Source organism: Parachlamydia acanthamoebae, assembly GCF_000875975.1.
Taxonomy (GTDB): domain Bacteria; phylum Chlamydiota; class Chlamydiia; order Chlamydiales; family Parachlamydiaceae; genus Parachlamydia; species Parachlamydia acanthamoebae.
This window is the reverse complement of sequence record NZ_BAWW01000005.1, coordinates 115,164-172,834: the sequence shown is the minus strand read 5'-3', so window position 1 is coordinate 172,834 and position 57,671 is coordinate 115,164. Positions and strand designations below refer to the sequence as shown.

Here is a 57,671-nt window from a genome sequence, read left to right as displayed (position 1 = left end):
ACCTACTGCTCCCAAAGCAGCCGCGCTAGCCAAACTGCGCTATACTCCGTAGCAATAAAATGTAACTATAGCAAAGAGTCATTTTTTCCCAAAGCAGAAAATTCATACAAAATGAAAAAAAATAAAAAGTTGACGTTTAGCTTTTTAAGAAAAAGTTTTTTTCTCTCTCAAGAATAGGTATAAAAGTGATTATTTCTATAATGAAAATTTCTGCTTATGCGCCAAAACATGCGAAATGGCTGAGTTTTTTTGCTTGATTTCCACGATGTTCTTAGCAAAAATAAAACAAATAATTTTATTGGTTTATCAGTAGCGATAGAGCTCAGGCTTGAATGGTCCTTTAAGATTGATTCCGAGATAGTTAGCCTGCTGAGGAGTGAGATTTGTGAGATGGACTCCGAGTTGATCGAGGTGCAATCGGGCAACTTTTTCATCTAAAATTTTTGGGAGGCAGTAAATACCGATTGGATAGCCTGAATTCCATAACTCAATTTGCGCAAGTACTTGATTTGAAAAGGAGTTAGACATCACAAAAGAGGGATGGCCTGTTGCACATCCTAGGTTAACGAGCCTGCCTTCTGCGAGTAAAATCAAGCTTTTTCCTGTGGAGTCCCATGTGTAACGGGAAACTTGCGGTTTAATTTCATCTTTTCGAATGTTTGGATTGTTTTCTAGCCAGGCGACGTCAATTTCAATATCAAAATGTCCAATGTTACAGATGATGGCTTGATGCTTCATCTGCTCCATGTGTTGTCCTGTGATGACATTGCAACAGCCTGTGGCTGTGATAAAGATGTCTCCAGTGGGAGCTACTTCTTCCATCGTAAGGACCCGAAAGCCTTCCATTGCAGCTTGATAGGCACAGATGGGATCAACTTCACAAATCACAACGCGGGCACCAAAGGCTGCCATGGATTTTGCACATCCTTTTCCAACATCTCCGTAGCCTGCAATGACCACCATTTTTCCGGCAATCATTACATCGGTTGCGCGTTTGATGCCATCAATTAAGGATTCTCTGCATCCATATAAATTATCAAACTTAGATTTAGTGACTGAATCATTCACATTGATGGCAGGCATACCCAATGTTTTATCTAAAAGACGTTTTTGCAGTTTACGCACGCCGGTCGTTGTTTCTTCCGAGAGTCCTTTAATGGAGGGGAGCAATTCAGGTGTTCTATCGTGGACATAATCGGTTAAGTCGCCTCCATCATCAATGATCATATTGAGAGGTTTATCGCCAAAAAAAAGCGTTTTAGAGATACACCAAAGATATTCTTCTTCTGTCATTCCTTTCCAGGCAAAAACAGGCACTCCAGCTTGGGCAACGGCTGCTGCGGCATGATCTTCTGTAGAAAAAATATTGCATGAAGACCATCTAACCTGTGCACCAAGTGTGCGGAGCGTTTTAATTAAAACAGCGGTTTCAATGGTCATGTGGAGGCAACCGGCTATGCGAGCTCCTTCAAGAGGTTGTGAAGAGGTGTATTCTTTGCGTAAAGCCATTAAGCCCGGCATTTCTCGTTCAGCCAGTTCGATTTCTTTATTTCCCCATTCTGCGAGCTTTTGTGCTCGCTTGCTTTCAATATTAAGCCCTCCCACAATCCTGTAATCAGTCGTTTGGGAAGTCATAGGGGTCCTTAAACTTTAAGTTTTTTGAGAATCGCGGAAACCGATCCAGACAAATCTGGTTTGTCTTGTTCGATTCCTTTATGAATCAGTTTGACGCTAGACATAACCGTGGAGTGATCGCGAGTGAAAAGGTCTCCAATTTTCATATAGGGGATTTTGAGTTGATTACGGCATAAGTACATGGCGATTTGGCGTGGAAGAGCACAATCGCGACTTTGTGCTTTGCCCAAAATATCTTCAGTGCGGATGCCATAAAATTCAGCGACAGCTTGCACAATCTTATGAGGTGTAAGAGCGGTTTGTTCTTCTTCTTTTATTAAATCAGCCAAATACTGTTTGACTTGCATAATTGAGGGATTAGGATTTGTTGTGATGCTGGTTCCTTTTAAATTGAGATGGGAACGTAGAATCAATGCTTCTAAAGCTTTGACTAGTGCTTTAGTGCTACTTGTAAATGTTTCAAGTAGGTATTGGGAAACTTTAGGATTGAGTAGATAGTTAAATGCGCGTGCTTTGCGTGAAAGCATTTCCTGCTTTTCCTGGATGTTTAGGGATTCAAGAGGGAGGACAATTCCCCATTCAAAGCGACTGACAAGGCGTGGCTCTATGAGTTGTAAGTCTCCCGGCAAGCAATGTGAACTAAGCACAATTTGTTTTCCAGAAAGGTGAAGGGTATTAAAAGTATGGAATAACTCTTCTTGAGTGGCTCCTTTTCGAGAGAAAACATGGACGTCATCGATCAAGAGAACATCTATATTTCGATAGGCTTGTCGGAAAGTACTCATTTCGCCTGCGCGAATAGCGCCAACGACGTGTTCTGTAAATGTTTCAGCGCGTGTATAGATCGCGGATAATCCTTGCTTTCTTAAGGCATCAGCAGTTGCCATTAATAAATGTGTTTTACCTGTCCCTTCTTTTCCATAGAGATAGATTGGATTAAAAGCTGCTAAATCAGAAGTGGGAGGAATGAACGTTTTAGAAACAGAATCAAAGCCTGTGATTTTGCAAAGCAGTTTATGAGCTAGAAGGTTACTTTCTGAAATGACAAATTGATCAAATGTACAGTAAGGATCGACCTGGTCAAAACTGAGGTGAAATTTTGGTGGCGCCGTTTCGGCTTGACCCTCTCGTTCTTTTTCTTTCTTTCCTTTTGAAGCTTTCGGTCGCTCAGAAGCCGCAGCAATGTGAATCTTGATGCGTTTATTGTTGTTATTAAACAGGCGTGAGCTTGCTTTTTGACGCATATGCTCTTCAAACCAAATAACTTGAAAATAATCTTTGGCTTGCAGGTAGAGGTTACAAGCGTCGTAACGGACAATTTTGAGTGAGCGCAGCCATTTATGGACTGTTTCGACCCCTATTTCAGCTTCTTGAAGTGTTAGAAATTCATCCCACGCACGCATGTCAAACAAACTATGAAAATTTTCAAAAATATTATCGTCACTACTAATCTAAAACTAGTGCAATGGTATAATAAGAGGCAAGAATAAAGTTTTTTTTTATTTCTCCAGGGTGAATTTTGGGCCCTAGCTTGAAAATTTTAACTTGTCATTTTTGTCCGCTGTGTCCATCCAAAACCGTAAAATCTGGTCTGGGCTTTGGGGTTATTTTCCCCAAAACCCAGCCACAAGATTATTTTTTGGTTTCTTTTCCCTTTGCCGGAGCGGCTAAAATTTTGGCCGTCTCTTTTTTCATTTTTTTACCCATCCACCATTGTTGGAGCATTCCCAGTAACATGGAAGATAACCAATAAATATTTAGTCCGGAAGGAAATTGATAGAACATCACCGTAAAGACGACTGCCATCATATTTCCCATCACTCTTTGTTGTCTTTCTTGCTCAGTCATCTGATTTGCATCTTTTGGAGCTGCAGACATGAATCTTTGCTGCAACCACATGACCACTCCGAGAAGAATAGGGAGCAAATGGAATTGATTTCCAATAAAGGGAAGGGGCGTTTGCCAGCTAAAGAGAACGTCCGGTGCTGTCAAGTTGTCAATCCATCCAGGAATAAAAGAGGCGCCTCTCAATTCAAAGGTAGACTTGAGCAAATCGAACATCCCAATCAAAAAGGGCATTTGAATCAAGAGGGGAAGGCATCCTGACACAGGATTCACTCCACGCTCTTTATAAAGATTCATGATCTCAAGTTGCGCTTTTTTAGGATCTTTTTTGTGACGTTCCTGAATCGCCTTCACTTCTGGGGCAATCTGCTGCATCCGTAGCATAGACTTCGTTGACCACGCATTTAATGGATAAAGCATGACACGTAAAGCAACCGTGAGCAAGATGATAGAAAAGGCCCATGAACCAGTGGCAGAATGGAAAAATTGCATCAAGATAAATAAAAACTTGGCAAAAGGTTCTGAAATAAAGGAAAACCATCCATGGAAGCTTTGACAAGCGATATAGTCAGGATTATAGCCTGTCTCAGGATTAGAAAAAGTGGCATCGACAGTTTTCAAGACATTGCTTGCAAAAGGACCTGCAAACATACGGAAAGTGGCTGTTCCGCCGCTACTTTTTAGAGGGAGCAAGGTCACATATCCAGGAAGGTCCTGTGCTTTAAATCGATCTGTTTTCTGTCCAAGAATGGTTAAACGAGAAGGAACTTCAACTCCTGAAACATGATCGACACGCAAGCCCGGATCAATTTCGGTTAGAGGATCCAAAATGGTTCCCAAAAATCCATTTGAATTACAAATCCAGTCTGGAAAGATGGAGGTCACCGTGATTGCATCACTCGGAGGCGAAATAGAAACAACTTCAGATTTGCCTTTTCGTGTAATACGGTATTTTAAAGCCGGCGCTGGCGATCCTGAGATAATCTCAACTTCAGGGACTCCAGAGCCCACCCATAATCCGCGGCTATCGCCCTCAATTTTGATGGTTGCGTTGAACACATAAGGGGCATTTTTTTCATTTTCCTCAAGTGTATAAGTTTTTGTTATACGGCGGAAATTTTGATTTGCCTCGAATACAATGCTTTTGCTGTCAAAATGCTTAACGGTATAGACCAAATTTGAGATTTCTGGATATTCGGAAATCAGGTTAAAAGCGTAGTAGACAGGGGCTACGCGGGTGGCCTTTTGGTTTTCGGAAGGAAGTACATCTCTTCTTAGTAATGGATAAAATCCACCCAATTGACCTTGTGTATGGTATTGGAAATTTTGCGGATCTTTTCCTTCAGCAGGTGTAAAATAAGGGTGTGCCGGGAAATGTGCATTGTTCGGATGATGGGCGACCATCTCGCGATCAAATTCGATTTCTTTGACAACGCTTTGAGGGTTTTGTTTACTTTGCAGGGGTAGGTTAATCTCGGCTAGGGCACCACCATAATTGGAGAAAACTAATTGCTGGTAGGGTGTTTCTAAGACATAGAATAATTCTTCTTGAGTTGTCTGTTGCTGCGATTGTTGCTGTGGGGAAACGATTTGTGTAGGCAAACCAGAAACATCACTTAGATAAATGAGTCCCGGAATATTTTTACGATAGAGTGCGATTGGATAGGTTTTGTCGTCTTTCTTAAATAAGACGATTGCTGTGCTCATCGGTGATGGTGTTGACTGGTAATGTGCATCTAGCTGCTGCTTGAGCTTTGTTAGCTCTTCACGTGGCAATGAAAAATGCCCATCTGTGTAATTGCCTAATTGCACTAGATAAGGAGGTGTGCTCTGTGTCGCTAGTGGTGAGACGAGTTGCAAATCATAGGTTCCAAATTCAGGCAAACGAGGAATGGCTAAAGGATGTTCATTCGTTTCTTGATAAACAAGCAAGCCTTCTTCGCCATCTTGTCTAAATGTCAGATGAAACTTTTTAGGGATTTCAGATGTGGTTGAATTTGCATAAATTTCAGCAGGAGCGGAATCTGCATTCCAAGCTAGAGCTAAAATCGATTGATCATAGAGCAAACCATGGCTCAAAAATTCTTTTTGATTTGCGTCATGAAAGAACGAAACAACAGGCAATTCGGCCGTTGAATTTTGATGTTTTTGAAGCAAGGCTTCTAAATTAGCCACTTTTTCTTGTTTTTTTGCTGTTTGTTGTTGATGCCAGATTCGAACAGATTCATCATTTTGCTGCTGAAAATACTGGTTTACAAACAAAAGAATAAGTGTAAATGAAAAAACTAAAAGGAGTGTGCGTTTATCCATGTTGTCCTAAGCTGCGCAGATCAAAGAGGTAACAGCAGTATCTTAGCTGTTGCAAGCAACTTTTGATCTCATACACTGTTAATAAAGTTTGAAAAAGACTTGAGTTTATCATAAGCTTCCGAAACCGGTAAAGAAAAAACTCGGAGATTAGCCAAATGGTAGTTAAAAATCTTTTTAGTTTAATTCATTTATAATGAACATTCTAGGGTCAAATTATGCATCGTTTTCGTTTACCTGTAGTTTTATGTGCATTTTCTTGTACGTGCTTTTTTGAAAAAGGTTTTAGTCAAAGTGACATAGAATCAGCAATTTGTGAAAAAAATTATAAAAAAGCCATTTTGCTATATCAAGATCTTCTTGAAAAAAGTTCTTCAGAAAAAAGACTCGATATTTTAAGAGATTTGGCGATTGCTTATTGGAAGGATCAAGAAGCAGAGAAAGCTTTTAAAGTATTTCTTGACGGAGTTGAGTTGAGACCTGTCCAGGCAATGTTGACAGAAATGCATGTAGATGAAAAGGTCGTTTATGAACAGGCTCTATCTGATTACCTCAATTTGCAAGAAACTCCCCAAAAAATTGCAGTTAAAATTTTGGAAAAATATGAGCCCATTTTAACGCAACATCCTGACTACCACCATCTGGGTTATTTAGTTGCGGCAGCTTATGCCAATCAAGGAAATTTCGAACGTTTTTTTTGTGTTTTCTTGAGTTCTTATTGTGCTGATCCTTCCCATTTCATGGCTTATAAAACCAAAGCTTTGCTGCACATTAAGCTTTTTGAACGCGCGAGAACGACAGAAGAGCATGAGATTCAGCGTAAACAAATTTTAGAACAATTGCGATTAGCCACAGAGGCTTATCCCCAAGATCATACCATTTACAAAATGCTTTTGCTTTTCACTCCAGAAAGTGAACTTCCGCAAATGCTAGACAGGTACTTGAATAAAATAATCGATATAAATATGATCATCCCCCGAATGGATATTGCCTTTTACATGCAGCACATTTTAGCAACGGGACAAGTCGAACTCGGAAACAGATTTCTAGATAAAGCGAGTGAGTGGTATACGCAAAGCAAGGTAATTGATGAATTTCGAAAACGGCTCAAAAGTTGGAATCATAATGACTGATACAAAAATCCTCGGGGACTATAAAATTATTAAAAGCATTGGACAAGGTGCCTTAGGCTTTGTCTATCTTGCTGAGCATCGCTTTATGAAACGGCAGTTCGCTTTAAAAGTATTGCCTGAGGAGTTGTCTCAAGAACGTTCATTTGTGCAGCGCTTCGAAGAAGAAGTCGGGCTTCTAGCTACTCTAGAACACGAAAATATTGTTAAAGTACACAATATTTCTTTTGCCCAAGGGCATCATTTTCTTGTTACAGATTGCGTTGTAGATGAGCATGGGGAAACGACCAATCTTGCCCAATATATTCGGGCTCGCAATAAACAAATTAAAGAAGAAGAAATTTATCATATTTTAAGTCAAATTGCAGATGCGCTCGATTATGCACACAGCCGCAAAGGGGTCAGTGCCTGCATGGTGCACCGTGGATTGAAATTGAATAATATCTTGATCAGCAAAGGAAAAGCTGGGGTCAATATCCACTTATCTGATTTTGGCTTGTCAAAAATTATTGGTTCAGGCGCCATTTTAGCGCGTAGCTATAAAGTATTGGCTGAAGCATTAGGGATTGCATCTATTGGAGGTATAGCACAAGAAGGCTATCCTGTTCCTCCTCTTGATATTAAAAAACTCACCCCTTTGCATGCCTCCTTTTTGCAGAATTATTCCTTTTTAGCTCCTGAACAAAAACAATTAGACGAATGCAAAATCGGCGATGCAAAAGCGGATGTATATGCATTTGGTGTTATGTCCTACTTTTTAATCTGTGGTTGCTACCCGGAGGGCTTTTTTGAAATGCCGTCAACTTTGCAGCCCGGTTATCAGTACGATTGGGATACTCTTGTTAGTGAATGTCTGCAAGTCAATCCGGAGAAACGCCCATCAAGCTTGCTGAATTTACTTGAAAGTTGCAAGAGCGGCCGAAAGCAGCAGAAAAAAGTCGAATTTGATCCTTCTATTGGGCTTGTAGAGCCTGTAGAGCCTCTAACGACAGAAAAAGAAGAGCTGCATTTGCCAAAATCGCAAGAATGTGTGGAAATAGAAGAAGTCGTTGAACAACAAGTTGTAGAAGAGCTTCGAGAAGAAGTTTTACCCAAAACCTTACGTCCTATTCTTAATGTGACTCAACTTGAGCGTCCTGAAACGGATTTGGATCCAGGGATTATTTTTCAGCTTGACACAACAGTTAAGCAGTATTTGCCTGAGAAAAAAGAGGTTAAAAATGTTCAACCCTTACTAACAGATATGGTGGGTATTCCAGGTGGTGTATTTGCGCGTGGAAGTGCTAGTGGAAATCGAGATGAGATGCCGCGTCACCAAGTCACGGTTGACAGTTTTGCTATTGATATCCATCCTGTCACAAATGAGCAGTTTACGCGCTTTTTGGAGGCAATGGGAGGCGAAAAAGATAATAATCATCATGATATCATCCGTTTACGTGATTCCCGCATTAAGCGGAGTGGTGGAAAAGTTCATATTGAATTTGGCTACAACAAACATCCTGTCGTGGGAGTAACTTGGTATGGGGCCCTAGCTTACGCAAAATGGGTCGGAAAGAGACTTCCGACAGAGGCTGAGTGGGAAGTTGCTGCATATGGTGGAGTAGACAATTATTTATTTCCTACTGGAGATGATATTGAGAAAACGCAGGCCAATTTTTTTAGCGCAGATACAACGGGTGTAATGAGCTATGCTCCCAATGGTTATGGGCTTTATGACATGGCTGGAAATGTTTATGAGTGGTGTCATGATTGGTATGGCTACAACTATTATGAAATTTCGGTTCAAGAGCCAGAGAATCCAAAAGGTCCCTTACAAGGTGTTTACCGTGTTTTAAGGGGAGGATGCTGGAAAAGTTTAAAAGAAGATCTGAGATGTTCACGTCGTCATCGTAATAATCCAGGCACTGTAAATGGAACGTATGGTTTTCGTTGCGCAGCTGATGCTCAATAATCGAAGGATTCTTCACTTATGATTTCAGTGCTCTATGTCTGTTTAGGAAATATTTGTCGCTCGCCCGCGGCTGAGGGGATTCTGCGTCATCTTGTGAAAAAGCAAGGAAAAGAGGAGCAGTTTCATATCGAAAGTTGTGGTGTGGGGGATTGGCACATTGGGCGTTTACCGGATGACAGAATGCGTGATTCTGCAAAAAATCGAGGGGTTGTGCTCTCCACTCGCGCTCAACTATTCAAGCGTGAATTTTTTGATCAATTCGATTACATTTTTGTTGCAGATCAGGAAATTTTGCATGTACTCTATCAACATGCTAAATCACCTGAACACAAAGCAAAAATTCATCTCATGACTGTTTATAGTAAATGCTATCCAAATGAAGAAGTGCCAGATCCCTATTATCGGGGAGGTGGAGATTTTGAAACAGTCTTGGATATTTTAGAAGACTCTTGCGAAGGGTTTTTAGATTATTTAAACAAACATCACAAAGCTTAAGAATATGATTTGCCGAACAAAACCTCAAGCAGAAAGACCTGCTTCTCAATTAACATATAGTCATTTATGTTCCGTTATTCCTGCGGGGGTCAATTCTCCAATCCGAGCCTGTAAAGGGCTGGATCATCTGCCGTTAGTCGTTGAAAGTGCGGAAAAAGATCTCATTCAAGATGTAGATGGAAACAAATTCATTGATTATTGTGGTTCTTGGGGAGCTCTTATTCATGGCCACGCACATCCGAAGATCCTTGCTGCAGTGCAGAAAAGACTGGAAAAAGGAACGACTTTTGGTGTCACGAGTGCTATAGAGGGGCAGTTAGCTTCAAAAGTGGTGCAATGGATCGATTCTGTAGAGAAAATTCGCTTTGTTTCATCAGGAACAGAAGCGACGATGAGTGCTGTTCGCTTAGCTCGAGGCTATACGGGGCGTAATTATATCATTAAATTCAATGGAAATTATCATGGTCATGCTGATTTCTTTCTCGTTAAAGCTGGGTCGTGTGTTGCTGAATTATCTGCCTCTTCATCAGCTGGTATTCCTGCCGAAGTTGTGAAACACGTGATCTCTTTGCCTTTTAATGATGGAGAAGCTGTAAAAAAAGTTTTCGCGGAGTTAGGAGATCAAATCGCCGCTGTGATTTTAGAACCTGTTGCTGGCAATATAGGGGTCGTTCCGGCTCAGCCTGAATTTATGGAGCTTCTGCGTCAGGAGACATTAGAAGCTGGAGCTCTCTTAATATTTGATGAGGTGATCACGGGGTTTCGCCTAGGATTGCGTGGGGCGCAAGGGATGTATTCTATTAAGCCCGATTTGACTTGTTTTGGAAAAATCATTGGAGGGGGATTCCCTGCTGCCGCTTTTGGTGGCAGAAAAGAAATTATGGATTTCTTAGCTCCTCTCGGACCTGTTTTCCAAGCGGGAACACTTTCAGGTAACCCCATCGCGATGGAGGCAGGACTGCAAACGCTCGTCTTGGCTGAACAACCCGGTTTTTATGAAAAGCTGGAAGCCAAAACACAGGTGATTGTGCAACCGGTTCAAGAATTTATCCTTCAAAATGAGCTGCCAGCTTGCATTCAGCAGGTGGGATCAATGTTTACGCTCTTTTTCGGTCGGCGTAGAGTGATGAATCAAGAAGAGGCTCAGCAGCTAGATCTTCCCCGTTTTGCGCGATTTTTCCGTTTTATGTTTGCTCAGGGGATTTATGTTCCTCCCTCGCAGCATGAGGCGTGGTTTGTGTCGAATGCACATGAGCAGGAGCATCTTGAAACAACACGTGATGCGATCCTGGCTTTTCTAAATACAGAGTTCAATTCTTTATAGTTATTTTCTGTAGGAGTCGCATAGGGCTTTGGTTTTGTGAGGGTCCTATGCAAAAGAAAAAAATGTGAGCGACAATTGGTTTTGCCTTTTTAAGGGCTTAAATAAATTTTTGTTGTTCACTTTCCTTATGAAAATAAACCTATCAAGTTTGTTCACCTTGCTACTAATTAAATAGTACATCTAATTTTATGATACTTGTCTTTTATGGGAAATTTTATTAAAATTAGTTCATTTTCTGACAACTAATTTATAGAAGGTATAAGAAATGAGTGTTAATTTCTTTGATAGTATTTATTATCCACGTCATCGAAATTTAACATGGTCAGAATTTTTTTTAGAGAAAGCAGATAGTTATTTTGCCTTGCCTTGGACAAGAAAAATGTGCGTCCTTCCCTCTTGTACTCAAGGAGGGGCCCAAGGTGTGATGTTAAAAGGCTATCCCACTTCTAAGATAAAAACCATTCTAAAAGTTGCCTCGTTATTTACTATCATTGTTCCTCTCGTAATGCTTCCCATTAAGCTGGCAACTCGCCATACTCATCGCTTTTACTTGATTGATTCAGATGTTGCTGCGACTCAGATCCAGAAGAATATTCGTGGATGGATAGCGAAAAAGTCTTTCGACCGCAAGAGGAAGGCTGCCATTTGTATTCAAAAGATCTATCGAGGGCATAGAGAGAAACAAATTTTTCAAAAGAAAAAAGAAGCGGCTGTTGTAATCCAAAAAAACTGTCGCAGATATTTAGCAAAACAGGTTTTCGAAAAACAAAAAAAAGCTGCGAATATTATTCAGAGAAATTATCGCAGGCATAGGGCCCAACTTGTATTTCAACATCTTCGGCAAGAAAGAGACTATGAAAAGCTGTGTTCAGTGGTTTTTTCTTCAGGTCGTTGTGGTTCTAAACACGATAATCTTTTGCGGATCAGAAGCTCCTTATCAAGTGAAATAGCTTTAGTTCCTGCTTTCTTTGGATTTACGGATGAACAAATTAAGTCGTATTTTAGTCCAGAAACTTATCGGTTATGGGATCAGACAAAATCCGAAACAAATGAAAGCCGGCAGGGAGAATTGCTTCGATCAGTAGAGAAAAATGTGAAAGAAGATATCTTATCCGTGGATTTTTTGAAGCTTACGCCGGAACAAAAAACAGCTCTCAATGGACTCAAGGGAAAAACTCTTATTGTACGTAGCTCCTCGAATGAAGATGGTCGTATTGTGAATGCGGGAGGAAATAAAACGGTGGGGGGAATCCTAAACACAGAGAGATTGTTGAAACAAGCATTGGCTGAGGTGGTTGCTTCTTATTTTGGATATCGCTCTTTCAAAAACCGATCCCCTTTTGAGAATCCATTTGCCCACATGCCTCTTTGTAGCGTGCTGGTCATGGAACAAGTGACAGAAGATGATCATCCCTTAGTGAGCGGAGTTATGATGACGCATAAGCCGAACTGGAGTTCTGATCAAGAGGGAAGGATTGCGCAGATAAGTGCTTCTTGGGGTTTTGGAGAAGGGGTTGTTTCTACACAAAAAGGAATTGCGGCGGATGAGTGGATTATTACTGAGATGGGGATTTATGAAACAATTCGGAGAAAAACGCACAGATTGGTGGTTTTACCCGGTGGTTCAACCAAAGAAGTGGTGAATGACTCATCTCTTCAAGAAAAGAGAGTTTTAGAAGAAAGGCACTTAGAGAAACTTCAAATTGTAGCCAACCGTTTAGAGGAAACCTTTGGTTGTCATCTGGACATTGAATTTGTGATTCGAGAGGATGTGATTTACATTGTTCAAGCAAGGCCTATTCAAGTCCCTGAGATGAAGGATCCTACATTCTTGGATCCAGAAACCATCCCACAAAACGGAATAAAATTTTATGGTAAAGCCGTGGTTTCTGGAGAAAACCGGCTCATGTCTGTCTCTGGTAAAAGTCTACTCTTCGCTTCAAATTTAGATGAAGCAGATGAGAAGTTTAGCTCAAAGCATCAAGCTGTGATTATTTATGAAACCCCAAAGGTCAGTAATTCACATGCCGCAGTCAATTTTTCCAGCGCTCGCACTCCCATCCCTTGTATGGTTCTTTCTTATGAAGACTGGAAGAATTGTCGTAGTTTATGGAAGGATTTAGGGTGTTATAATCTGTGTCCACAGACAGGAGTTATTGTCTTTGCAGAGAGCGATATTCCTCCTAGAAGTGGGCTTATTATCCATTCTGCTTCTAATCCGATCAGTGTAGATCTTCAAAGCATGAGCATACAGGCTACTGTTCCAAATGAAAGTATTCAAGAGATCACACGGCTTCTGATCACAACTCCTGAAAGGCTAGCTGTAAATTTAGATGAGATTGATGAGAAAATAGCGCGCATTTTTGCCCACATATTGCATAGCAAAGTGCAAACAAGCGCAGTAAGAAAGGTTGCCATTTCTCTTCATGGCTCAGTAACAAGTACTCTGAACATCATGCACAAGTGTCGAGAGTCAAAGGCACCTTCTCATCTTTCTTTGCATGCGGGGATGCTCAAGCAAATGCTTGAACAAACTGCTAAAGGAATCGTAGGAGCCCATAGCCTAGCGGGAATCCAGGCCGCTACTTATCTTCCTCTCTTTATCAAAGTATTCATGGAGTCTCATGTGGAGAGTGAGATAATTTGCGATCTTGCAGCCTGTGGTCGAAATGCTTTTGATGAAAACCTTCAACGTAAATGGATTATCTTTTTACAAGATAACCTTCAGGCGCCTCCAGAAAAGCTAGAGAGATTACTACATATCGTTCAAGAATTAGATGCTATTCATATGGACACTTTGTGGTTTGCTGTTTATTTTTCAGGTGAAACACCTTCTATTGATACTTTAATACAAGAGAGCAAAACGCGTGAATTTTTACTCTCTGTTTTGGAATTTGATGTTCGAGTTCAAAATTTAACTGATCAGTCCGAAAAAATCGGATCCAAAGAGAATCTTTATGATTCATGGACAGCATTACAAGCATTCAGTCAAGATTTTTTAAAATTTGTTTCAAAACATCACCAGCGAAGTTTTTTTCATAATCTCTATCTCTCAAAGATATTTGTCGATGTGATTCAGCTATGGGATTTAAATATTAAGATAGTCAGAAGTTTCCGCCTTCTTTCTGAAGAGGAAACAGACTCTTTATTTAAAGATCGCATTACTCAATTTGCTCTCTTTGGATTAGAGTGTCGAAAAAGTAGGTTGATTAATCAGAATTATGAAGAGGTGATGTTCGATATGGTAAGACCTATATCCAGAGCCTCTTCTTCTAAAAAAACTTTTTCGTTGGAGCATTGGCTTGTTCCTCTCAGTCCTGTTTATAGAGCGATTGAAAATGAGGATCAAAGGTTGACTGTGATTCATCAAAATTTATTACAGGCTGCTCAACCTGCCTTCTCTTCCACTCTCGCCACCTTATTACCTAGAACACTTAGGAGGGCATTACAACTTTTTGAGAAATATAATAAACCAGATCTTGTAAAGCGTTTTGCAGAAAACATAGGAACGTTTGTCGCTTTTTCTTCCGAAAAGGCATCTGTGCGTATTAATGTCCCCTTAAACTATCACAGTTTTGTGGCTACCATTTCCCAAAACAGAGGAAGCGACAGTTTGGAGGTGATTGCTTACTGGAGAGGATCAGATAATTGGCAAGGATCGCACAAAGATTTTTTACATCTCCTCTGTACCTTGACGGGGATTGGTTTTGAAGGTCACACAATTAAGGGTTCTGACCTCAAAGTGGTGTTTTCCGTTCACAATGAGGATCACATGAGGGTATTGTGCAAAGCAATTTTATCAGTCAATTGGATGTCATTGCACATCAAAAGTTATTTTCGCACATTGGTTCAGCTTATTTGTCCTAAAAAACTTAGTAACGAACCAAAGGAAATTCGCGATCAAATTAATCAAGAAACCGAGTATAAGATATTTGATGCAGTGTGGAGTGAGTTTTTAGTCACAAATGAGATGTCGTCTGTTATAAGAGAGAGGTTTCAAAATCCCTCCCCATCTGTCCGACAATATTTTACAGAAAGAGGGTTGCTTCCACAAATTCAGGCACAGGTTGTTGCTGAATTAAAAGCAGATAAGTCAGGAGTATTTGTTAAAAATTTTTTACGTTTTATGAAGAAAATAGCACCTCAAGAAATAAAAGAAGCAATTTGGTATAATTTAACCCATAGTCAAACCATTTGGCCATTTGAGATTCATAAGTCTTATCGAAAGGCATTTTTAATGCGCTTATTTACAGAATTTCCTTCTGAAGCTCTTGCTTACTGTAAGAAACATAAGTATTTTGTCGAGTATTTTGAGCCTGTTATTGAAGAAATGGTTTCTACAGGTTCTCCTAAATCGGCATATGAAGCAGAGTTAATTGCTTTGATTGCTAAAAAAATGCGCAACGCTCCGGATGCATGGAGAGAGGCCTTGCAGTGTTGGGAATTGGCGCAAGTATGATCTGAATTAAGACCTGGATATATCAGGATTAGGGAATGCCAAATTTTTTATTATTGTGCATACCAAAAAGTTTGGATCGGTGTTGCTATCAAGAGAGTGGATAGCTTAAGGTTTGAGTCCAGGTTCTCTCCATATTCTAAGATCTGATCAACAATCGTCGGCTAAATTTCGTTGGTTCAACATTTTATTGCTTTTTAGCTTATTCTCAGGAATTTCGTTTGCCCTTACTTCGATCCAGCTTGTAATTTGACCGGCCCATCTTTAGAAGCCCTCTTATATCTCGTGGATGAACTGAAGGAATAGTCGCAATCGCGTCAGCAAAATCTTCTTTCCTCCCTCAATTATAATAAATGGCATGCAGGTATGCATTATTTTCTGGTAGCATGACCCCAATGCCATTTGCACAAGAAACCTCAAGGGGGGAGGCTTGCACGAGTTGGTTCAGAGAGCGTGTGTGTGTATTCCTTCTCAAAATAAAGGGCCTTCAATTGTTTTAGCTTACGCCATTCACAGATAGCTTGAGTAATGGTGAGGATATGTCATTGATTAGAAAAAGCCTTGGTCGAAGTATTCAAGACAACACGTTTATAGTGAGTTTAACGACATTGACGCGAATTGAACAGAGCGTAGCCTTTCCTGCAAGGTTCTTATTTTCATCTGTTTACTTTTAGATCGGACAGTTTGACGTATGTTGATTCATAATCGGTATGAAGGATACTTTGAATCCCTAGTCCTTGAGCGACTTCGACAAACATAGGTGTATTTTCAATATAGACGACTCGTTCAGCAGGAACTTGTGCGATCTCCAAAGCGAGGCGAAAAATATCTTCGTCTGGTTTGCGCAAATGCACGATGCTGGAAGAAATAAAAAAATCTACGAATTCGCCTAACTTAAATTTTTTTATTCTGTATTCATTTAACTCTTTACTTTCATTACTAACAACGGCGATTTTAAGGCTATGCAGGATCTTAAGTTTAAGAACCAAGTTAATCATTTGTGGAAAAGGCTTTGATTGATCAAACATGAATTTTTGAAAATCTTCTCGTGTAAACATTCGCTTTCGATAGAATACAACTCTATTTAAATAGTTCTCAAGGGTAAGCTTTCCTATTTCGAATGTGTCAGAGGTTAGGTGATGGCGACTCTCCATGTCTTCAAAATCAAGGTTAAATTTTTGTGATGCCAGCATGCGGGACTGTCTATCCCATCCATTAGTTAAAAGAACACCGCCAATATCTATAAATAATGTAGTTATCGATGCGGACTTTTTCATCTGATTCCCTTTATTTTTGTCTAAAAAAAGAGGTGCTAATCGATCTTTAATGGAGACAATCGATGCATATCACAAGATGCGATATCTGTTAAGTATGGAATTTAATTTTAAATCATAAGGAATCAGGGTTTCTTTTTACTCATCTATTTTTTGAACAAGTGAAATAGCCACCCTAAGCGGGTAATTTATTATGGGCTGATCATAGTATAGGGGTACGATCGAAAGAGAAGCAAAGAGGGGTGTTACTGTCAGAATATCATGGTGGAATTAAATACTTTATTTATGCTTACAATTATCAATGAACAATTTATTTTTAGGTCTATTTCGATGTTATATCTTAAACCAAGCAGACGATTACCTTTCGCTTTAATTCTTTTTTTTGTCTGTTTTTTGAGTGTTGCATCGATTGATGGTTTGGAATGCAATGCGAAGAGGTTATTAGAAGCGCGAATGATCTCTGATGATTGTTTATTAGAATTGATGAGTGGGGATTATGAAGATGGAAAGATTTTTGATGTTCAAAAATACATGTGCGAACGAGCCAGTGATGAGGATTTATTAGGCTATTCCCCAAAAGGTGCTTTGTGGGAGTGGGAATATCTAGGTTCTATCGGACAGTATCACGCCATCCGAAGTGTCATCCAGGGTGATACATGGCATCAACATAACGTCACAGTTCTAAAATTTGTTGAGCATGGAATAACGATTGTTTCAAGAATTCTTGGATTAAAACATCATGAAATTCTTTCAGCTGAAGTAAAAGGGGATTATATCTTATATACTCAAATGACAACAGGTTACGATCTTTTTCAGGCGATGACTAAAAAATACCCTGAGCTAAAGATGCAAATTCCTTTAATACGTGAATTAAAGGAAATGGAAAACCTACCGATTGGATGCATTGTATATGAGGTGAAATTAGAAAACCAAGGCAAGCTATCTTCTGAACAAATGGTGTCGTTCAGCACCAGCGAAGGATGGAGACCTTGGAAAGGACACAATCTAGAAGAGTTAAAAGAACGCATTTTGGGATTGAGCAAAACTGACAAATCTGAGTAGTGATAGAATCTGCTTCCAAGTGGTATCTCTGATGAAAAGCAAAAATCTTCAAGGACACGCTTCTTTTGCTTGAATAAATTTAGCACGATCGGCTATTGTTCTTGTTCAGTGATCAAAACTCATACATGAATTTAGATGGGGTATTAGCTCAGTTGGTTAGAGCGCCACGTTGACATCGTGGAGGTCAGCTGTTCAAGTCAGCTATATCCCATTCCCCTCTCAAATACCCCATGAATTTTATACCGATATCTCTTCGAACCCTTTTATCCAAGTTGCTGGGTTGCGTGCTACGCGATCTGTTTCCTAACGTTCAGCTTGTTCAAAGTGGGATTAATCAGGTGGGGTTTTACTATGATTGTCTTTTCCCACAGCCTGTGACAGAAACTTTATTACCTCTCATAGAAGAGCGTCTTTGGCAATTATGCAAAAATCCTCCCGCAATTCAAGAAATGCATATGATGCGCGAAAATGCAGTGCATTTTTTTCAACATCACGGTCAGTCTTTTCATGCGCAGCTCGCCGAAAATGCAGAGGAAAATATTGTTGAATTAATCAGGATGGCGGATTTTTATGATCTTTATGCCGAAACTGAAATTCCTGATCCAACGGTTATTAGAGCTGTAAAAATTCTCTCTTTTTCTGAAAAAGAAATTTACAATGCAAGCTTTGGTAAATTACGTGTGATTCGCCTTTTTGGGGCCGCTTTTTTGCAGCGCGATGAGATGAAAGTTTTTCTAAAAAAGTGGACGCGTCATAAAAAAAATCAGCATGTGCATCTTGGGCAAGAAATGGAATTGTTTCTTCCTGCAGGGATATCTTCCTGGGTTTGGCTTCCGCGCGGCGAATCTTTGCGCGCTGCTGTTTTGAAATGGTGTGAAAATGGCTATGCTGCAAATGGTTATCAAAAAATTGGAATGACTGGCTTGCTGCCTCTAGAGCATTTTTCGTTTAAGCCTTCTGTCGAAAAAAAAATACGGGAACAGTCTTGGATCGTTGAAAAAGAAGAAGAAGAGTATGTTCTCCCTTCTACGCAGCTTTCCTCTGCTTTTTTTGCTGCATCCGCTTTGTGCTCTTTTCCCCTTCGATTTTTTGAATCTGAAAAGCGATTTTCTCCTGCGGCAAGTGATCAATTAGATGGATTGCTTAAATCCCAAACTTGTGAAATGAGCAATGCTTATCTGTTTTGCTTAACAGAGCAAGTTTTGCATGAATTGATTTCTTCCTTGCAATTCATTGAGGAAACAGTTAAAGTATTTGGTTTTGAGGCCCAGTGGTATTTGTACCCAAAGGCTGAAAAAAATGCTGCTGCAAAGAAGCAATGGCCACAAGCAATTGCGTTTTTGCATGAAGCATTAAAGTTCTGTCACTTAAATTATCAGGTTGAAGAAGCTTTTTCTTCTTGGCGAGGTCCTAGAATTGAAGTTAAACTATTCGATTCACTCAATAGGCAATGGAAAGGACCTCAATTAGAGTTTGATCTTTTTAGTGCAGAATCATTCGCATTAGCTAGTCAAGCAAAAGGCCTTCAAAGCACCCCGTGGGTGATTCGTTGGACTGCACTTGGCTCGACCGAACGATGGATAGCTCTTTTAATAGAGCAAAACGAGGGGCGCTTGCCATTTTGGTTAGCACCTGAGCAAGTGCGAATCTTCCCAATAGGGGAGAAAGTAATAGAGTATGCGAAGAAAATACAGGTCTTGATGTTAAATCAAAACCTAAGAGTTGCGATTGATAAACGACAGCATCCGCTGGCAGAAAAAATCTATGATGCAACTCGACAGCGAGTTCCCTATTTAGTGATCGTTGGGGACAAAGAAGAACGAGAAAATCGATTGACTGTTCGCTCTTTTGACGACAAAACTGCAAAAACTGATGTTGAGATTAAAGACTTTCTTGCCCTTTTGAGTAAAGAAAATCTGTTTGACCAGCAAAATGCAGATGATAAAGAGCACTAATAAGGAGTTTAAGAGTCGGATTGAAAGCGAATCGAGAGATACGTGCTCCAAAGGTGCGCGTAATAAGTCAAACAGGCGAGCAAATTGGAATTATCTCCATACAAGAAGCTTTAGCACGAGCTGAAGAAGCGGGGCTAGACCTTGTTGAAATCGTTCCTGGTTCATCTCCTCCTGTTTGTAAGATTATGAATTACGGGAAATTCCGTTACGATCAAACGAAACGTGAGAAAGAAAATAAAAAGGCGCAACATCAAATTAGGGTTAAAGAAATTAAAATTAAGCCTAATATTGATGAAAACGACTTAAACACGAAACTTCGGCATGCTCGGGACTTTATCCAAAAAGGAAATAAAGTCAAGATTACTTGTACATTTCGTGGTAGGGAAATGATGCACCCTGAAATAGGGGAAAAGCTCGTTCAGAAGCTATGCGATGAACTTGATGAAATTGCCATTCCTGAAGCTCCGATGAAGATGTTTGGACGGATTTTGAATGTAGTTCTTGCACCTGGATCAAAGAAGAAAAAAGAAACTCCTAAGCGTTCATCTTCTCCGGAAGATGCCGATTCGACTGAACAACAGCCGAATTAGAACGAATAAGAGTATTTATTTTAGGAGAATTACAGTGCCCAAAATGAAAACAAAAAAAGCCGTGGCTGCCAGATTTAAATTGACTGGTACTGGGAAGCTTAAAAGAGGCCATCCTGGAAAACGGCATATTTTGACTAAAAAATCACCCAAACGGAAACGTCAGTTGTCAAAGCCAGCCCTAGTGGATGAGGGACAACTCAAGACTTACAAACGTTTGATGTGCGTATAAATGCATCTGCCAGAGTGCCGATGCGATAATAAACGTGTCTAGGCTGAAAGCTTAGATGTAAAATAGTGGAGATTAGCATGGTTAGAGCAACCAACGCTGTCGCTTCACGTCGTCGCAAAAAAAGACTGCGTAAACTATCGAAAGGATTTGTTGGAGATCGTAAAAACCATTTACGTCTAACAACCGAAGCTGTTATGCGTGCTATGGCGTACAACTATCGCCATCGCAAACTGAAAAAACGAGATTTTCGTAGTTTATGGATTATGCGTATCAGTGCTGCAGCAAAAATTCATGGGATGTCATACAGTAAGTTGATCCATGGATTAAAAGAAGCACGATGTGAACTTGATAGAAAAATGTTAGCCGATATCGCAGTACGCGACCCTAATAGCTTTGAAGCTGTAGTGGTTTGTGCAAAGGCATCCCTCGCTTAGAGGTTTTGATATCGACTGGTTTTAAGCAGAGCCCTAAGCGGCTCTGCTTTTTTTTTGGAACGAGATTGATTATTTCGTTTTCCTACTTCTTATCGACCATCAATGAAGACCTGTCAAAGTGAGTAAAAAATAATGGACATAACAATAGAGTCATTACGGAACGAATTTAACCATGAATTAAATACAGCTCATTCTTCCGCTGATTTGGAACAGATCAAAGTTAAATACTTAGGAAAAAAAGGACCTCTGCAAAATTTGATGAAATCCCTGCGAGATGTTTCCCCTGAAGAACGCCCAGAGGTTGGAAAGCAAATTAACTTACTCAAAGAAGAGATGGAAGGCGCGCTAGAGGCCAGCCAAACTCGATTTCTTTCAACCGAAGAAAATGCCCAATTAGAAAGAGAAGTGATTGATGTGACACTTCCTGGACGCAGACGTTTTGCTGGGCGTAAACATATCATCACACAAGTTCTCGACGAAATGATCGATATCCTTATTGAAATGGGCTTTTCAGTTCAATATGGGCCTGATATTGATTCTGACTATTACAATTTTGAAGCACTAAATTTTGCGCCTGATCATCCAGCACGCGATATGCAGGATACTTTCTACCTTTCCACCGATATGCTTTTAAGGACACACACCAGTAATATTCAAGCGCGCATCATGGAAGCTAATCGTCCGCCGATTCGTATCATTGCTCCTGGAAAAGTTTATCGTAATGAAACCATTACAGCACGTTCACACGTTTTCTTTCACCAGGTTGAAGCATTATATGTGGACGTCAATGTGACATTTGCCGATCTTTTAGCTACTATGGACCAGTTTGTAGCAAAATTTTTTGGACGTGAAATTGAAACACGTTATCGCCCTAGTTATTTCCCCTTCGTTGAGCCTGGCATGGAAGTTGATATTTCGTGTCTTAACTGCCATAAAAGCGGCTGCTATCTTTGTAAGCACACAGGCTGGCTAGAGATTGCAGGGGCTGGAATGGTTCATCCTGAAGTGCTTAAATATGGGAATATTGATCCCGAAGTTTATACAGGTTTTGCTTGGGGAATGGGCGTTGAGCGTTTAATTTTATTGAAACACGGGGTGAGTGATATCCGTCTTTTCACAGAAAATGATATGCGCTTCTTGACCCAATTTCCAGAAGTTTAAAATATGCACATCTGGAAAGTGGCTTCGGCAGAATCAGGCATGACCCTAAATGCATTTCTCAAACTCAAATTGGGGGATGCCTATTCCGCTAAACAATTAAAGCATGCTATTGAGCGTAATCTTTGTCGCATCAATCAACGAGTGGAACGCTTCGCCTCTACACGTGTTGCAAATGGCGATCAAATTGAATGGGACAACGACAAGCTTCAATTTCTTTTTGCTTCTTCCCAGTTAAAATTTGAAGCTAAGCGGATCATCTATGAAGATGCTGATCTCTTGGTTTATGATAAGCCAGCCGGAATTAATTGCGATACGAGTGGTATTGTTCGACTCATCCATCAGAAGGATCCCTCACTTAAGCTTGTTCACCGCCTTGACCGCGACACGACCGGTATCCTTTTGTTTGCCAAGACAGACGCAGTTTTGCACAAAATGATTCATTTGTTTAAAACATTTAAAGTGAAAAAGACTTATTATGTCATTGTGGACGGTGCTATTAGCAAAGAGAAAGGCGTCATCGACAACAACCTTGCTCCTTTGCATAAATACCAAGGACAAACAGTTTGGGGACAGGCCACAGGATCTAAAGGTGTACATGCCCGTACTGGTTGGAGAAAAGAAAAGAAAGGTCAGGATTGTACTTTAATCCAATGCTATCCAGTTACAGGGATCACACATCAAATTCGGGTACATATGAGTGAAATGGGGCATCCTATTTTAGGCGATTACCAATATGGTCGACGTTTTATCTGTTCTTATCAACCCTCACGTTACTTGCTGCATGCTTATGAAATCACTTTCCCACATCCGAGCTCAGAAAAAGAGATCAGGTTAAAGGCCCCGCTGCCTTCCGATTTTAAACAAGCCCTTGATCATTTGAGGCTGATATGAAAATTCTTATCGTGAAGACTTCATCTTTAGGCGATATCATCCAAACATTTCCAGTCCTTGACTATTTAAGAAGTCGCTTTCCGCATGCCCAGATTGATTGGGTGGTAGAGAAACCATTTTCTGAACTTGTTCAAGGGCATCCAGCGGTCTCAAATGTACTGTACGTCCACACCAAAAAATGGAGAAAATTTTTTCCTCTAAGAGAAAATTGGTGGGATATTTGTGAAACATTTTCGAGTTTGCGTAAAGTCACCTATGATGTGATCTTTGATTTACAGGGAAACAGCAAATCAGGGCTTATTGTGGGAATGGCTAAAGGCATAAAAAAAGTAGGATTTGGATGGAATTCTGTGCCCGAATGGCCAAATTTGCTTGTCTCAAACGTGAAGTTCGATCCTCCTGTGGGCTATAATATCCGAGAGGATTATCTTGCCATCCCACAGCAATTTTTCAATGATTTCACTTACGTTCCTCAAAAGATCTTATTGAATATTTCTGAAGAAAACCAAGCTTGTGTGAAATCTCTATTAACTTCCGGAAAAACTGTCTTGGTTTGTCCAGGGACAATTTGGCGCAACAAGCAGCTTCCCGAAAAGACGTTGATCGAACTGCTGCGCATGATCCAAGAAAGATTTGCCTGCCGTTATTTGTTTATTTGGGGGTCTTCTGACGAAAAAGAGATGGTTCAAAGACTCCATACACAATTGATTCAAAATAGCCAAATCGTCGATAAACTTCCTTTGCCTCTCTTACAAAATCTGATGAGTCAAGTTGACCTTGTGTTGGCCATGGATTCTCTTCCTTTGCATTTGGCTGGCACGACTGGTACACCCACATTTAGCATTTTTGGGGCTTCATTAGCCTTGAAATACCAGCCGTTAGGGACACAAAGCCACGCTTTGCAAGGAAGCTGCCCCTACGGTCAAACTTTTACCAAGCGCTGTCCAAAACTACGCAAGTGCTCATCTGGGGCCTGTATTCAAGAACTTTCTGCAATAGACATTTTTCAGTCTTTTCAGGCACAATGCTCTCGCTATTTGGGCTAACGTCACTATTTTACACGTTTGAACGCAGGTTTCTTATGACAATTAAATTCGATTTTTCGGATGGTAATTTTCAATCCAATTTAGTTAAAGCAGCTAAAGATCCTAAATTTGTCATGACAACAAAATTCGGGGTGCGGAAAAAAGATGGGAGATTAAAAGGATGTATCATATATGTCCTTAATCTTGTTCTCAAACCTTTTAGAAGAAGTATTGCTTCAACAAATGCCGAAAAATCTTTAGCGACTGCCCAAAAAACGATTGAATCTGCTCGCGAGATATTTTCCGATCTGCAAAATTTCAGAAATATGCATAAAATTTTGGAACGCACCATTTTTCTCGCCAGAATCGATCAGGCAGAGAAAGAAAAAATGATGGCAATTTTGAACTCTAAAATTTTCCCTTCAGAAGCATTCCTAGAAGATGCACAAGAAAATTTAAAAAATCTAGAAACTATCAATTCTATTCAGCCTGCAAGTGAATTAGAAAAAAATGAAATCAAAGGCAAAGTAGCCAATATATTTCGATTTTTGGATTCCATTGATTCAGATATCATTCATTCACATCTCAATGAATTAGCCGAAGCCGTTGGAAAATATGGTTCTATTTCTATGGTGAATGAGGTATTCAAACGAATTAATACTGAACCCAGCTCTAAACATTTTATTTTTGTTAAAGCTGCAATTAGCGGCACTTTCTTATCAAAAAACAAAGAAATTTTAAATGCTATCCAACAAGATGTTAGATCTTTGGCAAACGGAGAGTTTTTATTTCATGCCGCGATCGTGTACATAGCTTTGGAAAATGAACTTGATCTTTCTGATGATTTTTTTAACTTTGCATTTGATTTTTGCAAACCGACTTTACAAAGAGATGATAACGAAGTTTCCGGATTATTTTTTCTTATGGATTGCCCAATAAATAAGTATAGTCTAGCTTTTGCGGAAAAATTTTTGACTAGGTTTCCCCATCTAGTAAATCACCCAATAAATCATGTGCATCCAATTCTTTTGGCGATAGCAAATAATTCAGTGGCATTAATTGAGCTATTTCTGGAAAAGGGTGCAAATCCTAATATTCAAATTCCCAAGTTAAAACTGATTCAATTAGTATTAAAAGATCCCCTTTTGTATCCGATTGCGGAAAGATTAATCAAAGCAGATACATCTAAACAAACCTGGTTGGATGCCGGATTAATTGAAGTGAGCGAGAAAGAGACCATTTCTTTAGAAAAAGTTCTCGAAAGATTTAAGGCGACTTATCCTCTTCCAGCATCAATTTAATGTGAGGAATGCCCATTTGTGAGTAAGTTGAAATCCACATTATCTTCCACTAGGGATATCGCTTTTTCTACTTTTGGAAGGTCTTCCATACGGATTTTGGCGATATAAGAAGTGATCATTTTTAAAGCATCGTAGCTATGCAAGGGAGCATATAAAGTGGGGATGTCTACCCGTCGAATTTGTTCGCAAATTTCTTTGCTTGGCGGATGTCTACCAGTTAAAATCATTCCACCTTGAAAATCCGTGCCATCCATTTTAGAGGCAGCTAGGTGCTGTTTCAAGACCGAATGAATAATATCTTCACGACTAGCTGGCGTAATCACTAACTCATTTAGAATCACTTCTTCTTCATAAGCTTCAAGGGAAGAGGCAGCTAAACGAGTGTGTTTAAAATGGCGATAGCGATGCTGCTCGCCAGCAAATAAGGTGGTATCAAAAAGATATTCAAAGTCTTTAATGGTGGGATTATTTAAAAATTCGTTGTAAGGAATGCATCCTGCCAAAGGGATGTTCCATTTTTTAAGCAAGCGAGGGAAGTAATGCAGAATCATCTCCCTCTTTTCCTCATAAACGCGATTAAGAATAACTCCGCGGACTTTAACCTTATGTTCTTTGCACAAAGCTAAGTTTAAAGCAAGTTCGTCATAAGCCGAGCCAAGTCCTCCAGAGGTTACGATCACCATTTCAAGACCCAATAAAGAGGCAACCTTTGCATTGCTTAAATCGATGATAGAGCCTACTCCAACATGTCCCGTACCTTCCACAATGGTGTAGTCATTGGCTTTGGAGATTTTCTGAAAAGAGTGCTTAATTTTTTGCGTCATGCCTTCTTCAGTGACTTTACCCTCAATAAAATCTCTCGTAAAACCTTGTGGAATAATCACAGGACTCATATCTGCCCAGGGATCTTCTAACTGAAAGGCATTTTTGAATAAGATCACATCTTTATCAACCGTCACATTTCCTTCAATAGTCACATGTTGTTGACCAATAGGCTTGATAAATCCAACTTTGGAATACCGTTTTTTTAAGCCCGAAATAATTCCTAGACATAACGTTGTTTTGCCAATGTTTTGTCCTGTGGATGCGATAAAAACTGAGGATTTTGGCATTTTAACATTCCTTGTTGGCAAGTCAAACTATGAAAGCTAAGGCAAAAAAAGGCAAGAACTTGATGAGAGAAATCGGGATTCATGATAAATTGCTTCTTTTTGATTTTAACTTGGGGTGCGCAAAATGACACAAGCGGATGAAAATTTGCTGGGCAAAATTCGAGAACTTCTAGACGTTTTAAATACATTGCTGGGGCCCAATGGATGTCCTTGGGATCGCGAACAAACGCTTGAAACCCTCCGTTCAACTCTTTTAGAAGAAGCTGCTGAATGGATTGAAGCTGTCGATTCAGGGGATGTTAATCATATGGAGGAAGAGCTGGGCGATCTCTTTTTAAATCTTTTCTTTATCACCAAATTAGCTGAAAAAGAAGGAAAATTTAGAATGGCAGAGCCTGTTGAGCATATTATTGCAAAGCTGATTCGCCGCCATCCCCATGTATTCAGCACAAAAAAATTGGAGACCGCGGAAGAAGTTGCGAGTCAATGGGAAGCAATTAAAGCTCAGGAAAAGCAAGAAAGAAAAAGTGCTTTAGATGGGATTTCAAAAGCGCTTCCAGGTTTAACGCGTGGAATGAAAATAGGAAAAAAAATCAAAAAGACAGATTTTTCCCTAGGGAACTTTAAAAGCATTTCTTGGGATTGTGCCGATGAAGAATCGGTCGGAAAGATGCTATTTTCTCTCGTTTTATATGCGGAAGAAAACAAAATTGATCCTGAAATAGCTTTGAGAAAAACACTTTCTAACGTTGAAAAGCATTTTCGTACTTACGAGGGAACAATAGAATGAGACAATTTACAACATCCGTTTACATTTTAGAAGAACAGAAAGTTCTTCTGATCTTTCATAAAAAACTGCAAAAGTGGTTGCCTCCTGGAGGGCATATAGAGCCAAATGAAGCTCCTCCAGAAGCAGCTAGACGTGAAGCTTTAGAAGAGACAGGATTAGAAATTGGTTTTTTTCTACAAGAAAATGTTTGGATAGAAAGATGGAATGCGACAAGCTTTGCTCGTCCTTATCTGTGTCTAACCGCTGAAGTTCCTGCTTATCGGGAGCAGCCGGCACACCAACATTTAGATTTTGTTTACTTGGGATTTCCATTAAAAGGAGAAATCACACAGAATGTTGAAGAAACGGAAGGAATTCGTTGGTTTACAGAATCTGAAGTCGAATTATTAAAACCCGACGAAGAAATATTTGTCGAAACTCAACAAGCTTTGCGGAAGATTTTTTCAGAAGATTTAGCAACATTTAAAAAATCCCATTTGTCTACTGCTGGGACTATTTGAACGAGGAGCTATGCATGAAAGAGAGCTTCTGTATGCCACTCTTTATAGAAGCAAAAATAACCATTGCAGTTAACTCACTATTTGGTTAACCTTTTACTTTCAATCTATTCCTCTTTAAGCCGGGGACCTCATAGAATGAAACAGTCCGAACCAGGTCAGGACAGGAATGTAGCAGCCTTAAGGATGTTGTTTGTGCTTTGAGACAATCTCCGGCCCTTTTTTTCAAAAAATTCAATTCTTTTCTATAAAGAATACCTTTAAAAATTATGAGAATGATTACCCTTTTTAAACTTTTAAAATAGTGGTGATAAAATGCATGCACCATCACGATAGTGAACGTTTGCATATGGTATCGACAAGTCAAAGCTCTCCATTAACTTTTTTCTGTTATTATTTCTCTATTTTGTTCTGCATCCTCAATTTCGCTTATAATTAAAAATTTTGTAAAGCTGTGTTAATGAAATAAAATATTTTTTTAGGGTGTTTCCTCATTGTAGCCTGATAAGCTTTTGTAAAAGGTTATTTTTTTACAAAACTTTAAAAATGAGAGATTGCGGAATGATCGAGATAAAATGTGTTTGATTTCTGCAGGAGAAGTCTTATGACTTCTCCTGCATAAAAAAAAGGAATTTTAATGTGATAAATAAGTGTTTTTATTCATCCATCTTTTCTTTACCTTTGTCTTTTCGTTTTCTTTTCGCAAGAGGTTCTTCGGGTTCTAGAGAATCTTTACTCAACGAATCCGCTGGTTCTATCTTCGTTTCTTTAAATTCGAACTTTCTTTTTGTTTGCGTAAAAGAGTCAATAGATGTGGTGGGTAACCAGGCCATGATTTGCATTATGCTATTGAAAGAAAGGTTTCTAGACAATACATGATCTAGGAATTCTCGAGTATAACCATTCATTTTAAGCGCTTTTATAAACGGGAAAGTCATTTCCGAAAATTGAAACATATTTGAAACATTTGGTAAAATCGAAGCAAGAGCTCTTTCACCTAAAAACGTTCCTAAAGAAGCGGCTTCATGTCGTTTACGTTTCTCTAAAATTGAAAAGCAAATATTTTTAACGGCCTGTTGAGTAACATTGATAGGGTATAAAGCAAAAATTGTTTCTAAACACTTAATTTTACTTTCAATAGCCATCAAAGGTGCATTTAGGAGTAATATACCGATCTTCTTAAGATAAGTATTTCTTTCTTCTTGTGCTTCTACTTTTTGTAAGGCTTTTGTATTTTCTTTAAGTAAAAATGTAAAAATATCTTTCGATTCATTTTCGAAGTATATTTTTAAATGTTTGGCTCCAAGTGCATCATAAGCCTCCTTCCAAGCACTTATTTTGTTGAAAACAATTTCATTTAAGCATCTGGTAGAGGATTGAGTAAGTTCAAAATCTGCTAATAATCGTAAGGCTTTATTTAAAGGATAAAGTACAGCTTTGTGTGTTTTTGATCTACCTAAAAGGCGATGAACTTCTTTAGCCTCTCCACGAATTAAATGAACTGCAAGTAAGGATGGTATCATCCGATCTTTAATATTTTTTAAGGAATCTCCTTTTTTTGTTTTGCCCCGGTGAAAGCCTTCAACGAATTTCAAGACATCCGGTAGACATTCTTCTTGTTTTGAATGGATCAGCAAATATTCTAGTAGGTCAATTAAATTTACTGGGAAAGATTGCTCATCTTGATAATTTTGTAGAGGCAAGAAGAATTTATTTCCAATTTCTAGACTTATTTTGATAGGCTGCTTACAGGCATAATGAATAAGTTGAATATAGAATTTTTGTTTGAGTTTTGAGTCATGAAGTAATTCAAGTCTCCCTAGCAGCTCAGAAAATAGTTCGAGCTTGTTTCCTGTCTGAGCATGTTCGAGATCGTTAATGATGACTTCTAAAAACATGTTGCGTGTTTTTTTTCCGAATCGTCGATTTAATTCTAAAGCATTGGCTAGACCGTTCTCACCCTTTAAAATTTCTTGCATCAACATGGTACGAAAAGCGATTTTGTCAAAAGCCTTTTGATTTGATAGCCGATTTTCTTCATCACGTAATGCACACAATGCGGCATCTATTTGATTAAGGCGAAGATATTCAATGACCTTTTCTGAGAAAGAATAATCAAATTCTTGTTTTTGCTTGGAATGTTCTTTATGCATGATTAAGTTATTTTTAACATCGTCAGTTAATCTATCCTGCATGGCTTGTACAAATTCAGGAAAACGATCTTCATATTCGGTAAAATCCAAGGCTAAATCCAAGGTAATTAATCGAAAATGATCAAGTAACTCTATAAAATCTTTTAAGAAACGTTGATGATCCTCATTATCTTGAGAAAGATCTAAATGATGAAAAGTTTGTAAAAGACGGGAATTGTAAAGATAATATGGATCCGCTTTTTTTGTCGAATCTTGCAATCCCTGATATATATGTAAAAATTTTACTAGCGTTTTTAGCCACTCTTCTGGGTCTTTGGTCGCTTGGAGTGCGGATTGAAAGGTACAGAATATGCTATGGAAAGCAGTATTAAGGATATAAGCATGTTGATTATTTTTGGGGATCGTCCATATTTTGGGAGGAGCTCGCAAAGCCGGGAGCGGGAATGACAAACCTTTGGTCTCTATATTCAAAATACAATCACAAAATGTTTTTGAGACTTCAGCGGCTTGATTTGAAGAGATGTTATGAATCATTGCATGAAATGCAAAGGAGGCGAACACGCTTTCCTGAACACTAAAGACTAGGGATGCTTCTTGTTTTTCAATTGTTTTATTTAATATTAGTGAACCCCAGTCAAAATGATCTTGTAAACATGATTTGGAGATATTTGCTGCGCTATCAATGATTTCAAACAGTTTTTTTGCAAGAAAGGGGTCTCTGATATTTTTTGCTAAGCTGATAAAACTATGGAGGACTAAGTAATCTCCTTGTTCATATAATTTCGGAAGTGCATCTGTGAACGATAGGGATAGGTCTGAGTTGAAGCGTTGGGGAAGTGTATCTTTAGATGATAGGAGAAAGCTGGGATTTGAGCTTAAATAATCCTTATCGCTAAGTACTTCAAAAAAATAATAGAGACATTTTTGTCGTTTAGCACAATGTATCCCATTAGGTCCCATAATCCAACCGAATATTTCTTCAATACTGCTTTCGGTTGTTAAAGACATGAACTTATGCAACTGCTCTTTTACTTTAGTATTGGATCGATTACATGTAATTAACATGTAGCAAGCGTATTTTCTCTGATTTAAATCAAAAGCATCGTTATTGACAATCTCTTCAAACTGTTTTAGTTGGTATTCATTTGGTAAGTTGTCACCAAGAGAAATCGTCAGCAATAATACTTGCAAATATTCTATCGAAAAAAAACTTGCAAATTGATAAATCTCGGGGAGTAAAGAAACTGAATTTTGCATTATGGGTTGAAAGTATGCATAGAAACTATTTTCAGAGTTTTTCTTAATCGCACAATCAATGACAAAATCTAGAACGGCGGCGCTAAATTTCAATCGAGCTTCGCTCAGTTTCGATTCATCTGATTCTCCATAAGCAAAAATTTCTTTTAGGATACCTAAGTTGTCAAGGATCCGATTGTCAATTACACGTTCGTGTCCATCTAAAGTGTAAATCTTCACATAAGTAATGGATTGTGAGTGATTGTCTGAATTGTTTAAAGAAAATGCTTGATAATCAAGGGGGGCTGAATGAAGATTTGGAGGGACTTGCATGAACATCCTTTTTATTATTGATTAATTTAGGGGAGGATGAAAATTTTAACAATTTACAATAAAAAATGCAATTGTTTTGCTGATTTAATTTCAGATAGGAATGACTATGTGTTTTTATATATAAATTAAAATGTTATTATCTATTTAATTAAGCATATAAAATAAATAAGGTGTGAGAAAGTTATTCCCACACCGATCTTTTTTGTTTTGGCAAGATGGGTTGTTCATTGATAGGGGTTTTTTCAATAATCGGTCGGCGTGATCCAATGAAAACAACATGGCTAATTCCATTATCTCCCCAAATAAAGCGGCAAGCTTTTTCACATAGCAGAAGAGACGTACGATTTTGTGAAAGCCAATTAAAAACAGGAGCAAAAATGAGTTTCGGGATTTTCCATAGGTTTCCAAAAAAACGATTGCTATTCCATTCCATCCATTTTTTTTTGATTCCGTTAGTTTTTTCGAGATATTTTTTTTTATAGATCGGATCTTGAGAGGCCCGCACAAAATGGGATGGAATTTCAAAAAAATCTCTCAGCTGAATATATAGGCTGTGATGGCTATACACAATTTTATGAATCTTAAATTCTGTTTCCGCTAATCCTAAAAACCGTTGCAATGCATCTTCAGAATAAATATCAACGGGTGTCGAGCAAACAGCAAACCCTTCGTTAGTATTTAAACGAGCAAGTTCAGAAAATAAGATCCGAAAATGGTTTGAAGGGAGATAGGCGATGACTTCTGTGCAAATGACAAGGGGATATTCTCCATCGAGCAAAGAGGTGAAAGGAAGATGGCTTTGAATAGGCTTGATCTTTTCAGAATGAAATATTTCTAAGTGTTTAAGGGCAGATGGTGCGATGTCCACCGCATCTACTTGCGAGCCCATTTGGCTTAGTTTTTCCGAAAAAATCCCATATCCACAGCCGAGATCAGCAGTTTTTTTTGGGGGGGTGGGAAAAAACTCTTGGATGAGATTCCATGTTTGATCTATGCGTTCACGCTCCATGCAATTGCGTAAGGGATTAAATTGCTCTGGATTATTTTGCCACATTTTTTCAAAGTGTTCTTCTGCTTGCTTTTTTTGTTGATTCAAATTTGAGGAAGCACTTGGTTTAGAATCTTTTGGAGGAAGTATTTGTAACGCCATATTGCTTGCTTTTGTTTGTTATTTAATATTCTAAGAGGATTTCTTTGACACTTAAATTTGGGGGTTCGGAGGAAATCGGTCGATTGATATAAAGACGAAACCAAATTTCCAGAATGAGAACACTCCATAAATACTTAAAGGCGTAAGGCGAAGTTTGTAGCTGATCGATTTGCATCTGCACCCACCTTAAGGAAATAAGACCGCTTTCTACGAGAGATCCTCGCTTCAAAAGAAGAAATACTTCTCGTATTTGGGGGGTAATTAACCACTCCCTAAGAAATGTTTGACGCGTCTTTTTTGGCCGCTGAGCAACTGAAGAGGGCAAAGCAGCTTTCATAATCGCTTTTAAAAAAGAAGCTGTTTCACTTTCATCTAGATATTCAGGTTCTTGAAATGTTGCGAGATATTCAATGAGATGATGGTCTAGGAAAGGCGTACACCATTGAAGCTGATGGGCAGTTGTTAGGCGCTCATATTGCAAAATAAAACAATCGGGTAAGCGCGTTTTAACATCAAAATAAAGAAAAGAAGACGTGAGTGATTTAATTCTCTCCAAATGATGAAACTTATGCAAAAAAACTTCCGGATCAAATAATCCAGCTAATTTAGGAGCAGCTCTGGCAATTTCCCTCTCGCTAAAAATCGTATTTTTTTTCATGTAGTTAAATTGCCATGGATTTGTTCCTGCATGGCGTAGCAGAGGATAAGCCCAAGATTTATTGACGACACTTAGTAAAGGAATTAAAAAGGAGCGCATCATCTGCATGGTAAACTGTGCCAAAGGTGAAAAAAAAGATTGCTCGCGCTCTTCAGTTGTATAACGATTGTGACCCGCAAAGATTTCATCACTCCCCATGCCCGAAAACACAGTATGTGTTTTAGTTGAAGCAAGCTTAGCAAGTCGCCACGTTGCCACAATATTGGGATCTGCTAATGGCTCATCGAGATACCATATAATTTTGACTAAATCAGACAACAGATCGGATGGAGGAATTTGTTCAGTATAGTGAAGCAAATGAAACTGCTGTGCAGTTTCTTTTGCAGCTTTGACGTCTTCTTCGTTTTCTTTTTCAAAACCAACCGTAAAAGCTGCAAAGGGGCGTTCCTCAAGAACTTTACGCATATAATAAGCAATGCTTGCAGACCCCAAACCCCCTGAAAGAAAGCATCCGACCGGTTTATTTTCAGGCATTCTAGCCTCGACACTTCGGTAAATCAGAGCATCGAGTTGACTAAGTAATGTGCGCTTAGAGTCATTTGAAGACTTTTTAAAATAGGAACTATAAGACCAATAGGACTCAATAAATTTGCTGCCATCAAAGTTTAATTGCAGATAATGACCAGGCAGAAGTTTGCAGATGTTTTGAATGGGGCTCATATCTTGCGGAACATAGCCAAAAGTCAGATAAGCAGCAAATGCATCTATAGCAGGGGTTTGTGCGACAACTCCCGTTGCTAAAATTGCTTTTAATTCGCTTGCAAAAATAAAATAATGAGATTGGTGATACCAATAAAGGGGTTTTTTCCCAATTCGATCCCGTGCGATAATCATCCTTTCTTTTTCTTGATCAAGGATAGCGAGTGCAAAGTCACCATCGAGATATTTTAAGAAGGAGGGCCCCCAACAGATATAGGCGGCCAATATTAATTCTCGCACATTTAATTTTAGAGGAGCTTGAATCGTTTTTGTGAGTTCTTTATGCAAATCTTTTAAATTGTAAAGATTTCCATCGAAAGCAAGTACAATATTTTTTTTAGGAGGTATAAAAAGTTTTGTTCCAACGCATCCCAACTCAATGTTTCGAAAAGTATACGAATCGCTAACATTTCCTCCGCGCATTTTCAGAGCATTTAAGAGGGAAACGCTTAAATTGTTCATCTGAAAAATGTCTGGATATACAATCCCCGCGATTCCTTCCATGTCCATTCCAAAGTGTATATAATGAATATCAAATACTGTTATAATAAGGTTAAATTATTTTGTCTTGCAGAAAGCACTATTTTGGCAAATCTTCTCTGGCTTTTTTGTCACTATTGAGCTTTTAGTCAGCTTCATTTTTTAGTAGTGTATTTTTGAACGAATATTTCCGCTCATTTTTATTTCTTTTTTTAGTATAATTCCACTGACACAATTTTAATAACTTTTGGCATTCAGGATTATCTATGTTAGAACCCGTTGGCAATGAATCTTTTGACGAACGAGAAAAAAAAGTTTTAAATTTTTGGGAGAAGGACAATATTTTTATTCGTTCTATTCAAGAGAGAAAAGAAGCTCCCTTATTTTCATTTTACGATGGCCCTCCTTTTGCAACGGGACTCCCGCACTATGGACACCTTCTCGCAGGAACAATTAAAGACGTCGTTCCCCGCTATAAAACTATGAAAGGCTTTTGCGTTCCACGCCGTTTTGGTTGGGATTGTCACGGACTGCCCATTGAGAATGAGATTGAGAAAAGCCAAGGCCTCTCTGGAGCTGCATCGATCGAAGCTTTTGGAATCGCCAATTTTAATGAAGAATGTCGCAAGATTGTGTTGCGTTATACGGAAGAATGGAAAAAAACGGTTACGCGTATGGGGCGATGGGTAGATTTCTCGAATACTTACCGGACCATGGATGTGTCATTTATGGAATCTGTGTGGTGGGTATTCAAAAAACTTTATGAAAAAGGCCTAGTTTATGAGGGCTTTAAAGTGATGCCTTTCTCAGCAAAGCTAGGCACTCCTTTGTCTAATTTTGAAGCGGGTGAAAATTATAAAGATGTTGATGATCCTTCGTTAACGGTGGCTTTTCCTTTAGAAAATGATCCCAATACCTCCTTATTGATCTGGACGACGACTCCCTGGACGCTGGTTTCCAACTTGGCTATTTTAGTTGGTCCTGAGATTGATTATGTCAAAATTCAAGAACACGCATCAGGCAAATATTACATTTTGGCTCAGCCAAATCTTCCTCTCAATTTTAAAGACGAAGCTAGCTATTCCATTGTGCAACACATGAAAGGGAAAGAGTTGGTTGGTCTCCGCTATGTGCCGGCCTTTTCCTATTTTGCTGATCGGGCTCAGGATGGTGCTTTCCGTGTGATTGAGGAAGGTAGTGTTTCGACTGATGAGGGAACAGGGCTTGTGCATTGTGCTCCAGCTTTTGGCGAAGTGGACTTTTATGCTGCTCAAAGAGCGGGAATTGAACTTGTTTGCCCTGTGAATACCAATGGATTATTTACATCTGAAATCCCCGAATATGAAGGACTTTTTGTTAAGGATGCGGACAAAGATATTATCAGACGTTTAAAAGGGGAAGGAAAAATTTTCCATCATGGGACTCTACATCACCGTTACCCTTTCTGCTGGCGCTCCGATACTCCCTTGATCTATCGTGCGATGAGCACTTGGTTTGTGGCTGTAGAAAAAATTAAAGATGGTCTTTTAGCTTCAAACCGTGAAATTCATTGGACACCTGATCACATTAAGCATGGACGTTTCGGAAAGTGGCTAGAAGGGGCTCGCGATTGGGCCATAAGTCGAAATCGTTACTGGGGAACTCCTATCCCAATTTGGAGAGCAGAAGATGGAGAGTTGATCGTCATCGGTAGCATAGCAGAATTAGAAGAAGCTATCGGTCAAAAAGTAGAAGATCTGCATCGCCATTTTATTGACGATCTTGTCATTGAACGAAATGGAAAAGTTTTTAAACGCGTGACAGAAGTTTTTGACTGCTGGTTTGAATCAGGATCGATGCCCTACGCCCAAAATCATTATCCGTTTGAAAATCGGGAACTTTTTGAAAATAACTTTCCTGCTGACTTTATTGCAGAAGGTCTTGATCAAACAAGAGGATGGTTTTATACCCTTACGATCTTGTCTACAGCCTTATTTGATCAACCTGCTTTTAAAAATGTGATTGTAAACGGAATTATTCTGGCCGAAGATGGAGCGAAGATGTCGAAAAGACTTCGCAATTATCCAGATCCGACAACGGTTGTAGAAAAATATGGAGCGGATGCTGTTCGCCTGTACATGATGCATAGCCCAGCCGTACGTGCAGATGATCTGTGCTTTTCTGAAAAAGGGGTGGAGCTTGTCCTGCGACAAATCCTCATTCCCATGTGGAATGCCTACAGCTTTTTTGTAACTTATGCCCGTATTTACAATTGGACGCCTTCTGCTAATGAAGATTTAAAGCCCGGAGCGGTCATTGATCAATGGTTATTGTCACTCCTCAATAAATTGGTCCATCAAGTGGAAGAGGGAATGGATGCCTATGATTTGAGTGCGGCTGTTGAACCATTCGTAACTTTTGTGGATCAATTGACCAATTGGTATATTCGTCGTTCGAGAAGACGCTTTTGGCAAGAAGAAGCTAATGAAGATCGGCACCAAGCGTTTTCCACACTTTATCAGACTCTATTGACGCTAACAAAAATCGCAGCTCCTTTTATTCCGTTTCTGACAGAGAGCATGTATAACAATTTGCGTCGTGAAAAAATGCCTGCGTCTGTCCATTTGTGCGATTATCCCGTTTATCAAAAAGAACTGCGTAATCAAGAATTGGAAGCTGCAATGGAAGCTGTGCAAACGGTGGTCAGTTTAGGACATGGCTTACGTAAAGAGCATAAATTAAAAGTACGTCAACCATTGGCTGCTGTACACATTGCTTCTCCAGATCCGCATGTTTTGCACTTCTTAGAAGATCAACAACATTTGATTGCAGAAGAGCTCAATGTCAAAAATGTTGAATTCAGCCTGAATGAAACCGAGTGGGTAAGTCTTAAGGCAAAGCCAAACTTTAGGGTTCTTGGGAAAAAGGTGGGCAAGCTAATGAAGGCTGTTCAGCAGGAGATTGATGAATTAACACAGGCTCAACTGGGAGATCTTTTGGAAGGAAAAAGCTTACCTATTACTTTGGATGGAGAAACCATTTTCTTAACAGGTGAGGATGTTCAAGTTGAGCGTTCTGTCCATGAAGGGATGATCGCCGCAAATGCGGGCACTATCACCATTGCTTTAGATACTGTGTTAACGGAACCTTTACTCATTGAAGGATTAGCACGCGAAGTGATCAATAAAGTGAACACTATGCGTCGCGAAGGGGGCTTTGCTGTAACTGATCGTATCTGTATCCAATTAGAAACAACGGATAGAGTCAAAGCATGCTTTATTAAACATGGAGATTACATTCGGAGCGAAGTCTTGGCTGTTCAAGTAGATTTTCTTGATCAAGTGGATGGGCAGGAGTGGGATCTTAATGGGGAAAAAGCAAAGATCTATCTCATGAAGATGGATCAAAAGTAAAGATAAAAGGCCTCCAAGCATTTTTGGAGGCCTTGATAAAACTTACGAATTTAATTCCTTAGCTGCTTCTAACGCACCAGCTGCGGTGATACGTTGAGCTGGATCTATCTCCAACATTTTTGAGATCAGATTTTCACGCGGGTCATTAGGATTGAGGCCTGGGATGTGTGTGAGATTGAAGGCATTGTCCAAGCACTCTTTGAGATTTTTAGAAGCTAAGAAATAAGGAGGCCAAGTTTCTTTAAATAAGCGGTAACAGACTAAACCAGCTGCCCACATGTCCATTTTAGTTAAATCTGCTTGGCTAAAAAACTCTTCTTTCCCCATTTCTTTTATTCGACCTACTTCAGGGGCAGTATATCGAGGGCTTCCTCTCCATGCATATTTAGGCTTCCAATCCTTTTTGCAAGCAAAGCCAAAATCTGCGATTTTTATCACAATTTCATCACCCTCAACTTTAAAAAGAATATTGTCTTCTTTAATATCACGATGGGCGTATCCAGCTTCATGCAGTTTGCTCAAAATGCCCAGAATTTGCTGCATAACCGAATCTTTTACATTTTCAGGTAATTCATAAGTGAATAGCTTTGTTAAAGGGGCATCACATTTTTCAGCCCCAATGACAAAATGATTGGATCCTTTGAGAAGAAAGCGTGTTTTTACAATAGATTGATTAAGAATAGGATTAAATTTTCTAGATATTTTATATTCTTTTTGAATTTTTTTTAAGCATGCTTCTTCTTCTTCGGGCTGAAAATTAATAAAAGCTAAAGCCACGAAAGTATTTTTCTGGCAATCATAATAACTTTTTACGGTTTTGGCAGTGCCATCTCCTAGCTTAACATTTAAATCAAGATAGTAATAGATATTATCATTTTTTAGTCTTGTTACAAATTTGAAAGGGTTTATGTTTTTAACTTCAAAATAATCAATGCCTTTTTCTTTTAAAGCTTCGGCATACATGTTTCTATATTTTTCAAGATTAGCAAAACATCTGATAATTTTTTCATTATTTATTTTTAAAGGTTTTAAATCTATTAAGATTTTATCTATGGAGATCTTTGATTTAGATTCTAAATCTTGATGATTAGTAGTAGTTAAACTTAGTGACGATAAACTTAATTGTGACGAGTAATTCATGACCATGCTTTTTGTTATGTGTTTTTGCAAAAATTATACCACAACTACTCTTAATTTGGAATTAATAAATTGTTTAATTAAATAACTGATTAGTATAAAACTTTTCAAGTGCTTATTTTGCAGAAATGCATTTTTCTGGATTAACTTGTAATATTTTTGCAATTAAATCGTTCTCAGCTTTATATGGATCTAATTCTGTTACTTCTCGAACAGTGGATAAAGCATTAAAAAAATATTCAATCGTTATTGAATTTAAAATAAAATGCTAGAAATTACACAAATATAATTGATAAGATAATAATCCTACAGCCCAGATCTCATTTTTCATAAGATCTGAAATTTTCGATTTAATATGGGGAATATAAGATCATTTTATTCATATTTTACTTATTTCATGTGATATATATTGAGGGGTTCCTTTGTAACCATATTTAAATTTCCAATCCTTTTTGCAAGTCATTTCGAAATCAGAAAGTTTTAAAATTTAACGATCTTTTTCATCTTTTTTCCATAAAATGTTGTGTTCTTTAATATCTCGGTGCACATAATAACCTTTAGCATACAGATGCTTTAAGGCTTTTAGCAATTGATAAATAAGGTTATTTTTTTGAGTTTTAGATAAATTTATTTAATGATTTTCAAGATCATAACTTATGGCCACCTAAATAGCCCACCGACCTATTTCAAAAAAACAAAACATGCCGGTATTCCTTTTTTCATGCGCAGAGCATTCTCTAAAAGAGATCTATTCAATAAAAGGTGTCTATGATAATTTGCGGTCGTTAAGATTCATGTTGAAGAGTGAACTCTAAAGCGTACTTAGAGAGTATTTTAGGCGAATTTTTTTGTTAACCTGGAAAGGTTCTCTTGCCTAGAGAATCGTTTTAAGATCTTGAAATCGAATATTTAAAAAAATAAACAAACGTCTGCTTATCAATTGCTAAAGGAAAATATATGGAAGCACCATCATCCTCTTACGCTACGACATCGAATTTCAGCGTGAATCCTTCGCTCATTGAATCTGTCATAATAGAACCTCCTCAAGATGATTCTCACTTAGTAGAATTGGAGATTTGGGGCAAAGGATGTATAAAAAAAGAAATGAGATGTGATGAGCTTAGCTCCATTCTGAACATTATACCTCATGAAAAAATCAAATTTCTTCGTGAATCTTCCATCTGTCGTACATGTTTTTGTTGGGATTTTACATTGGTAAGTAATGATCATCCCGCCAGACAAATTTCAACCATTTTTTCTCGTGAGAGGGATTCTAGAAATTGCAGTGAAACATTCAAAGAGTGTTTGGCCCTTATTAAGAGCAAACTCTCCCAACTTGAATGTGTGCCTAAATGTTTTATTGTGATTCCGAGTATTGTTAATGATCGTTTTGAAGAGATGTACCGCTATTTTGAAGAAGCGGGAATAGATATGATTAAAAAAGAGCCCAATCAGCGTGAATTTCTTTTTAATTATGAAAATGTAAGTAAACATGATGTTTTTTGCCGTATAGAGATCGAGGAGAAGGGGGAATGGACAAACGAATTTTTATTTCAATTTTTAAAAATTGAAAACAAAAGAATTGTCACATTTGCTTTTTTTGAACCCAAAAAGGCACCCCATAAAGATAATTGCGACAATTGGTCTGTTAATTTATTCAATTCTTTGGAACCAAAACAATTTTATTTAAATATTCTGAAGGGGATTTGTGTTGCTGTGGGTTTGCACATTCTCCCTGGTCATTTTATGATGGATTTGGAAAAAAAATGGGAAGAAAGAATAGGAAAACTTATTGAGAGAATAGAGAAACCACCTATTGTTAGAATCCTTTCAAAAAAATGGCCAAACGTATCGACTCTTAACCTTTCAGCATTAGATAGACCAAGGGAATTTGTGGAAGGGGAAGTTCAGGCTATTTCTTCTCATTCAGATGAAGCTGAAAATGAAATGGCCCGTTCATGGATGTGTGAAAGAAAAACACCACGAGCTGATCCTTTGCCACATTCTGTAGCATTTGAACAAATGCTGGTATACCTTAATAGTCAAAAAAACGATCGATCTGACATATTCGTAAACGTTGTCGACCCAAGAGGAGGAGACTTTGATCTGGATAGTGAAGCCTACGGCATTGTAGGTGAATTAAGAATGGCTGGTTGTTTGCACAACACACAAAAAGAAAAACCGAGTACAGCTACAATTGTTGTTTATACAAAAACTTATCATGAAAAAAGAGCACACCTTAAAGAAATTAGGTGTCATCAAGACTTATTAGATGATGCAAAAAAAACAACCGTTTTTCTTCTTCAAAAGTGTATCGTTTTGCCTTCAGAAATAAAGGAATTGAAAGATAGAGGTGCGCGTATTCTTGATTTAAGTGATGCAGGATCGCCGAGGCTTTATTGGGATAAGCTTAAGCTATTTGCTAAAATTATGGGCGTGCATAAAACTAAAGTAAATCTGGATAGCGGGGAACAGAGTTTTATGCGTCATTTAAAAAGTGAATATAAGCGATTTATTGGAAGTGACCGCCTTCCTACTCCTGCACAAAAAGCCTACAAAGAATGCCTGTCTTTGATTAAAGATGAAGTGTTTGAATATCAAAAAAAATGCTTCGTTTTAGACTCATGTGGCGAAACTGTAGATGTAGAAGCATCTGCTCTTCACAAAGATCTTAAATCAGCAGGTATTTTGCCTCTTCGTCATAAGGCGAATCCACAATTATGTCTTCAAACCAGTAAATTATTGACTTTAGCCATTACAACAGAGGCCGATGCCATTATAGTTGTACTTTCAAAATTATATTTCGAAGCGCGTGAAATTAACCGTGAACTCAGAATCGCAGAGGATATAATTTCCTCAGAATTTCAAAAAAATCTAGAGAAAGTAACGGTTTTTAAAAAGGAAAAATTAGAAGAACCAATTCCCATTTTTAAAGGGTACTATTCCATTATAGAGAAAACTAAAAAAGATCCCCAATTGTATTGGGAAAAGCTAGAAAGAATCGTGCATATTGCCGGAATTAGCCAAAAAGAAATCACTAGAAATGGGGTATGCATAAAATTTATCGATTTTTTAAAGAAAGAATGGGAGAGAAAGCTTAATCCTTCCATCCCTCAAAAAGAGATATATGTTTCCCATGAGGTGGAGAACGAAGCGTGTATAGCACCTACTTTTAAGCAGGAAGATATGACATGCCCAATTACACATGATTATATGACAGATCCTGTTACGGCTAGCGATGGATGCACTTATGAGCGTGAAGCTATCGAGAAATGGTATAAGCTAGATGGGTCGTCACCTATAACCCGAAAAAAATTAACGGGTGTTTTCGTTCCACATGAATCTCTTAGAGCATCGATTAAAGATCACTTAAGTCAATCTTACTCGGAATAAAAAAATGGCCTAAGTTTTTAAAAAGCTTAGGCCATTTTTTATGCTTGTATATCGTAGACGTATCCGTCAATATCCATTTTGAAAATATATTCTTTAAGGGCTTGAAGGATAAGGGGAACTAATGGTTCGTTTTGAGTATTTCGATAATTAGTAATCAATTGTCCATTCAAATATAAGGGAAACTGAAGCTTAAAATAACGTTGACCCTGGATAGATTGCTGATCGGAGCTCTCTTGAATGAGTCTATTTGTTTCTGTGAGGATATTTTCGATCGCTATTTTTAAAGAAACTGTCTGTTCTTCCCATGTTTCGACTGTTGTTGTTGCTTCAAAATGCGCTGTTTGGGTTAAGTCTAACCCCAAAGAATCAAGATCAATTTGAATAAGCTCTTTACCTGTTAAATGCCTTTTTTCTCATGAAATTCACGGACTTTTTTGTGATGCTCAATCTCTTGCAAACGATCTTTTTCAATAGCTCGTACCAGCTTTTTGCTGAGCGTTATCCCGTGCTTGTTTGCCTCTTTCACAATATCTTTGATCTGTTCTGCGGGTATGCAGCTTAGCAAGCCATTGCTTTTATTGTAGCTTCCGCAAAATCCATCAACGGCGCTTTCCATATGTTCAAGATCAACAAGAGCGATTCGACTAGGATCTTCAAACCCTTTTTTTTCAGGTACAAGAGGAATGTTTACTGGTTTTACATCATTAAATTCTGTGAGTGCAATAAATTTAGCCAGTTGTTTCCATGTCTCTTTTAACTTTATTGCGTGTGTGCGGTGGAGCTCCTGTTGCCCACTTGTTGTTGGGTTAACATGTGCTTTTGCAATGTCTTCTTCAAAAAATGCCATGGCTGATGCCGTAAAAAGTTCTCCTACAAATAATATAACGAGCCAAAAGGCTCTTTTTCTGATGAGCAGCAAAAGGGGGGACTCCATGTATGGATCTTCTAAGGCTTCCACACCTCCAATTTTTTGAATATCTTCCGTATCCTCTTCTTCTGCAACGAAGAGAACGTCATCAATCGTTACAATTCCTTTTAAAATGCCGTGAGAATCAATAACAGGTAAGGCCCCGCGATTGTTTTTTTTAAAGCTATTAACTGCAACTTCTTGGTCGTCAGTGACATTAAGTGCAATAAATGAATTATCCATTAAATCGCTCACCTTATAGGTAGGCGAAACGAACAAAAACTCTTTAATTTTGATGTCATCCAGCAATTTACCTTTTTCATCAACGACATAAATGAGATTGATTGTTTCACTGTCATGTCCATAAGCTCTGATGTAGTCCAAGACTTGTTTTACGGACCATTCTTTTCTGACAGCAAGAAAGTCGGGTGTCATTAAACGCCCTACGCTATTTTCTGGGTAGCCAAGCAATTTCAGTGCAACGCTTTGTTCGGGAGGGGAAAGAAGTCTTAGATATTCATTCAACGATTTGGGGGGGAGTTTCTCTAAAAAGGCCGTGCGATCATCAGGTGCGATCGCATTTAACAGATTTGAAACTTCTGATGCAGAGAGAAGTTTCAAAATTTCTAACTGAGTTGAAGGGTCTAAAAATTCAAAAACTTTTGTGGCAACATCTGAAGGAAGTATCTCAAAGAAGTATTTTTGATCTTTTTCGGATAGGTCGGAGAGGAGATCTGCTAAATCAGCTGGCAGGCAGGTTTTAATCGTTTGCTCAATCTCGGGTTGATTGTGCAAACGAATTAATTCCTTAAGATGCTCAATATCAAATGCTTCGTACATCTCTTAGATCCTCTCGAGTCTCTAAGATCAAAATTGAACATCCTTTGCTTTATATCAAGTCTTTTCTTATTTTTTTAGAGCGTATTTTTTCTTGATTTGCTGCAGTATCGGCTCTATTTTTTTTCTTTCTGTGCGATGAAGACGATCAATAAAAAGAACACCGTTTAAATGATCATTTTCATGCATGAAATTTGTCGCTTCATATCCAGTCATTGTTTCTTCAAAAACGTTTCCATCTAAATCCATTGCCTGGATTTTAATACTTTCTGGGCGAGCAACGTCTGAAAATAATTTAGGAATGGAAAGGCAACCCTCAGAAAAAACCTGAAACTCTTGACTATATGCTAAAATTTTTGGATTAATAAAAACACGATCCTTGCCGTCGATCCAGGTCCCATCATCTTGAGCAATGGGAACACACGTGACAAAGATGGAAAGTAATTGACCGATTTGATTTGCTGCTAAGCCAATGCCGTTTGTTGCATGCATCGTTTCAATCATATCTGTTGCTAGTTGTCGAATTGAATCATCAATTCTTTCAATTGGAATAGCTTTTTTCCGAAGAATCGGATTTCCGTAATATGCAAGAGAAAGTAACATTATCTAATAAAAAATTTAAAGTTTAAAAAATGGTACATCTAGTATAACGAATCTTACTTTAAATGCATACTCAAAAAAAATAGATGTTAGGGGGTGGATAGTGGAAAATTTTTCAGAGAAAGATCCTGTATGTGGAATGACCGTTGATCAACAGTATGCCGCAGGTCAGTTGATACATGCAGGAAAAGCTTATCTTTTTTGCAGCAAACTTTGCTTGGAAAAATTTAAGCAAAATCCTGAAAAATATCTTGGGAAGACTCTTAAAAGTACTCAAGCCAAACTTTATACATGTCCTATGCATCCAGAAATTGAGCAAGACCATCCAGGTTCTTGTCCTATTTGTGGAATGGCTCTTGAACCTAAAATGTTTACAGTAGAAGAGGAAAATTCAGAATTACACGATATGCAGATGCGATTTTGGATCTCGCTGCTTTTTACGATTCCTCTATTTCTGATTGCCATGGGGGGAATGTTTTTTTCTTCCTATTTTTCGTCATGGATATTTAGATTCCTGCAATTTGTGCTAAGTTTACCCGTTATTCTGTGGGGTTGTTGGCCATTTTTTGAACGAGGTTGGCAATCCTTTAAAACATGGAATCTCAACATGTTTAGCCTAATTTCATTGGGAATTGGGGCTGCATTTTTGTATAGTGTTATGGCTCTATTCTTTCCTTCTCTTTTCCCTGAAAACTTGCATCATCATGGCGAAACTCCCTTATACTTTGAAACAGCAACCACAATCACTGTTCTTGTTTTGTTAGGTCAAGTTTTTGAATTAAGAGCACGTAGTAAAACAAGCCGGGCGATTCAAACGCTCTTAGGCAAAGCAGCTAAGACGGCTTGGTTGATAAAAGATGGGAATGAAACTGAAATTCCAGTTGATGATGTTCAAAAGGGGGACATTCTCAGGATCAAGCCAGGTGATAAAGTACCGGTAGATGGCGTGATTATTGAGGGAAAAAGTGTTTTTAATGAGGCGATGATGACGGGAGAGCCAATTCCAGTGGAAAAAAGCGTGCACGATGCCTTGCTTGCTGGAACAATAAATCAAACGGGAAGCGTATTGATGCGTGCAGTCAAAATTGGAAAAGAGACTCAGCTTGCAAAAATTGTGCAGATGGTTGCGGAAGCTCAAAGGAGTCGAGCTCCGATTCAAAGCTTGGCAGATCAAATTGCAAGATATTTTGTCCCTCTTGTCATTTTGATCTCTTTTTTAACATTTATATGTTGGTATACATGGGGACCTCAGCCTGCTTTTATTTACGGATTATTGAATGCCGTTGCCGTGCTGATTATTGCCTGCCCCTGTGCACTTGGACTTGCGACTCCCATGTCCATTATGGTTGGAATTGGACGAGGAGCCGAAGAGGGCATCTTAATTAGAAATGCTGCAGCTTTAGAAAAACTTGAAAAGGTGCAAACTATTGTCGTTGATAAAACAGGAACCTTGACTGAAGGCAAACCTTTATTGGATCAGGTTTTTGCTGTAGGTGCCTGGAAGGAAAGAGATTTGCTTTATTTGGTGGCAGGCCTTGAACAAAATAGTGAACATCCTCTTGCTGAAGCCATCGTTCAAGGTGCTAAAAGACGTTCTATTCCAATAGCTAAATCAGACGATTTTGTTTCAGAGACTGGTCGCGGGATAAAAGGAAAAGTGGATGCAAGCGATATTCTGGTGGGGAATCTTCCTTTTTTGAAAGAAAACTCTATCCAAAATTTGCCATTACTTGAAGAACTTGAGCAGAGGACAGAGGGAAATGAAACGTTATTATATGTGGCTGTAGATGGATTAGCCGCGGGTTTGCTTTCTGTGGTCGATCCAATTAAATCCACTACGCAACAAGCCGTTTCAGAATTGCATCGCATGGGGAAGAAAATTGTCATGCTATCAGGAGATCGTCTAAAAACGGCTAAAACGGTGGCTGATCAACTGAACATAGATGTTGTTCGGGCCGAGATTTCACCAGATGAAAAACAAATCTATGTAAAAAACCAGCAAAGCAAAGATAACCATGTAGCCATGGCTGGAGATGGAATTAATGATGCTCCGGCTTTGGCGGCAGCTGATGTGGGAATTGCGATGGGGACTGGCACAGATGTCGCGATGGAAAGCGCAGATGTGACTTTGATTTCAGGCGATCTACTTGGCATTGCAAAATCCATTAGACTGAGCCAAACAATCATGCAAAACATTAAGCAAAATCTATTTTTCGCTTTTATATATAATGCTTTAGGAATTCCTTTAGCTGCAGGAATCTTATACCCATTTACTGGGTGGTTGCTTAATCCCATTGTTGCGGCATTTGCCATGAGTTTAAGTTCTATTTCTGTGATTTTCAATGCTTTAAGATTAAATCACTGGAAATAAAAAAACCTAGTCTATGGTGATTATTGGTGGGGATGTTTTTTCTAATAAGTTAGCTTTTTTAAAAGTTTTATAGGCCAGCGTCATTGTTTCACTTGTTGAAGTAGGCATGTAAGAGGCTAGTTTGGAAAAATCTTTCAATGAAAGAAAGTTTAAATACTTAATGAAAGTGTACTGAAAAATATAGATGTACTCCAAAAACGTTTCTGCTTGAGAATAGGCCAAAAAAACATCGGAGATTTTTTTAAAAAACACGATGTCTTTACTTTTAGCTAGGTGAATAGCCCATTGCTTTAAGGCCTTTTTTCTGTTCGGACATTTGTGAATAAATTCAAAAAACATTTGCGTAGCATCCATATGAGAATAAAATAATTGTTGACGCCATAAGGCTTCAAAATAATAGATATGGGCTTCTGCAAAATTTTTGAGAACCCCAGTCAGTAGCATTTGAGCTGCTGGAAGATCATTAAATTTAAGAGATTCAGATAAAAGAAAAAAATAAAATGCGGGGTAAAGGCTTTTTTTAACATTTACAGAGTGCCATTCCGAAAAATTTTTATGGGCGAATTCTACTAAATAGCAACACATTTCTCCAGGGATATTTGAAAAGGTTCCATTTACGTTTTGTAATAAATGCAAAGTTTGGTGTAACAGATTTATATCTATTTTCGACTTAACAAGTTTCGCGAGATTGTCAATTTTACCCAGAAGAATTTTAGCTGCGAGAATGGAGGGCTGGAAATCAGGTTGTAGTTTAAATTGTGCAAAAAAATTTTCAATATATGCCATCGGTTCCAAAAGCTTTAACCGGGCTATTTCTTCCAAAGCTGGTTTGAAATGTCTAGGATCTTCACTTAAAAACATTATGGCTGCGATCCCATACCGGGAAATAATTCGATATTTGGCATAAGAGGGGTCTTTCGGAAATTTATTTTTGAATAAGTAAATGATATTTTCGTAGAATATTTTTTTAAGGTAAGTGTCATGCTTAATTTTCCGATAAATTTGAAGAAACGCCTCTTCATTTAGATTGTCTATTGCATATAACATGAATGGATTAAGTGTTTGAAAACATTCGGAATCATTGAAATTTAGCCAAGTCGACAATGTTTGATTTGGGTGTTTTTCATTATCCCATTGTAATTCATCTTTTAAATCATGGTGGAAATGTTCGGAGATTCGATCTTTAATCCAGGGAAAATTTTCCAAAAGAATATTTTTTAGTTTGAGATTAAACGAAACGTGTGTGCACAAGTAAATGACAATCGGAGAGAGAAACAAAGGATCATATCTTTTTTTATAATCCAAAATTTTTTGAATCACTCCTTGATCTAATTCTAAATACTTTGCTTCCATACGCGTCAACTGTATGACAGGCGTGTGAGAGATAAAGGATTGGCTGAGTAGTTCTGGATTTCCTCCATATTGTAAAACCCACGAATAGAGTTCTTTTTGAGCTGTCATGAGAATTTCCAAGCATTCAAAATATTTGGGTAATTGATGGATAGATTGTAAGAGTAACGATAGTGTTTTTATCACATATTGGGCAGTCATATTGATAATGACAGAGGGACGAAAACCTTTTGGTTTTTCACACGTGTAAATGACTTCAAAAAAAAGTTTTGCGAATGATGCGATTTCAGCTTTACTTATCTTTTTAACTACTTCATTAAACAGTAAAGAAAATAAAGCTCCATTTTGGGAAATGAAGGGATAACAAAATTTGATTTCTTTTGATAAGATTTTTTTTTCAAACTTCGAGAGGGGAACAAATTTTGTGTTTCGTTCAAGAATCGTAGAGAGTTGGCTAAAATAAAATTCAGCTTCTGAAAAGCTTTGAATTTGACTTGCCATTTGAAAGAGAGCATAAAAAATACCTGTAAAAGTCGTACTGGTTTTCATTTGAAAGGGGATATTTATATTAGACTTTATGTGGAAAAATTTCAAAAGATGGGATTGTATCGTAAAGAATAGATTCAGAACCTTTCCCCGAAAGGGCATATTAGAAGCTAGGGTATCTTCTATCCAAGAAAAAAGTTCTGTAGGTGGATTTTGTAATGGATTTTCAGTATCTATAATTTTCATACAGCGTTCCATTAACGCATTAATTTCTTGTTTTTTTGCAAATTCTTCTTCAGCAGGAAAACTTTGTTGAGGAGCAGCGTATAATTGATTCTTAAAAAATAAATGTTTAATGATGATTTTTTTTGCTAATTTTCGACTTGATTCGTATTCCCTGTTTGAATAAACCATGGTGTAAAGATCATCCCATTTTTTTTCTTCGATTGTAGAGAGAAAATCTGAATCTTGAATGTATGTTTCCACATAATCCATGAGGTCATTAATTTGATAAAAACAGGCAAATTGGTTTATTTCGTATAGTTCTTCGATGCTATTTATGTTTTTTTTGAAAAAGTTAACAATTATATTATTTTGTATATTTCCTTTTAAATACGCTAAAAACGTTAATATCGTGTGAAATGACTTTTCTGAAATCGAAATTTTTATAGGGCTTGTACAACTAAAAACTTCTTCTAGGTGAGGCCAGCGATTAAATAAATCAAGAGAAACTTGATGTTTCATCTCGTCAGAACAAATAAACGTAATTTCCTTACTTGGTAGAGAATATAAATGTGGTTGATAAAATTTCGGGGTAGATAGAGAAAATGGAGCTTCCATGTGAGCGGCCTCAAATGTGAAAAAAAAAGTTGATTTATCGACAAATGGCTTCCGGTCAGAAGTAAGCTATCTTTGTTAGAAAGATAGGAGGAGTCGCAATGCTGTTACCTTGTGCAACAGAGATGCGAATATGGGAATGGAAATAGGGATGAACTTATTTTAAGTAATTGATCGTTAGTCGGTTCCATTATTTTCCTGTGGTGCGGTGTAGTCGTTATAAATCGAACATTAACGATATTGACTTTTTTTGAAAATAGGGGAAAATAAAAACCCTAGCCTATTGCAGACAATAGGCTAGGGTTTCAAGGTTATTTGCCAGAGACAGATAACTTGCTATTAATTTTTTTCACACCTTCGATTTGTTTAACAATCGATTCGATTTTGTTTTTGTCGCTTTCATTTGCAACATTTCCAATCAAAGTAACCTCCCCGTCAGTGACAGAAATTTGGATACTTTTACCTTTGTCTGAAATGGTTTTATCGTTCATGATTCCCCAGCGGACTTTTTGAACGATATCATCATCAACAAGAGCCCCTGTATGGGTGCGAACATCAGCTTCTGTTAAAGTGTTGTGATAAGGATTTGCGTGGCGATAATTGCTGCTGGATGTGTTCTGTGTGTTGTAGTTATTAGGAGTGCTTGAGCTTGATGGATTGACAGTGGAGGCTGGATTTGAGGGGGTTGCATTTTCTTGAATCGTATTTTGACGAATCGAGTTTTGCGATGAGCCTGGTTGGCTCACGGAACCTTTACCAGGAGGATTTGTTGAGGGTCTTCCTGGAGGGTTAACTGTAGGTGGATTTGTTTGTGATGGAGTTGAAACAGAGCCTGGTGGGCGATCTGTGTATTCAAAAGCATTCAAGACAGATGTCGTTGCTAGGAATGTAATTCCCGTCATAATGATTTTGTTTAAATTTTTCATATTTTCACCTCTATTTTGAATAATTATTCAAGCTTGAAAATTTTTCAATCAGATGTATTATTTTTATTTTATGTTAATTAATTTAGAGGAAAGTAATATATAAGTCTTGTGTGCTTATAGTTTCACATTAATTAAAAGGAAAAATAAATTCAATATTTTTGACAAATTTTTACTTTATTTCAATGAGGATAATCTTTACCTCGTGTGCCTTTCCATCATCGACCAGTGAAATCTCCGATTCTTGCGATAAAACTCCATCTATTTCAATACGCAAATTGTAATATTTTAAGTGAGAGGGGTTTTCGATTATAATGGTGTAATGGGTTGTCTTATAACGATAGTAGATCTTGTAACTTTCCCAGGTTGTTGGCATGCATGGTTGAATGGTGAGCTTATCACCTCTTAATTTAAAGCCGAGCATCTCTTCCAGCCAAATCCTGTACATCCATCCACAAGATCCTGTATACCAACTCCATCCGCCTCTTCCAATCTGGTTTTCCAAAAAGTAGACATCTCCAGCTAATACGTAGGGTTCTGCTTTATAGCGATTTGCGTCTTCGGCAGTGGGTGTATGTGTGATCGGATGCATTAAGCGAAGAATTTTGGCCGCTTTATCAGCTTCTCCCATTCGCGCAAAAGCAAGCGGAACCCATAAAGAGCCATGCGTGTACTGTCCTCCATTTTCTCGAACTCCAGGAGGATATCCTTTAATATAGCCGGGATCTAAGGGGGTTTTATCAAACGGAGGAGTCAATAGCAGCACTAAGCGTTCTTTTTCACGTACCAAATGCTCTTCGACTGCTAACATGGCTTGCGAGATCCTCTCAGTTTGACCTGCACCACTAATCACTGCCCATGCTTGAGGAAGGCAATCAATCTGATCCTCTTCGTTTTGTTGGGAACCTAATGGGGTGCCGTCATCAAAATAGGCGCGTCTATACCAGTTTCCATCCCATGCTTGAGCTTCGACTGTTTCAGCTAATCGTTCGGCTTGAGTCGTAAAGCTTTCTGCTGTTGATTCTTGCCCAATCTGGGTTAAAATTTCTGCAAAATCATTTAAAACATGGATGAGAAACCATGCTAACCAGACGCTTTCACCTTTTCCGTAAATTCCGACGCGATTCATTCCATCATTCCAGTCTCCACCACCAATAAGAGGGAGACCATGAGGTCCTGCTGTGATTCCTTTGAGGATAGCTCTTCGACAATGCTCAAAAAGTGTCCCTGTTTCTTCGGAAACTTCCGGAATAAAATAAGCTTCATGTTGATCAGGAGCAAGGATTTCTCCCTTTAAAAACGGAATGACTTCATCTAGGATCGAGAGATCTTTTGTCACACGGATATATTGGGCCGTCACAAACGGTAACCAAAGAAGATCATCTGTAATGCGCGTGCGTACACCACCGTTTGCAGGAGGGTGCCACCAATGTTGCACATCTCCTTCTATAAATTGATGGGCGGCCGCACGCAAAATTTGTTGCTTGGCAATCTGTGGATCCGTATTAAGCAGGGCCATCACATCTTGCAACTGATCACGAAAACCGTAGGCTCCACTCGATTGATAAAAAGCGGATCGGCCCCAAATACGACAGCTTAAGTTTTGATAAAGCAGCCATCGATTGAGAGTAAAATTAAGAAATAATTCGGGTGTTTCCACTTGGACTTGACCCAACAGATGATCCCAGTAATTTTGTGTTTTGACAAAGGTGTTATCTATCCAATTTTGATCGCGACATTTTAGGATAAGATCTCGCGCACTTTGTGTATTAGGAGCATATCCAATAAAGAAGAAAAGCTCTTTTTCTTCTCCTGGGGCCAGTTCGACCATCACTTGCAAGGCTGCGCAAGGATCGACTGCAGCTCCACAAAAGCCCGATAGTCCTTTTCGCTTCAATGCAGCTGGATCGGATGCCAAGTGGTTGCGTCCTAAAAATTCGGTACGATTGGCTGTAAATGAATTGGCGATAGGTGTGCAGCTAGCAAATGCGACATGAGAGCCATAGTCATTGTTATAGTGATTATAAGCCAAGAGGGCTTGGGTTTCCGGATCCCATTCTGTGAGAATGTGCATTTGCGTTTCTTCTCGTGTTGTGCCAAGTACCCATGTTGTAAATGAAGTGACACTGAGAAAACGTTTGTGGGACGAGTGATTGGAAAGTTTTAGCCTCTGGATTCGAACAGGATGGCCTCCATCAGAGTCAACAGGCACAAAGACGAGAAGATCTTGTTCGATTCCATGGCTATTATGTTCAAATCGGGTATAGCCTTGCCCATGGCGAATTCGATAAGCATCTAGCTCGCGAATGGGTGAGGGTGTGGGGGTCCAAAAAGTTCCCAATTGCTCATCGCGAATATAGAGCGTATCTGCGATTGGATCAAGCACCGGATCGTTTGACCAAGGAGTCAATCGATTGGTTTGGCTATTCCCATACCAGCTACTTCCCAGTCCAGCTTCTGAAACCAGTGTTCCAAATTGAGAATTGGCCATCACATTTATCCAGGGCATAGGCGTCACTGTGCCAGGTCCTAGGTAAATAACATATTCGCGTCCATCCGGAGTAAAGCCGCCTAAACCGTTGAAATAAGGGAGCTCAATAAAGGGAAGTGGACGAGAGGGCTCCTCGTGTACATGCTGATTTGGCACTAAGCGCGGGACTGTTAAAGGGAGTGGTGCGGGTGAGACAAGCTGTTGTCTAAGTGAGCCGCGAGCAGCGATCAGGTTAACACGTGCAACAGAGAGAAGCAGAATTAGCTCGTCTTCTGGGAATGTATCGCTAGCACGTAAAAAGACCCCACCTGGTTGATCGACGTCAGCGTGATAAATTTGTGACCGAATCAATATTTTTAATCTTTCAAGAAGGGGGCTTGCATAACTTGTGGCTTCTTCGCATAAAATGACTAGATCTACTTTAAGTCCACGCAGACGCCAAAAAGCATGGGCTGTTAAGGCTTGCTTGACTAAGTCAATTTCGTGGACATCATCGATTGAGATGACGACAATAGGAAGATCGCCAGAAATACCATGTGCCCATAAGTGCGATTGTCCTAAGATATTTTTGCGCAACCGATCTATAGGAGGACGCAATTGAGCGTGTGGATATAAAATGCGGCCAGCCAATTTTTGAAAGAGTTGCGTATCTTCTTGGTGAATACGTAAATGGCGCAACTCCAACTGGGCATGTGTCCAAGCCATTTCAAAGGCACGATGCGTCGAGCTGAGATTGCTGTATTTTTTGATTAATTCAATGACAGCTTCACGGGTATTGGCCACAACTGTAATAAAAGAGACTTGAATACGTTGAGAGGGCTCTAAAAAGACGCGAGCTCTTAAGCTGAAAATAGGATCTAGAACGGTCCCAACCGTATTTGAAAGATTTCCCTCTAAAGCTTCTGGTCTTTGCAAATGTTTTCCTCGTCCAATAAAACGGCACCTATCAGTTTCATATTGCACCGTATCGTTCATTAAATGGCTGCAGACAACGAGATGTCCCATCCAGATGGGCGGGTCATCCGTTGATCGAAGGCGTCTAAAGGCAATGATGGCTGAAAGCTCGGGCAAAGCTTCTGTTTGAATAAATAGCTTATTAAAAGCTGGATGTGAACGATCTGAGGCATGAGGAGCTAAAACGAGTTCCATGTAACTCGTCAGTTCAATTTGACGAGATTTAGAGGAAAAATTGGCTAAGGTAATTAAGCGAACTTCAGCAGGATCTTCGGGGGAGATAGCAATTTCAGTGAGCGTGCCTATATTGTGATCTCTGCGTTGGATGCGCACCACATCTGGTTTAAAATTAACTGAATAGCTTTGCCCAGGTACATCTGTCGGATGGAACGCTGTTGACCACATCGCGCCTGTATCCATATCTTTGATATAGCAAAAATATCCCCAGGAATCTGTCGTGATATCTGAACGCCATCGGGTTAAATCAAAGTCTCTCCAACGGCTATATCCTCCTCCAGAGTTAGTAAACATGACAGAATATTCATTATTTGAAAGAAGATTAACTTTGGGGGTGACACTATGCGGACTCTCAGTGACTCCCATAATTGGTTTTGTAGAAATGGGTTTGAGTCTTGAAATTGGGATTTCTGCGCGATATCCTTTTTTGGTAATCATTGGATTGACAGGCGGATTTTCGTAAAGAAGCGACTCAACGCCCATAATGTAGGGATTTGCATGAAAACGATCGGGGATAATGTCTTGATTCAGCAAATTGTTGATGGCGATAAAAGACATCGATTGATGGTGTGCCATATATGCATATACAATAACACCTCGTTCTCCTTGTGGTCCATGCTGACGCGAAAAGTCTATGGATTCATAATATCCATAAGTGCTAAGCAATCTAAAATCTTTATTTCTCATGATTTCAAAATTCTGGATAGCGGAGAGTGGATCAACGCTTAAGGCAAGTCCTGTGGAGTATGGGCTTACCACTAGATCTTCTTCGAGGTTTCTTTTAAATCCTAATCCCGGCACCCCAAAGCTGCGATATTGGTAGGTTTTGCGTGAATCAATATCGCTAAAAGCAGATTCTGAAATTCCCCAAGGAATTCCTCTTTTTTTGCCATAGTGAATTTGGCATGCCACTGCAGCTTTGCAGCCTTCTCCTAAAAGTGAATGGGGATAGTATTTATTGAAGAGAAGAGGCATCAAATATTCAAACATCGTGCCACCCCAAGAGAGCAGGACGCGAACTCCATCAACAAGGCCATAAGGTCTGCCTAGTGCCCACCAGTGTTCGAGTGGGATATCTCCCTTGGCAATAGACACTAAGCTGGCTATGCGAGCTTCACTAGCCAATAGGTCATAGTAGGAAGAATCGAGCTTGCAATCGTCAACATGATAACCTATTGTGAAAAGCTTTCTTTCGCGGTTGTACAAGAAGCCCATGTTCATATTACGAGACAGCGCTTCTAGGTCAGTTAAGATTTCGCGGGCAACTTCTAATTTTTCCCCCGCCAGCCACTGACTTGTCTGCATACTTTCATGTAGTTTTTTTAGCCATTCGTGGTGCTCTTTAGAGAGATTTTGATTTTGTTTCAAAATTTTGACAAAATTTTGCAGCTCTTCAGGAAAATCGCCAGAGGCTAATGATTGTAAAGATGGTACAGCCTTTAAGCTATTTTGACGCCATTCAGGAGCTTCAGGATGAATGAGCACCAATTGTTCTTCAGAGGGTTCATTCAAAACATCCACCCAATTGAAGTAACGTTTGCTAATGGAATCCCATTCTGTTAGTTGTTTCTCTATTTGATTAAACCAATAAACCGATTCAGGTTGCGCTGGATTTTGTTTTTCTCGCATTTGTTGAAGCAAATCTAATGCAGCTTGGATAGTTTGTCTAATAGAGGATAAATCGGATAAGTCTTTGTCTAATAGATTTCTAAAAGGAATAACTTCAACGGCTTCATTTTCTAAGCTTAAGAGTTCATAATTATCTTTTATTCCCTCAAAGAGAGAGGTTGGCAAAAGAGGCGCTGAAAGAAGCTCTAAGACGCCTTGTTCAATCGTCCATAGGCAAGCTAAGAAGTTTCCGCTATCAACAGAAGAAACGTATCGAGGATATAAGGGCTGTGAAGTTTGTGTGTCATACCAATTCAAAAGATGCCCTTCATATTGCTCAAGCTTATTGATATTCAGTAGAGTAGAAGAAAGGCGATCTAACACTTGATCAAAAGTTAAGTACTTTAAATCGTAGGCACTTAAAACAGCAACCATCCACAATCCAATATTTGTGGGAGATGTTCTTTGAGCAACTTCAACAGACAAGGCGGCTTGATAGTTATCTGGAGGTAGCCAATGTGTTTGCGGTCCCACAAAATCATCAAAATAACGCCAAGTTTTGCGGGCGATATGGCGGAGAAACGTTTGTTGCGAATGCGTCAGTCTGCGTCCTTTTTCAAAATGGATCGATTTATCCAAAATAGCGACAATTCCTGGACTGAGCATCCAGAGAAGGCCGAAGGGTAAAGCGACAAAAAAAGCGGATGGGTGTATCCAAAATGTTGCCACCAAAACGATGAGTGACAATAAAGAAAAAATGGATAATTTCCACAAAAAACGGCGATGGGCAGAAGGAGCGGCATGGTTGTTGACAGACCACTCCAATAAATGCCGATGTGAAAAATGGCGTCGATAAAAAACTCTTAGGTAGGCATCGAGTGAGAGATAAGCCTGATAGGGAAGCAGAGCTAGATTGATCAAACAACGTACAAGGGCATTTCCCAACTCTCTAACGGTTAGTTTAAAAGACAGCAAAAAGCTTTTAAGTTTGCATAGACAAAGCGAAATAGCAGGAACGAAGAGCACGATTGTGGAAAGTGCTGTCCAAAGACCTGGTTGCACTGAAAAAAGCCATGCACACACAAGCAATAAAACAATGCAAACGGGAACTAATGAACGACGCAAATTGTCTAAAATTTTCCAACGGTTAATGGCAGATAAAATGTTTTTCTTTTTTTGCACCGTTGCGTCTGGAACCCATGACCATAGCCAATCGATGATTTGCCAGTCTCCTCGAATCCAGCGATGTTGACGTTTTGTCCAGCTGAAATAATTAGAAGGAAAAGAGTCATAAAGAATAATATCGCTGGCAAATGCTACACGCACATACGCACCTTCCAGCAAATCATGGCTTAGTACATGCTCGTCCGGAAAACGGTCTTTTAAAAGTTTATGAAAGGCCTGCACATCATAAATGCCTTTACCGTGATAACTGCCTTCATGCAGTAGATCCTGGTATACGTCAGAAACGGCTTGTGTGTAGGGATCGGCGGCTGTTGCTTCGGCAAAGATATGGGAAAAAACCGTCTCATTCAAATGAGATAAATTGGTTGCGACACGTGGTTGTATGAGTGTATATCCTCGTAAAATTGTCCCTGTATCAGAGAGCTTCACAACATTTAATGGATGAGAAATTGTTTCGATCAGTTGCTTGGCTTTTTCTTTTGGAAGTTGAGTGTCTGCATCGAGGGTAATCACATAGCGGGTGTTTGTCAAAGCTTCTCGGGATCCAGTGAGCAGGATATTTTCAGGCAGTGCATCCCCGATAAGATATCGATTCAGCCATTCCAGTTTTCCTCTCTTGCGCTCACCCCCAATCCAAGCATGCTCACTTTCACTCCAGATACGTTGCCTGCTAAAGAGAAAAAATTTGCCTTTCCCATATTTATTTTCGAGGTGTTCCATTCCTTTTAAA

The 57,671-nt window shown here is 38.9% G+C and carries 35 protein-coding genes, 2 tRNA genes and 1 other RNA gene (2 of these 38 cut by a window edge); 21 read left to right on the top strand and 17 right to left on the bottom strand.

What is annotated here, in order from left to right; genetic code table 11:
* From AOM43_RS03190 to yidC, 4 genes are all read right to left on the bottom strand, one after another.
* Window positions 1-49, bottom strand: a tRNA-Pro gene (locus AOM43_RS03190) (it extends 26 nt beyond the left edge of the window).
* Window positions 50-306: 257 nt separating this feature from the next.
* Window positions 307-1,635, bottom strand: coding sequence for an adenosylhomocysteinase (gene ahcY / locus AOM43_RS03185; RefSeq protein WP_079978230.1), 1,329 nt, complete (start codon window positions 1,633-1,635; stop codon window positions 307-309).
* 8 nt (window positions 1,636-1,643) lie between these two features.
* Window positions 1,644-3,038, bottom strand: coding sequence for a DnaA ATPase domain-containing protein (locus AOM43_RS03180; RefSeq protein ID WP_006340945.1), 1,395 nt, complete (start codon window positions 3,036-3,038; stop codon window positions 1,644-1,646).
* A gap of 229 nt (window positions 3,039-3,267) precedes the next feature.
* Entirely contained in the window at window positions 3,268-5,790 is a 2,523-nt protein-coding gene (yidC, locus tag AOM43_RS03175; RefSeq protein WP_059358988.1) for a membrane protein insertase YidC, read from the bottom strand.
* 215 nt (window positions 5,791-6,005) lie between these two features.
* Here yidC and AOM43_RS03170 point away from each other — a divergent pair, with 215 nt between their 5' ends.
* The 5 genes from AOM43_RS03170 to AOM43_RS03150 all read left to right on the top strand — a co-directional run bounded on the left by AOM43_RS03170 (window position 6,006) and on the right by AOM43_RS03150 (window position 15,146).
* The gene (locus tag AOM43_RS03170) at window positions 6,006-6,920 is read left to right on the top strand and encodes a tetratricopeptide repeat protein (RefSeq protein ID WP_059358986.1); all 915 of its coding nucleotides are present in this window, start codon (window positions 6,006-6,008) and stop codon (window positions 6,918-6,920) included.
* A complete protein-coding gene (locus AOM43_RS03165; RefSeq protein WP_059359072.1) occupies window positions 6,913-8,868 on the top strand; it encodes a bifunctional serine/threonine-protein kinase/formylglycine-generating enzyme family protein in 1,956 nt (651 codons plus the stop codon). The genes AOM43_RS03170 and AOM43_RS03165 overlap by 8 nt, the downstream gene beginning before the upstream one ends.
* An 18-nt stretch (window positions 8,869-8,886) precedes the next feature.
* Window positions 8,887-9,363 carry a low molecular weight protein-tyrosine-phosphatase gene (locus AOM43_RS03160; protein ID WP_013924847.1) on the top strand — a complete coding sequence of 159 codons (477 nt, stop codon included), beginning with the start codon at window positions 8,887-8,889 and terminating at the stop codon, window positions 9,361-9,363.
* A gap of 4 nt (window positions 9,364-9,367) precedes the next feature.
* Window positions 9,368-10,687 (top strand): glutamate-1-semialdehyde 2,1-aminomutase, encoded by a 1,320-nt coding sequence (gene hemL / locus AOM43_RS03155; RefSeq protein ID WP_013924848.1) that lies wholly within the window; start codon window positions 9,368-9,370, stop codon window positions 10,685-10,687.
* 265 nt (window positions 10,688-10,952) lie between these two features.
* Entirely contained in the window at window positions 10,953-15,146 is a 4,194-nt protein-coding gene (locus AOM43_RS03150) for a PEP/pyruvate-binding domain-containing protein (RefSeq protein WP_059358984.1), read from the top strand.
* Window positions 15,147-15,799: 653 nt separating this feature from the next.
* Here AOM43_RS03150 and AOM43_RS03145 read toward each other — a convergent pair.
* Window positions 15,800-16,420, bottom strand: a complete 621-nt coding sequence (locus AOM43_RS03145) for an HAD-IA family hydrolase (RefSeq protein ID WP_059358982.1) — start codon at window positions 16,418-16,420, stop codon at window positions 15,800-15,802.
* 450 nt (window positions 16,421-16,870) lie between these two features.
* On the opposite strand from AOM43_RS03145, the gene AOM43_RS03140 reads away from it, so the two are divergent.
* The 10 genes from AOM43_RS03140 to AOM43_RS03095 all read left to right on the top strand — a co-directional run bounded on the left by AOM43_RS03140 (window position 16,871) and on the right by AOM43_RS03095 (window position 25,065).
* Window positions 16,871-17,479 carry a hypothetical protein gene (locus AOM43_RS03140; protein WP_226987374.1) on the top strand — a complete coding sequence of 203 codons (609 nt, stop codon included), beginning with the start codon at window positions 16,871-16,873 and terminating at the stop codon, window positions 17,477-17,479.
* 137 nt (window positions 17,480-17,616) lie between these two features.
* Window positions 17,617-17,690 (top strand) — tRNA-Val (locus AOM43_RS03135).
* A gap of 19 nt (window positions 17,691-17,709) precedes the next feature.
* On the top strand, window positions 17,710-19,434 hold the full coding sequence (locus AOM43_RS03130; protein ID WP_226987373.1) for a His/Gly/Thr/Pro-type tRNA ligase C-terminal domain-containing protein: 1,725 nt from the start codon (window positions 17,710-17,712) through the stop codon (window positions 19,432-19,434).
* 20 nt (window positions 19,435-19,454) lie between these two features.
* Window positions 19,455-20,024: a translation initiation factor IF-3 gene (infC, locus tag AOM43_RS03125; RefSeq protein ID WP_006340934.1), complete on the top strand. Its 570-nt coding sequence runs from the start codon at window positions 19,455-19,457 to the stop codon at window positions 20,022-20,024.
* A 34-nt stretch (window positions 20,025-20,058) separates the two neighbouring features.
* Window positions 20,059-20,253, top strand: a complete 195-nt coding sequence (gene rpmI, locus AOM43_RS03120) for a 50S ribosomal protein L35 (RefSeq protein ID WP_006340933.1) — start codon at window positions 20,059-20,061, stop codon at window positions 20,251-20,253.
* Window positions 20,254-20,330: 77 nt separating this feature from the next.
* Window positions 20,331-20,687 (top strand): 50S ribosomal protein L20, encoded by a 357-nt coding sequence (gene rplT / locus AOM43_RS03115; RefSeq protein WP_013924851.1) that lies wholly within the window; start codon window positions 20,331-20,333, stop codon window positions 20,685-20,687.
* Between the two features lie 132 nt (window positions 20,688-20,819).
* Window positions 20,820-21,848 (top strand): phenylalanine--tRNA ligase subunit alpha, encoded by a 1,029-nt coding sequence (gene pheS / locus AOM43_RS03110; RefSeq protein ID WP_006340931.1) that lies wholly within the window; start codon window positions 20,820-20,822, stop codon window positions 21,846-21,848.
* A gap of 3 nt (window positions 21,849-21,851) precedes the next feature.
* On the top strand, window positions 21,852-22,739 hold the full coding sequence (locus AOM43_RS03105; RefSeq protein WP_013924852.1) for an RluA family pseudouridine synthase: 888 nt from the start codon (window positions 21,852-21,854) through the stop codon (window positions 22,737-22,739).
* The gene (locus AOM43_RS03100) at window positions 22,736-23,785 is read left to right on the top strand and encodes a glycosyltransferase family 9 protein (RefSeq protein WP_013924853.1); all 1,050 of its coding nucleotides are present in this window, start codon (window positions 22,736-22,738) and stop codon (window positions 23,783-23,785) included. Before AOM43_RS03105 ends, AOM43_RS03100 begins: the two co-directional genes overlap by 4 nt.
* A 35-nt stretch (window positions 23,786-23,820) precedes the next feature.
* A complete protein-coding gene (locus AOM43_RS03095) occupies window positions 23,821-25,065 on the top strand; it encodes a hypothetical protein (protein ID WP_006340927.1) in 1,245 nt (414 codons plus the stop codon).
* Here AOM43_RS03095 and AOM43_RS03090 read toward each other — a convergent pair.
* On the bottom strand, window positions 25,062-26,177 hold the full coding sequence (locus AOM43_RS03090) for a phosphotransacetylase family protein (RefSeq protein WP_006340926.1): 1,116 nt from the start codon (window positions 26,175-26,177) through the stop codon (window positions 25,062-25,064). The two genes, AOM43_RS03095 and AOM43_RS03090, sit on opposite strands and share 4 nt — an antisense overlap.
* Window positions 26,178-26,301: 124 nt before the next feature.
* Here AOM43_RS03090 and AOM43_RS03085 point away from each other — a divergent pair, with 124 nt between their 5' ends.
* From AOM43_RS03085 to ffs, 3 genes are all read left to right on the top strand, one after another.
* Complete coding sequence (locus AOM43_RS03085) at window positions 26,302-26,967, top strand: MazG family protein (protein WP_226987372.1); 666 nt, start codon at window positions 26,302-26,304, stop codon at window positions 26,965-26,967.
* Entirely contained in the window at window positions 26,964-27,467 is a 504-nt protein-coding gene (locus tag AOM43_RS03080; protein WP_006340924.1) for an NUDIX hydrolase, read from the top strand. The genes AOM43_RS03085 and AOM43_RS03080 overlap by 4 nt, the downstream gene beginning before the upstream one ends.
* Before the next feature lie 118 nt (window positions 27,468-27,585).
* An RNA gene (gene ffs / locus AOM43_RS03075) (signal recognition particle sRNA small type) lies at window positions 27,586-27,684 on the top strand.
* A 436-nt stretch (window positions 27,685-28,120) separates the two neighbouring features.
* Here the strand turns inward: ffs and AOM43_RS03070 are convergent.
* The 3 genes from AOM43_RS03070 to asnB form a co-directional block, all read right to left on the bottom strand.
* Entirely contained in the window at window positions 28,121-31,186 is a 3,066-nt protein-coding gene (locus AOM43_RS03070) for a hypothetical protein (protein ID WP_013924857.1), read from the bottom strand.
* A 181-nt stretch (window positions 31,187-31,367) separates the two neighbouring features.
* On the bottom strand, window positions 31,368-32,336 hold the full coding sequence (locus tag AOM43_RS03065) for a class I SAM-dependent methyltransferase (protein WP_059358978.1): 969 nt from the start codon (window positions 32,334-32,336) through the stop codon (window positions 31,368-31,370).
* Window positions 32,337-32,358: 22 nt separating this feature from the next.
* Window positions 32,359-34,257, bottom strand: coding sequence for an asparagine synthase (glutamine-hydrolyzing) (gene asnB, locus AOM43_RS03060; RefSeq protein WP_059358976.1), 1,899 nt, complete (start codon window positions 34,255-34,257; stop codon window positions 32,359-32,361).
* A 242-nt stretch (window positions 34,258-34,499) separates the two neighbouring features.
* Between asnB and ileS the strand changes: the two genes are divergently transcribed.
* Window positions 34,500-37,625 (top strand): isoleucine--tRNA ligase, encoded by a 3,126-nt coding sequence (ileS, locus tag AOM43_RS03055; RefSeq protein WP_059358974.1) that lies wholly within the window; start codon window positions 34,500-34,502, stop codon window positions 37,623-37,625.
* Window positions 37,626-37,667: 42 nt separating this feature from the next.
* Here ileS and AOM43_RS03050 read toward each other — a convergent pair whose 3' ends face one another.
* Together AOM43_RS03050 and AOM43_RS14065 are read right to left on the bottom strand one after the other, a co-directional pair.
* Window positions 37,668-38,765 carry a protein kinase domain-containing protein gene (locus AOM43_RS03050; RefSeq protein ID WP_059358971.1) on the bottom strand — a complete coding sequence of 366 codons (1,098 nt, stop codon included), beginning with the start codon at window positions 38,763-38,765 and terminating at the stop codon, window positions 37,668-37,670.
* Window positions 38,766-39,249: 484 nt separating this feature from the next.
* A complete protein-coding gene (locus AOM43_RS14065) occupies window positions 39,250-39,393 on the bottom strand; it encodes a protein kinase domain-containing protein (protein WP_079978228.1) in 144 nt (47 codons plus the stop codon).
* 326 nt (window positions 39,394-39,719) lie between these two features.
* On the opposite strand from AOM43_RS14065, the gene AOM43_RS03045 reads away from it, so the two are divergent.
* Window positions 39,720-42,155 carry a U-box domain-containing protein gene (locus tag AOM43_RS03045; protein ID WP_059358969.1) on the top strand — a complete coding sequence of 812 codons (2,436 nt, stop codon included), beginning with the start codon at window positions 39,720-39,722 and terminating at the stop codon, window positions 42,153-42,155.
* A 38-nt stretch (window positions 42,156-42,193) separates the two neighbouring features.
* On the opposite strand, the gene AOM43_RS03040 is transcribed toward AOM43_RS03045, so the two are convergent.
* The 3 genes from AOM43_RS03040 to def all read right to left on the bottom strand — a co-directional run bounded on the left by AOM43_RS03040 (window position 42,194) and on the right by def (window position 44,502).
* Window positions 42,194-42,517: a hypothetical protein gene (locus tag AOM43_RS03040; RefSeq protein WP_059358967.1), complete on the bottom strand. Its 324-nt coding sequence runs from the start codon at window positions 42,515-42,517 to the stop codon at window positions 42,194-42,196.
* A 35-nt stretch (window positions 42,518-42,552) separates the two neighbouring features.
* A complete protein-coding gene (locus tag AOM43_RS03035; RefSeq protein ID WP_079978227.1) occupies window positions 42,553-43,902 on the bottom strand; it encodes a magnesium transporter in 1,350 nt (449 codons plus the stop codon).
* A gap of 66 nt (window positions 43,903-43,968) precedes the next feature.
* Window positions 43,969-44,502, bottom strand: coding sequence for a peptide deformylase (def, locus tag AOM43_RS03030; RefSeq protein ID WP_006340914.1), 534 nt, complete (start codon window positions 44,500-44,502; stop codon window positions 43,969-43,971).
* A gap of 100 nt (window positions 44,503-44,602) precedes the next feature.
* Between def and AOM43_RS03025 the strand changes: the two genes are divergently transcribed.
* Window positions 44,603-46,870, top strand: coding sequence for a heavy metal translocating P-type ATPase (locus tag AOM43_RS03025; RefSeq protein WP_059358965.1), 2,268 nt, complete (start codon window positions 44,603-44,605; stop codon window positions 46,868-46,870).
* A gap of 6 nt (window positions 46,871-46,876) precedes the next feature.
* Here AOM43_RS03025 and AOM43_RS03020 read toward each other — a convergent pair whose 3' ends face one another.
* The 3 genes from AOM43_RS03020 to AOM43_RS03010 all read right to left on the bottom strand — a co-directional run.
* Complete coding sequence (locus AOM43_RS03020; RefSeq protein ID WP_059358962.1) at window positions 46,877-49,546, bottom strand: hypothetical protein; 2,670 nt, start codon at window positions 49,544-49,546, stop codon at window positions 46,877-46,879.
* A gap of 308 nt (window positions 49,547-49,854) precedes the next feature.
* Complete coding sequence (locus AOM43_RS03015) at window positions 49,855-50,469, bottom strand: BON domain-containing protein (RefSeq protein WP_006340911.1); 615 nt, start codon at window positions 50,467-50,469, stop codon at window positions 49,855-49,857.
* A gap of 169 nt (window positions 50,470-50,638) precedes the next feature.
* A protein-coding gene (locus tag AOM43_RS03010) for a GH36-type glycosyl hydrolase domain-containing protein (protein ID WP_059358959.1) crosses the window boundary here: on the bottom strand, window positions 50,639-57,671 show its 3' portion. It continues 2,057 nt past the right edge of the window; 7,033 of the gene's 9,090 nt are visible here — the last part of the coding sequence; the start codon falls outside the window, past its right edge; the stop codon is at window positions 50,639-50,641.

What these genes read in the sequence shown, in the direction of transcription:
- ahcY (WP_079978230.1), bottom strand. Translation starts at nt 1,635, where the DNA reads ATGACTTCCCAAACGACTGATTACAGGATTGTGGGAGGGCTTAATATT.
- AOM43_RS03180 (WP_006340945.1), bottom strand. Translation starts at nt 3,038, where the DNA reads ATGCGTGCGTGGGATGAATTTCTAACACTTCAAGAAGCTGAAATAGGG.
- yidC (WP_059358988.1), bottom strand. Translation starts at nt 5,790, where the DNA reads ATGGATAAACGCACACTCCTTTTAGTTTTTTCATTTACACTTATTCTT.
- AOM43_RS03170 (WP_059358986.1), top strand. Translation starts at nt 6,006, where the DNA reads ATGCATCGTTTTCGTTTACCTGTAGTTTTATGTGCATTTTCTTGTACG.
- AOM43_RS03165 (WP_059359072.1), top strand. Translation starts at nt 6,913, where the DNA reads ATGACTGATACAAAAATCCTCGGGGACTATAAAATTATTAAAAGCATT.
- AOM43_RS03160 (WP_013924847.1), top strand. Translation starts at nt 8,887, where the DNA reads ATGATTTCAGTGCTCTATGTCTGTTTAGGAAATATTTGTCGCTCGCCC.
- hemL (WP_013924848.1), top strand. Translation starts at nt 9,368, where the DNA reads ATGATTTGCCGAACAAAACCTCAAGCAGAAAGACCTGCTTCTCAATTA.
- AOM43_RS03150 (WP_059358984.1), top strand. Translation starts at nt 10,953, where the DNA reads ATGAGTGTTAATTTCTTTGATAGTATTTATTATCCACGTCATCGAAAT.
- AOM43_RS03145 (WP_059358982.1), bottom strand. Translation starts at nt 16,420, where the DNA reads ATGAAAAAGTCCGCATCGATAACTACATTATTTATAGATATTGGCGGT.
- AOM43_RS03140 (WP_226987374.1), top strand. Translation starts at nt 16,871, where the DNA reads ATGATCTCTGATGATTGTTTATTAGAATTGATGAGTGGGGATTATGAA.
- AOM43_RS03130 (WP_226987373.1), top strand. Translation starts at nt 17,710, where the DNA reads ATGAATTTTATACCGATATCTCTTCGAACCCTTTTATCCAAGTTGCTG.
- rplT (WP_013924851.1), top strand. Translation starts at nt 20,331, where the DNA reads ATGGTTAGAGCAACCAACGCTGTCGCTTCACGTCGTCGCAAAAAAAGA.
- pheS (WP_006340931.1), top strand. Translation starts at nt 20,820, where the DNA reads ATGGACATAACAATAGAGTCATTACGGAACGAATTTAACCATGAATTA.
- AOM43_RS03105 (WP_013924852.1), top strand. Translation starts at nt 21,852, where the DNA reads ATGCACATCTGGAAAGTGGCTTCGGCAGAATCAGGCATGACCCTAAAT.
- AOM43_RS03100 (WP_013924853.1), top strand. Translation starts at nt 22,736, where the DNA reads ATGAAAATTCTTATCGTGAAGACTTCATCTTTAGGCGATATCATCCAA.
- AOM43_RS03095 (WP_006340927.1), top strand. Translation starts at nt 23,821, where the DNA reads ATGACAATTAAATTCGATTTTTCGGATGGTAATTTTCAATCCAATTTA.
- AOM43_RS03090 (WP_006340926.1), bottom strand. Translation starts at nt 26,177, where the DNA reads ATGCCAAAATCCTCAGTTTTTATCGCATCCACAGGACAAAACATTGGC.
- AOM43_RS03085 (WP_226987372.1), top strand. Translation starts at nt 26,302, where the DNA reads ATGACACAAGCGGATGAAAATTTGCTGGGCAAAATTCGAGAACTTCTA.
- AOM43_RS03080 (WP_006340924.1), top strand. Translation starts at nt 26,964, where the DNA reads ATGAGACAATTTACAACATCCGTTTACATTTTAGAAGAACAGAAAGTT.
- AOM43_RS03070 (WP_013924857.1), bottom strand. Translation starts at nt 31,186, where the DNA reads ATGCAAGTCCCTCCAAATCTTCATTCAGCCCCCCTTGATTATCAAGCA.
- AOM43_RS03065 (WP_059358978.1), bottom strand. Translation starts at nt 32,336, where the DNA reads ATGGCGTTACAAATACTTCCTCCAAAAGATTCTAAACCAAGTGCTTCC.
- asnB (WP_059358976.1), bottom strand. Translation starts at nt 34,257, where the DNA reads ATGGAAGGAATCGCGGGGATTGTATATCCAGACATTTTTCAGATGAAC.
- ileS (WP_059358974.1), top strand. Translation starts at nt 34,500, where the DNA reads ATGTTAGAACCCGTTGGCAATGAATCTTTTGACGAACGAGAAAAAAAA.
- AOM43_RS03050 (WP_059358971.1), bottom strand. Translation starts at nt 38,765, where the DNA reads ATGAATTACTCGTCACAATTAAGTTTATCGTCACTAAGTTTAACTACT.
- AOM43_RS03045 (WP_059358969.1), top strand. Translation starts at nt 39,720, where the DNA reads ATGGAAGCACCATCATCCTCTTACGCTACGACATCGAATTTCAGCGTG.
- AOM43_RS03035 (WP_079978227.1), bottom strand. Translation starts at nt 43,902, where the DNA reads ATGTACGAAGCATTTGATATTGAGCATCTTAAGGAATTAATTCGTTTG.
- def (WP_006340914.1), bottom strand. Translation starts at nt 44,502, where the DNA reads ATGTTACTTTCTCTTGCATATTACGGAAATCCGATTCTTCGGAAAAAA.
- AOM43_RS03020 (WP_059358962.1), bottom strand. Translation starts at nt 49,546, where the DNA reads ATGGAAGCTCCATTTTCTCTATCTACCCCGAAATTTTATCAACCACAT.
- AOM43_RS03015 (WP_006340911.1), bottom strand. Translation starts at nt 50,469, where the DNA reads ATGAAAAATTTAAACAAAATCATTATGACGGGAATTACATTCCTAGCA.